The organism is Myxococcus hansupus (assembly GCF_000280925.3).
GTDB classification, from domain to species: Bacteria; Myxococcota; Myxococcia; order Myxococcales; family Myxococcaceae; genus Myxococcus; species Myxococcus hansupus.
In genome coordinates, this window is record NZ_CP012109.1 from 1829766 (window position 1) to 1886800 (window position 57035).

General features: G+C 69.6%; 46 protein-coding genes, 1 tRNA gene and 1 pseudogene (2 of these 48 cut by a window edge). 21 read left to right on the forward strand and 27 right to left on the reverse strand.

Annotated features, from left to right (window positions below; all coding sequences use genetic code 11):
• On the forward strand, positions 1-134 hold the final stretch of the coding sequence (frr, locus tag A176_RS07580; RefSeq protein WP_002634635.1) for a ribosome recycling factor. It extends 424 nt beyond the left edge of the window; the window shows 134 of its 558 coding nt (coding positions 425-558); the start codon falls outside the window, past its left edge; it ends in the stop codon at positions 132-134.
• Positions 134-1933, forward strand: coding sequence for a diguanylate cyclase (locus A176_RS07585; RefSeq protein ID WP_044889530.1), 1800 nt, complete (start codon positions 134-136; stop codon positions 1931-1933). Before frr ends, A176_RS07585 begins: the two co-directional genes overlap by 1 nt.
• Here A176_RS07585 and cyaY read toward each other — a convergent pair.
• Together cyaY and A176_RS07595 are read right to left on the reverse strand one after the other, a co-directional pair.
• On the reverse strand, positions 1921-2253 hold the full coding sequence (cyaY, locus tag A176_RS07590) for an iron donor protein CyaY (protein ID WP_044889529.1): 333 nt from the start codon (positions 2251-2253) through the stop codon (positions 1921-1923). The genes A176_RS07585 and cyaY overlap by 13 nt on opposite strands.
• Positions 2250-2747 carry a SixA phosphatase family protein gene (locus A176_RS07595; protein ID WP_021781064.1) on the reverse strand — a complete coding sequence of 166 codons (498 nt, stop codon included), beginning with the start codon at positions 2745-2747 and terminating at the stop codon, positions 2250-2252. The genes cyaY and A176_RS07595 overlap by 4 nt, the downstream gene beginning before the upstream one ends.
• Positions 2748-2936: 189 nt before the next feature.
• Here A176_RS07595 and A176_RS07600 point away from each other — a divergent pair, with 189 nt between their 5' ends.
• On the forward strand, positions 2937-3602 hold the full coding sequence (locus A176_RS07600) for a hypothetical protein (RefSeq protein WP_002634631.1): 666 nt from the start codon (positions 2937-2939) through the stop codon (positions 3600-3602).
• Positions 3603-3624: 22 nt separating this feature from the next.
• Here A176_RS07600 and A176_RS07605 read toward each other — a convergent pair whose 3' ends face one another.
• The 4 genes from A176_RS07605 to A176_RS07620 all read right to left on the reverse strand — a co-directional run bounded on the left by A176_RS07605 (position 3625) and on the right by A176_RS07620 (position 11608).
• A complete protein-coding gene (locus tag A176_RS07605) occupies positions 3625-7404 on the reverse strand; it encodes an FAD-dependent oxidoreductase (RefSeq protein WP_002634630.1) in 3780 nt (1259 codons plus the stop codon).
• A gap of 158 nt (positions 7405-7562) precedes the next feature.
• Positions 7563-8384, reverse strand: coding sequence for a glycosyltransferase (locus A176_RS07610; RefSeq protein ID WP_002634629.1), 822 nt, complete (start codon positions 8382-8384; stop codon positions 7563-7565).
• A gap of 264 nt (positions 8385-8648) precedes the next feature.
• On the reverse strand, positions 8649-9371 hold the full coding sequence (locus A176_RS07615; protein ID WP_002634628.1) for a hypothetical protein: 723 nt from the start codon (positions 9369-9371) through the stop codon (positions 8649-8651).
• Positions 9368-11608, reverse strand: a complete 2241-nt coding sequence (locus A176_RS07620) for a glycosyltransferase family 4 protein (protein WP_002634627.1) — start codon at positions 11606-11608, stop codon at positions 9368-9370. Before A176_RS07620 ends, A176_RS07615 begins: the two co-directional genes overlap by 4 nt.
• 47 nt (positions 11609-11655) lie before the next feature.
• Between A176_RS07620 and A176_RS07625 the strand changes: the two genes are divergently transcribed.
• On the forward strand, positions 11656-12741 hold the full coding sequence (locus A176_RS07625; protein ID WP_044889572.1) for a glycosyltransferase family 4 protein: 1086 nt from the start codon (positions 11656-11658) through the stop codon (positions 12739-12741).
• 8 nt (positions 12742-12749) lie between these two features.
• Positions 12750-13352: a dihydrolipoyllysine-residue succinyltransferase component of 2-oxoglutarate dehydrogenase complex gene (locus A176_RS07630; RefSeq protein ID WP_002634625.1), complete on the forward strand. Its 603-nt coding sequence runs from the start codon at positions 12750-12752 to the stop codon at positions 13350-13352.
• On the opposite strand, the gene A176_RS07635 is transcribed toward A176_RS07630, so the two are convergent.
• Positions 13349-13849, reverse strand: a complete 501-nt coding sequence (locus A176_RS07635; RefSeq protein ID WP_002634624.1) for an NADAR family protein — start codon at positions 13847-13849, stop codon at positions 13349-13351. The two genes, A176_RS07630 and A176_RS07635, sit on opposite strands and share 4 nt — an antisense overlap.
• Positions 13850-13956: 107 nt before the next feature.
• Between A176_RS07635 and A176_RS07640 the strand changes: the two genes are divergently transcribed.
• Positions 13957-14697, forward strand: coding sequence for a hypothetical protein (locus tag A176_RS07640; protein ID WP_002634623.1), 741 nt, complete (start codon positions 13957-13959; stop codon positions 14695-14697).
• A gap of 33 nt (positions 14698-14730) precedes the next feature.
• Here the strand turns inward: A176_RS07640 and A176_RS07645 are convergent, their stop codons facing one another.
• Positions 14731-15657, reverse strand: a complete 927-nt coding sequence (locus A176_RS07645) for a GDP-mannose 4,6-dehydratase (protein ID WP_002634622.1) — start codon at positions 15655-15657, stop codon at positions 14731-14733.
• On the reverse strand, positions 15658-16632 hold the full coding sequence (gene gmd, locus A176_RS07650) for a GDP-mannose 4,6-dehydratase (protein WP_002634621.1): 975 nt from the start codon (positions 16630-16632) through the stop codon (positions 15658-15660). It abuts the gene before it with no gap.
• A gap of 143 nt (positions 16633-16775) precedes the next feature.
• Between gmd and A176_RS07655 the strand changes: the two genes are divergently transcribed.
• From A176_RS07655 to A176_RS07665, 3 genes and pseudogenes are all read left to right on the forward strand, one after another.
• Positions 16776-18035, forward strand: a complete 1260-nt coding sequence (locus A176_RS07655) for a myxosortase-dependent phytase-like phosphatase (protein WP_002634620.1) — start codon at positions 16776-16778, stop codon at positions 18033-18035.
• A 45-nt stretch (positions 18036-18080) separates the two neighbouring features.
• Positions 18081-19864, forward strand: a pseudogene (locus tag A176_RS07660) (bifunctional metallophosphatase/5'-nucleotidase).
• 222 nt (positions 19865-20086) lie between these two features.
• Positions 20087-20485, forward strand: a complete 399-nt coding sequence (locus A176_RS07665; RefSeq protein ID WP_002634618.1) for a hypothetical protein — start codon at positions 20087-20089, stop codon at positions 20483-20485.
• A 254-nt stretch (positions 20486-20739) separates the two neighbouring features.
• Here the strand turns inward: A176_RS07665 and A176_RS07670 are convergent, their stop codons facing one another.
• From A176_RS07670 to A176_RS07685, 4 genes are all read right to left on the reverse strand, one after another.
• A complete protein-coding gene (locus A176_RS07670) occupies positions 20740-23517 on the reverse strand; it encodes an Hsp70 family protein (RefSeq protein WP_002634617.1) in 2778 nt (925 codons plus the stop codon).
• A gap of 25 nt (positions 23518-23542) precedes the next feature.
• Positions 23543-25405, reverse strand: a complete 1863-nt coding sequence (locus A176_RS07675) for an Hsp70 family protein (protein ID WP_002634616.1) — start codon at positions 25403-25405, stop codon at positions 23543-23545.
• A gap of 61 nt (positions 25406-25466) precedes the next feature.
• Positions 25467-26093, reverse strand: a complete 627-nt coding sequence (locus A176_RS07680; protein WP_002634615.1) for a DUF2760 domain-containing protein — start codon at positions 26091-26093, stop codon at positions 25467-25469.
• A 106-nt stretch (positions 26094-26199) separates the two neighbouring features.
• Positions 26200-26275 (reverse strand) — tRNA-Ala (locus A176_RS07685).
• A 200-nt stretch (positions 26276-26475) separates the two neighbouring features.
• On the opposite strand from A176_RS07685, the gene A176_RS07690 reads away from it, so the two are divergent.
• The 5 genes from A176_RS07690 (at position 26476) to A176_RS07710 (ending at position 32767) form a co-directional block, all read left to right on the forward strand.
• Positions 26476-28827 (forward strand): tetratricopeptide repeat protein, encoded by a 2352-nt coding sequence (locus tag A176_RS07690; RefSeq protein WP_002634614.1) that lies wholly within the window; start codon positions 26476-26478, stop codon positions 28825-28827.
• A gap of 250 nt (positions 28828-29077) precedes the next feature.
• A complete protein-coding gene (gene cyoE / locus A176_RS07695; RefSeq protein ID WP_002634613.1) occupies positions 29078-29962 on the forward strand; it encodes a heme o synthase in 885 nt (294 codons plus the stop codon).
• Positions 29963-29991: 29 nt separating this feature from the next.
• Positions 29992-30984, forward strand: a complete 993-nt coding sequence (locus tag A176_RS07700) for an ABC transporter ATP-binding protein (RefSeq protein ID WP_002634612.1) — start codon at positions 29992-29994, stop codon at positions 30982-30984.
• A complete protein-coding gene (locus tag A176_RS07705) occupies positions 30981-31838 on the forward strand; it encodes an ABC transporter permease (RefSeq protein ID WP_002634611.1) in 858 nt (285 codons plus the stop codon). The genes A176_RS07700 and A176_RS07705 overlap by 4 nt, the downstream gene beginning before the upstream one ends.
• Before the next feature lie 101 nt (positions 31839-31939).
• Positions 31940-32767, forward strand: a complete 828-nt coding sequence (locus A176_RS07710; protein ID WP_002634610.1) for a carboxypeptidase regulatory-like domain-containing protein — start codon at positions 31940-31942, stop codon at positions 32765-32767.
• Between the two features lie 231 nt (positions 32768-32998).
• Here A176_RS07710 and A176_RS07715 read toward each other — a convergent pair whose 3' ends face one another.
• The 4 genes from A176_RS07715 to A176_RS07730 are packed head-to-tail and all read right to left on the reverse strand — an operon-like array spanning position 32999 to position 35949.
• Positions 32999-34399: a HAMP domain-containing sensor histidine kinase gene (locus tag A176_RS07715; RefSeq protein ID WP_044889528.1), complete on the reverse strand. Its 1401-nt coding sequence runs from the start codon at positions 34397-34399 to the stop codon at positions 32999-33001.
• The gene (locus A176_RS07720; RefSeq protein WP_002634608.1) at positions 34396-35076 is read right to left on the reverse strand and encodes a response regulator transcription factor; all 681 of its coding nucleotides are present in this window, start codon (positions 35074-35076) and stop codon (positions 34396-34398) included. The genes A176_RS07715 and A176_RS07720 overlap by 4 nt, the downstream gene beginning before the upstream one ends.
• A gap of 15 nt (positions 35077-35091) precedes the next feature.
• Positions 35092-35325, reverse strand: coding sequence for a hypothetical protein (locus tag A176_RS07725; protein ID WP_002634607.1), 234 nt, complete (start codon positions 35323-35325; stop codon positions 35092-35094).
• A 48-nt stretch (positions 35326-35373) separates the two neighbouring features.
• Positions 35374-35949, reverse strand: coding sequence for a periplasmic heavy metal sensor (locus tag A176_RS07730; protein ID WP_044889527.1), 576 nt, complete (start codon positions 35947-35949; stop codon positions 35374-35376).
• Between the two features lie 356 nt (positions 35950-36305).
• Between A176_RS07730 and A176_RS07735 the strand changes: the two genes are divergently transcribed.
• Entirely contained in the window at positions 36306-36512 is a 207-nt protein-coding gene (locus A176_RS07735; protein ID WP_044889571.1) for a cold-shock protein, read from the forward strand.
• A gap of 191 nt (positions 36513-36703) precedes the next feature.
• Positions 36704-37078 carry a cupin domain-containing protein gene (locus tag A176_RS07740; RefSeq protein ID WP_002634604.1) on the forward strand — a complete coding sequence of 125 codons (375 nt, stop codon included), beginning with the start codon at positions 36704-36706 and terminating at the stop codon, positions 37076-37078.
• Between the two features lie 425 nt (positions 37079-37503).
• Here the strand turns inward: A176_RS07740 and A176_RS07745 are convergent, their stop codons facing one another.
• The 3 genes from A176_RS07745 to A176_RS07755 all read right to left on the reverse strand — a co-directional run bounded on the left by A176_RS07745 (position 37504) and on the right by A176_RS07755 (position 41215).
• Positions 37504-37764 (reverse strand): YdeI/OmpD-associated family protein, encoded by a 261-nt coding sequence (locus A176_RS07745; protein WP_044889526.1) that lies wholly within the window; start codon positions 37762-37764, stop codon positions 37504-37506.
• Between the two features lie 31 nt (positions 37765-37795).
• On the reverse strand, positions 37796-38347 hold the full coding sequence (locus tag A176_RS07750) for a GNAT family N-acetyltransferase (RefSeq protein ID WP_002634602.1): 552 nt from the start codon (positions 38345-38347) through the stop codon (positions 37796-37798).
• 120 nt (positions 38348-38467) lie between these two features.
• Positions 38468-41215: a winged helix-turn-helix domain-containing protein gene (locus A176_RS07755; protein WP_002634601.1), complete on the reverse strand. Its 2748-nt coding sequence runs from the start codon at positions 41213-41215 to the stop codon at positions 38468-38470.
• Positions 41216-41520: 305 nt separating this feature from the next.
• Here A176_RS07755 and A176_RS07760 point away from each other — a divergent pair, with 305 nt between their 5' ends.
• Complete coding sequence (locus A176_RS07760; protein ID WP_002634600.1) at positions 41521-44406, forward strand: YncE family protein; 2886 nt, start codon at positions 41521-41523, stop codon at positions 44404-44406.
• A gap of 118 nt (positions 44407-44524) precedes the next feature.
• Here A176_RS07760 and A176_RS07765 read toward each other — a convergent pair whose 3' ends face one another.
• On the reverse strand, positions 44525-45283 hold the full coding sequence (locus A176_RS07765) for a 2OG-Fe(II) oxygenase (RefSeq protein ID WP_002634599.1): 759 nt from the start codon (positions 45281-45283) through the stop codon (positions 44525-44527).
• A gap of 84 nt (positions 45284-45367) precedes the next feature.
• On the opposite strand from A176_RS07765, the gene A176_RS07770 reads away from it, so the two are divergent.
• On the forward strand, positions 45368-47212 hold the full coding sequence (locus A176_RS07770) for a M48 family metallopeptidase (RefSeq protein WP_002634598.1): 1845 nt from the start codon (positions 45368-45370) through the stop codon (positions 47210-47212).
• Positions 47213-47287: 75 nt separating this feature from the next.
• On the opposite strand, the gene A176_RS07775 is transcribed toward A176_RS07770, so the two are convergent.
• Entirely contained in the window at positions 47288-48886 is a 1599-nt protein-coding gene (locus A176_RS07775) for a DUF4034 domain-containing protein (protein ID WP_002634597.1), read from the reverse strand.
• Positions 48887-48978: 92 nt separating this feature from the next.
• On the opposite strand from A176_RS07775, the gene mtgA reads away from it, so the two are divergent.
• Positions 48979-49872: a monofunctional biosynthetic peptidoglycan transglycosylase gene (gene mtgA / locus A176_RS07780; protein WP_002634596.1), complete on the forward strand. Its 894-nt coding sequence runs from the start codon at positions 48979-48981 to the stop codon at positions 49870-49872.
• Positions 49873-49880: 8 nt separating this feature from the next.
• Here the strand turns inward: mtgA and A176_RS07785 are convergent, their stop codons facing one another.
• Positions 49881-51362, reverse strand: a complete 1482-nt coding sequence (locus A176_RS07785) for a tetratricopeptide repeat protein (RefSeq protein WP_044889523.1) — start codon at positions 51360-51362, stop codon at positions 49881-49883.
• Positions 51363-51508: 146 nt separating this feature from the next.
• On the opposite strand from A176_RS07785, the gene A176_RS07790 reads away from it, so the two are divergent.
• On the forward strand, positions 51509-52018 hold the full coding sequence (locus A176_RS07790) for a hypothetical protein (RefSeq protein WP_002634594.1): 510 nt from the start codon (positions 51509-51511) through the stop codon (positions 52016-52018).
• 142 nt (positions 52019-52160) lie between these two features.
• Here A176_RS07790 and A176_RS07795 read toward each other — a convergent pair whose 3' ends face one another.
• The gene (locus A176_RS07795) at positions 52161-52841 is read right to left on the reverse strand and encodes a proline and serine-rich protein 1 family protein (protein ID WP_044889522.1); all 681 of its coding nucleotides are present in this window, start codon (positions 52839-52841) and stop codon (positions 52161-52163) included.
• A gap of 411 nt (positions 52842-53252) precedes the next feature.
• On the opposite strand from A176_RS07795, the gene A176_RS07800 reads away from it, so the two are divergent.
• Positions 53253-54446: a hypothetical protein gene (locus A176_RS07800; protein WP_044889521.1), complete on the forward strand. Its 1194-nt coding sequence runs from the start codon at positions 53253-53255 to the stop codon at positions 54444-54446.
• 136 nt (positions 54447-54582) lie between these two features.
• On the opposite strand, the gene A176_RS07805 is transcribed toward A176_RS07800, so the two are convergent.
• The 3 genes from A176_RS07805 to A176_RS07815 all read right to left on the reverse strand — a co-directional run.
• Complete coding sequence (locus A176_RS07805) at positions 54583-55335, reverse strand: carboxylesterase family protein (protein WP_002634590.1); 753 nt, start codon at positions 55333-55335, stop codon at positions 54583-54585.
• A gap of 278 nt (positions 55336-55613) precedes the next feature.
• A complete protein-coding gene (locus A176_RS40865; protein WP_002634589.1) occupies positions 55614-56696 on the reverse strand; it encodes a hypothetical protein in 1083 nt (360 codons plus the stop codon).
• A gap of 274 nt (positions 56697-56970) precedes the next feature.
• A protein-coding gene (locus tag A176_RS07815; protein WP_021781060.1) for a hypothetical protein crosses the window boundary here: on the reverse strand, positions 56971-57035 show its 3' end. 760 nt of this gene lie beyond the right edge of the window; 65 of the gene's 825 nt are visible here — the last part of the coding sequence; its start codon lies off the right edge, out of view — the gene reads right to left on this strand; it ends in the stop codon at positions 56971-56973.

The window sequence follows — 57035 nt, forward strand, 5'->3', positions numbered from 1 at the left end:
AGCTCAAGGACAAGAAGATCACGGAGGACGACCACAAGCGCATCACGGAGACGGTGCAGAAGCAGACCGACGCCGGCATCGCGCAGGTGGATGACATCGTGAAGAAGAAGGAGAAGGAGGTCATGGAGGTTTGATGCCCTCCATCGTCCTCGCCGAGCCCTCCGCGCCGGTGGCGGGCGTCTTGCGCCGCTACCTGGAGTCCGCCGGCCATGCAGTGTCCTGGGTGGGCAGCGTCGATGAGGCGCTGCGCACCGTGCGGGAGCAGTCGCCCGCCATCCTGCTGGCGTCCGCAATGGGCGCCCTGGATGGCGAGGCGCTGTGCCGGAGTGTGCGCGCCGAAGGCCTGGCCACTCCGGTGTTGCTGTTGTACTCGCCCGATGAGGAGCAGGCTGACACGCGCGCCGCCGAGGTGGGCGCGGACGGATGCCTGGTCGGGCCGTTGAAGCGCGCCACGGTGCTGACGTGCGTGTCCTTGCTGGTGCAGCGCGAGGAGGCCCGTCGGCGGGTGGCCACGCTGAGCGGGCTGCCGCCGCCCTTGCCCGTGAGGCCGCCGCCACCGCCGCCGCTCGATGACGACGCGGATGGGCTGGCGCTGTCCGGAGACATGGGGCGGATGCCGCCCCCTCCGCCGCTCGATGATGCCGCGGGGACGCGGGATTCGGCGGAGGGTTCGACGCCGGGTGATATCGCTGGAGCGCGGGCCTCTGCTGCGTCGCCGCTCGGTGACGAGGGCACGGCGTCGGAGGGAGCGCGGGCTTCGTCCGTTCCTCCGCCGCTCCCTGGCGCGACTGTGGCATCCGAGGCGCTTGCTCCGGAGCTGGACGCGGAGCCGATTACTTCACCGTCCTCCGAGGTCGACAGCGACGCTCGGGATGCGGTCATGGTGTCTCCCCAGGCTGCGGACGCGCCGGGCGCCGCTGACGATGATGGCCTCCCGCTGCTGCACGCGGAGCCGGAGCCAGACGCGCCGTCCGTGGTCACGGGCGTCATCGTCGAAGAGGAGGCCGCCGAGCCTTCCTCGGTCGAGAATGCGGCGCCGTTGGCCGAGGCCCATGTCGCTGGCGATGCCCGATCCGCCGACGCGCCTCACGCCGCCGCCGCCAGTGCAGCCGCTTCGGACGCCACGGGTGCCAGTGCCTCCGGTCCCGAGGCGTTGCCCGCCACCGCGTCGCCCTCGGTGTTGGAGTCCCCGGGCACCAGCGGCGTCGGGCCCACGCAGCCCGCCACCGTGTCGTCCTCGGTGCTGGAGTCCCCGGGCACCAGCGGCTCCTCCGCGGCGCAATCCGCCGTGCGCGCGCCAGACGCGGGCCCGGCGGCACCGGCTCCTGTCGCGGGCTCGCGGATGTCGGGCTCCTTCCCCGCGCTGGCGTCCACGCCGGTGCCGGACGGGCGCCGCATCTCCCGCTCGGACCTGGCGTCCGTGGGCTCCCACCCGGACTTCGAGTTCCTCAAGCGCCTGATGCTGATGGAAGTGAAGCGCAGCCGCCGCTACCGCTACCCCATCGCGGTGTTGCTGGTGGACATCGACCGCTTCGCCGAGAAGGCGGCGTCCCTGGCCCCCGCGGCGCGGAAGCTCGCGCTGGCCGAGGCCATGGGCCTGCTGGTGTCCGGAGTCCGCGACATCGACGTGGCCGTGCCCTTCGCGGACAGCCGCTTCGTCGTCTTCCTCCCGCACACGCCGCGTTCCGGCGCGCTGGTGGTGGGCCAGCGGCTTCGCGAGCTCATCAAGTCCCTGCAGGCCTTCGAGGGCGCCAGCGCCTCCGTGGGCGTCGCCGTCTCCGAGCCCCCTCCGGGCCGTGGGCCCGTGGCGGGCGCCCTGGCGCAGGTCAGCTTCGGGAGTCTCTTGAAGGAGGCCGGAGAGGCCCTGCGCCGCGCGCAGGCCGCCGGTGGTGACTGGGTGGAAGCCGCGAGCGGAAGGACTCAGCCGGGGTAGACGAGGTCCACACCGCTGATGTCGCGAACCACGCCCGCGACGAACGACATCAGCTCCAGGCCCCGGCCCTTGTCGTCCTTCCAGGTGCCGGTGGCCGCATCGTAGTCGAAGTGGATGCCCTGGCCCCGGCCCGCCACCCAGATCTGCCGCACGGCACGCTGGGTGTTGATGATGCACTTCTCCCGCGAAGCGGCGGTGAGCGTCACCATGTCGCCGGTGCTGTCGGCTTCGAGCGTGTCGGGGTCGAGGTCATCCGCGGCGGCGAGGATGCGCTTGAACGCCGCGGAGGTGAGCTGGTTGTAGCGAGCTTCGTCCATCACTGGATGACTTCGAGCACCTGCTGGCCGGGAGCCGCGTAGAACAGGAACTTGAACGCCGGGGTGGCTTCACCCTCCACGCGCTCCAGCCCGATGACGGTGCCCGGGTTGACCGGCTTGGGAAAGGACTGCATGCCGAGCAGGTGCGCCGCCAGGGCGCCCATGGACGGCTGGTGCCCCACGAGGACGAGGTTCTCGTCCGCGAACTCGTTGAGCACCGGCTCCACCGCGCCCACGGGCATGTCGGGCAGCAGGCAGCGGTGCACCTTGAGCGGGCCTTCGAACTTGGCGGCGATGGAGAGAAGCTGCGACGTCTGCACCGTGCGCACCAGCGGGCTGGTCAGGATGCGCCCCACCGGGCCCATGCGCGCGGCCAGCGCTCCGAAGTGCTGCGCGGTGCCAGTCCGGGCCTTCGCGGTGAGGGCGCGTGCCTCGTCACCGAGACCCTCTGGGATCTCCGCGTCCGCATCGCCGTGCCTAACCAGGAAAAGCCTCAAATTCCCTCCACCGCTTTCGACAGAACCGCGGTTCGTACACGAGCGCGGCGGGGTTGGTCAAAGGTAATGCGGCGATTGTTCAGTGGCCGGAACAACCCCACCGTGACAGACAGAGGCGGGACGCCTCTGACCGCCCAGGTTGCCGGAGCATACACGAGGGGCTGACATGTCCCGTCTGGAGGAACGCGCGTGCGCAAGGTGCTGTGGGGACTGTGGGTGCTCATGGCCTTCTCGGGCTGCAAGAAAGCCGAGGAGGTTTCGGACCCGGCTGCTGGGGCGGTGGGCGAGCAGGCTCCTGGCGTCCATGACGACGCCGTGGTGGCGGGCCCCTACACGGTGACGAAGGAGAAGCTCGACGCGTACGTGGGCTACCAGCGGCGGATGCTGGAGGTCTACGGGACGCTGCTGAAGGGCCTGCAGAACCTAGGCGCGCTGGTGGATGCCGGCACGCCGGAGGCCATGGCGGCGGCCCGCGAAGGGCTGAAGGTGGTGGAGGCCAAGTCCAAGGCGGAGGCCGAGGCGCGCAAGGAGGCGAAGCTGAGCGAGGCGGACGTCAACGGCCTCGCGGAGGTCGTCACCGCCGTCATCAGCCAGCGCCAACTGGGGCGCACGCTCCAGTACGAGGAGGAGCTGAAGAAGCTGGAGGCGCTCCAGGCGCGGCTGCCGCCCGAGCAGCAGCAGGGCATGGCGGAGCAGGTGGCGTCGATGCGCGCCCAGGTGGATGCGTTCCAGAAGTTGTCCGACGCTCGCCGCGATTATGGCGATGCGAACGTCGACATCGTGCTGACGCGCGAGGAGGACCTCATCCAGAACTACCAGGAGATGCTCCGCGTCTTCACCGGCACGCGCCGGTGAACACCCGCCCGGTCCCCACGCCTCAGATGCGCTTGAGGTGCGGGGCCTGCTTGAAGAGCTGCGCCAGGTAGACGTCGGCCACCTTCTCCATGACGGTGTTGCCGCGCAGGCGCTGCCGGAGGTTGACGAAGTCGACCTGGTCCAGCCGCTGGTCCTGGTTGTAGCAGGAGAACACCCACGTCTCCTTGCCCGTCACCGGGTCCACGTGCCGCTGGAGGCACTGGGCGCAAATCTCCTTCATCATGCACTGCATCGGCGAGTTGATGGAGCCGATGGCTTCGTGCCCGGGCTTGAGGTGCGGCTGGAGCACGCCGTGCCGCGCCTCGGCCACCGCGCGCATCATCCCGTCCGAGCCGATGGCGATGATGCGGTCCACCTCCGAAAGCGAGATGACCGGCGCGGGGCCCAGCGCGCCCTCGGCGTAGGCGAGCATGGCCTGCACCACGTTGCCCCGGAACGCCGAGTCCTGCGGTCGGCGCGGGGCGATGGTGTCACCGGTGTCCACGGACCACACAATCTGGTCCGTGCCCGCCTCGATTTCGTCGTGCTTGAAGGAGTCCGTCTTCTGCCGGTAGCCGGCGAAGTAGACGACGCGGCACCCCGCGGCCTTGAGCGAGCGGGCGATGGAGAAGAGCACCGCGTTGCCCAATCCGCCGCCCACGAGCACCACCGTCTCGTTGTGGCCAATCTCCGTGGGGGCGCCGGTGGGGCCCATGAGCACCACGGGCTCGCCGGGCTTGAGCGCGGCGCACAGGCGCGAGGACGAGCCCATCTCCAGCACGATGGTGCCCATCAACCCCTTCTCCTTGTCCACCCAGGCGCCGGTGAGGGCCAGTCCCTCCATGGTGAGCCGCACGCCGTCCACCAGCGGGGCGTTCCGCTCGAAGTTCTGCAGCCGGTAGAACTGGCCGGGCAAGAAGTGGCTGGCGGCGAAGGGCGCGCGCACCACCACCTCGACGATGGTCGGCGTCAGGCGGTTGACGGCCACCACGGTGGCGGTGAACGCCTCGTCCAACTTCGCGAAGTGCTCGGCGCGCTTCGCCTCGCGAGCGGCCTGGGCCACCTCGTCGGTGAAGTCGAGCGCGGCGACCTCCTTCGCGTACAGCCGGGCCACCTGCGGATGTCCATCCTTCGCGCTGGCCATGGCCTTCACCACGTTGCCGGCGTACGTGGGGTGGTTGTCGCCGTAAAAGGAGATGAAGTGGCCCTCCTTCGCGTACGACGTGAAGAAGCCCGTCTTGGCCGCCGGGTCCTCCTTCGCCGTCACGGGGGCCAGTGAGAAGCCGGCGTCCGTCTCCACCAGCTCGTGGCTCTGGAAGTACTCGCCCCGCGCGTCGAGCTGGAAGGTGCCGGGGTATTCCTTCTCGTAGGTGACGTTGGGGGACGTGCCGGCGGCGACGCACACCGTGCGCGCGGGCAGCTCGAAGAACTGGCCGCTGCCCTTGAGCTTGCCGTCCACCGTCACCATGCGCTCGAAGCGCAGCGCGCGCACGGCGCCCGAGGCGTCCGGCAGCGCCTCCACCGGGCTCATGCGCTCGATGAAGCGGATGCCTTCCTCCAACGCCTTCGTCACCTCTTCGTGGTTGAGGCGGTAGGCGGGGGACTCGGTGAGGCCGCGGCGGTAGACGAGGCTGACGCCGCCCCACGCGCGCACCAGCCTGATGAAGTCCGGGGCGCGGCCCTGGGCCTTCGCTGTCTCGCGCTCCTCGCGCACCGCGCGGCCGTGCTCCAGGAAGGTCTGGTAGGTGACGCGCTCCTCCGCGTCGAGGCGGGCCAGCACGGCCTCCTCGCCCACCTGCGCCACCAGCTTCTCGTGACGGGCGAGCGCCTTCTCCACCTGCACCGGGTAGTACGCCATCAGCTCGGTGGCGGTGTCGATGCCGGTGAGGCCTCCGCCGATGACGAGGGCGGGCAACTGCACCTGGAGGTTCGCGAGCGAGTCCTTCTTGAATGCGCCGGAGAGCTGGAGCGCCATCAGGAAGTCACTGGCCTTGCGGATGCCCCGGATGAGGTTGTTCTTCATCCCGATGATGGTGGGCCGCCCCGCGCCCGCGGCGATAGCGATGTGGTCGAACCCCAGCTCCCACGCGTCCTCCACCGTGAGCGTGCCGCCGAAGCGGACGCCGCCGAAGATGCGGAAGCCCTCGCGGCGCGCCAGCGTGAGGTGGATGAGCGTGAGGAAGTTCTTGTCCCAGCGCACGGTGATTCCGTACTCGGACACGCCGCCGAAGCCCTCGAGGATGCGCTCGTCCAATTCGCGCGTGAGCGCGGACCAGTCGCGGATGGGTTGCAGCACGTGGCCATTGCGGCCCACGAGTTCGTCGGGGAAGGGCTCGATTTTGAGGCCGTCCACACCGGTGACGCCGAAGCCTTCGTTGAGCAGGTAGTGCGACAGCGTGTAGCCTGCGGGGCCCAGGCCCACCACCAGCACGTTGCGGCCGACATAGGGCAGCGCGTACGGACGGCGGACGTTGAGCGGGTTCCAGCGGGTGAGCAGGCCGTAGATTTCGAAGCCCCACGGCAGTTCGAGCACGTCCGTGAGCGTGGCCGTCTCCGCCAGGGGGATGTTCACCGGCTCCTGCTTCTGGAAGATGCAGGCCTTCATGCAGTCATTGCAGATGCGGTGGCCGGTGCCCGGGCACATCGGGTTGTCCAGCGTCACCATGGCCAGCGCGGCCACGGCGTTGCCTTCGCGCTTGAGCAGGTGTGCCTCGGAGATGCGCTCGTCCAGCGGACACCCGTTGAGGGGGATGCCCAGCGGGTTCTTCTTGTAGTGGTGGCCCTCGGCGACCGGGTCCTTCGCGGGGAAGCCCTTGGTGCACGAGTCCTTCTGCCGCTCATGGCAGAGCACGCAGTAGTCCACCTCGTTCATCACGTCGCGCGAGGTGCCACGGCGGTCGGTGAGCTTGAAGCCATCGCGGTGGCGCAGGTGGTGCGCCAGACCTTCGGTGGCCTCCGGGAAGTCGTTGTCCGGGCGCTGGAGCTGGACGAGCTGGTCGAACACCAGGGGCTTGGGAATCCGGTGCGTGGGCCAGGCGTGGAACAGCTCCTTCGTCTCCGGGTGCAGGGCACGCGCGTACGTCCATCGGTCCGCGAGCGACAGCAGCGCGCGCACGGCCTGGAGCTCCGAGGCGTCGTCACCCTGGGTGACGAGGCTGGAGCCAAAGGCGTCCTTGCCCTCGGGGGAGGACAGCAGCACCTCGCGCAGCGCGCTCCAGCGTGCCCGCAGTGCTTCCGCTTCGGCCTTCCGTTCGGCGGGCAGCGCGTTGGAGAAGAGGCGCTCCAGGTCCATCAGCGAGAGGACCGACTCCGCCAGGCCCCGCTCCAGGTCGCCCGTGGCGATGGCTTCCGGAAAACCCAACTGGAGGAGCAGGCGCATGCGCGCGTCCAGCGAGGGGTACTCGGCCAGCGTGGGGCGGTCCGGGGCGCCCTTCCTGAAGACGCGGCGGGTGATGAACTCGCGCTTGAAGTCGAAGAGTGGCAGCTCGCCCTTGAGGTTGCCGGACAGCCGTCCCAACTCCTGCTCCACGCGGAAGAGGCGCGTGACGAAGCGCGACACGTGGCGCGCGACGCGGATGAGCAGGTCCGACTCGGCGGCGCCGTGGGCGCTGTCGCCACCTGACTTGCGGTAGGCCTCGAAGGCCTGGAAGAGATCGGGCTCCTCCTCGGCGAGCTGGGCGTCGAAGCGCTCCGCCAGCCGGCGCAGACGACTGGGGCGGTAGAGGTCCTCGAAGGAGAAGCCTGGCAGGCCCAGGGTCAAAACAGGGGCGGGTTCGGAGAGCAGGTCGGTCAAGGCGCGCATGTCACGAACAGTGTGGGAGGAACCTGGAGCAACGGTTGCCTATCCAGAACTATTTCGCGAGGCGCCCTCTGGAAATCAAGCGACCGTGTCACTGTGGGTGGGGGCGTGCGTCTCCCTCACAAGAGAGAGGATGCGCGCCTACACGGTGTCGCTTCGGACTACGGATGCAGGTGCGGGCTTCCGCTTGGGAGCACACCCTGCGGCGCGGGCAGCGAGACTCGCTCCAGGCGCTTCCTGAGTTGCAGCAGCCCCCAGAACATGCGCGCCGCGTCGAGCCCCGGGACGACCTTCGAGCCCCCGAAGTCCTCCCAGTCGATGGGGACCTCCAGGAAGCGCGCGCCCTGTCGTTTGAGCAGCACCAGGAGCTCGACGTCCAACAGCCAACGCTGCTCTTGAAGCACATCCAGCAGGGGACGCAGCAGGTCGGCCCGGACGAGCTTCACGCCGCACTGCGTGTCGTAGAAGTGCAGTTTGAAGTTCGCATCCGTCAGCGTGGCGAAGATGCGGCCCTGCAGGTGGCGGTGGAGATTGCGCACCACGCGGCGACCGGCCATGAGGATGCGCGAGCCGGCGAGGACGTCCAGCTTCTCCGCCAGGGGCGTGGTGGTCAGCTCGACCAGCCGGAGGAACTCCTCCGCGCTGATGGCGCCATCCGCATCCAGGAAGGCCATCCACGTGACGCCCGCGGAGGCATGCCGCCAGCCGAGCCGGATAGCCGACCCCTTGCCCTGATTGCGAGGCGCGGCCACGTAGGTGAACTGGTGAGGTGCGTTGGCTTCCGTGAAACGGGCCTGTGCCGAAGCCACGCTCGCGCGCTGCAGTTCGGAGTGCTCGGCGGTGCTGCCGTCATCGACGACGACGAACTCGACCGGGGGCGCGCTCCGTTCCAGGAACACACGCGTGAGCTCCTCGACGAAGCGGGGGAGCCGCTGGCCCTCGTTGTAGGCGGGGATGGTGACACTCAGAGAGGGGGCGAGCACGTGTTCGATTCAGCACAATTGCGGATAGTCCGTCAATGCAACGCGACGGACGCATCAGCATGTCGTGTCTCGGGTGGGCGTGAGACCCGACCCGGGGGCGCCTCGGTTATCCAACGTGAGACGGCGTTTCATTCTTGCGACGGGAACTCTCGCCGACGCGCCGTCTCGGCATGGCATTCCGGGGCGAGGCGGAGTTGCCTGTTCGTGACAACTGGTGACGGCGTCGAAGGGGCGGCCTCCGCCACCCCCGCTCGGCGCCGACGCTCAGGGGCCCTTCTTGTGCCGCCGCTTCTTGCCGCCGCGTGCGCTGGCGGGCTGCCCATCCGGCTGCGGCCGCGAGGGCGCTGAGCCCTTCTTCGCGCGAGGCGCCGAGGCAGGCGTGACTTCACCGGCGGGTGCCGAGACCTTCTTGGGCCGTGCCTGATGGGCAGGGGCGGAAGCGGGCCGGTTCTCTCTCGGTCGGGGCAGGACGGCGTCGTCCACGGGCGTCGACGGCGCCGCGGGTCGCTCCGCCGGGACCGGGGCGGTTGCGGGCGCATCCTCGCGGCGTGCCGGGCGCTCCTTGGGCAGGGGGGCGTGGCCCGCGCTGGTGGAGGCGGCCTGTGCGCGCAGTGTCTCCACCTCTCGACGCAGTCGAATCACCTCGGCGGAGAGCTGCGCATAGGCGTCGCGCACGTGCCCGTTGAACACGCGCTGCCGCCCCAGCGTCTCGTTGATGAACACCTGGCACGACTTGCGGAAGGCCCACTTGGCCAGCAGGACGGCCTGGCCCACGCCGCCGCGATGCGTGTGCAGCGGCAGCGCGCGCGTGGCGTCGGCATTCTCTTCCAACGCGTGCAGGTTGAAGGTCAGTGGCTCCACCCGGGGCTCCACGCCTTCGGGGGGCACGTCCACTTCCTCGGAGGTGGGGAGGCCGCGCGTGCGCAGGCGCTCCTCGATGCGGGCAATCAACTCCCGCGCGGGGATGTCCCGTCCCAGCAGCTTCATTGGCGATTCTCCTCGAGGATGCGTTGCATTTCTTCCCGGTAGGCGGCCACCACCTGCGGCCAGCCCTGCTTCTTCACGTAGGCGAGGCCCCGCTTGCCCATGGGCCCTCGCTCCGCGCCCACCTCGCGCAGGCCCTGGATGAACGACTCCAGGTCCGTGTACGCGCGGCCCGCGCCGCTGCGCTCCACCTGTCCCACCAGCACGTCGGAGCGCCCGTTCACCAGCACTGGCGTCGACTGGGCGAAGGCCTCCAGCGTCAGCAGGGACAGGCTCTCGTAGCGGGAGGGCACCACCACCGCGAGCGCGCCCGACAGCGCGTCGTGCTTGTCCTGCTCCTCGATGCGGCCCAGGTAGCGCACGCCCTCGCCGGACAGCTCCATGTTGGTGTCACCCGCGAGCACCAGGTCCGGCGCGTCGGCGTACCGCTCCCGGAGCGCCCGGTGGTACTCGAGCAGCTCGGGCACGCCTTTCCCCGGCTCCTGGCGACCGATGTAGAGCAGGTAGTGCTGGTGGATGCCGTGCTTCTCCCGGAAGCGCGTGCTGTCCGCCTTGGGGCGGTCCACGCCCACGCCCACCACGCGCGTGGGGGCATGCTGGGGGAAGTACTTCTCGATGAGGGTGTGCTCTTCCGGCGTGAGGCAGAGCAGGGCGCGCGGGCGCTCGAAGACGTCCCGGTAGATGCCGAAGCGCACCGGGGCCTCGTCATGCGTGGTGGGGACGACCAGGGCCCGGTCCGCGACCAGGGGCAGTCCCCACACCGTGGGCGCGTAGAGGTACGTGAAGAAGAGGTACCCGTCGTAGGCGTCGCGCTCGGTGGCCAGGTGGTTCAGCAAGCCAGGGCACATGGGGCCTTGTTCGGCCACCCACTGCTCCTCGCGCAGTCGCTCGATGCTCTTGTCGAACACCTGCCGCGACAGGCCGTTGAAGCCGCGGATGTTGCGCACCCGCGTGGAGGGGAAGCGCAGGACCTTGATGCCGTTCACCTCGTCCGGGCCGGGAGGGAACCCGTTGTCCCAGACGAGGTGGTTCTTCGCGCAGGTCGTCAGCACCGTCAGGTCCCAGTGCGGGGCCAGGTGCTCGGCCATCTGTGCGGCGAGCTTCTCCGCGCCGCCCGTCACCTCCCCATAGCGCTGCACCACCAGGGCGACCCTGGGGCGCTTGGGGATTGCCTGGGCCTTGCGAGGCGCGGGGCGCGGCAGCACCGTCTCCAGGGCCTTCGAGAACGCGGCCTGCGCGGTGCTGGCGGAGAAGTGCTCCAGCCGCCGCGTCTGTCCGGCGATGAGGGGCTCGCGCAGCGACAGGTCCTCGCTGAGGTCCACCGCCAGCTCGGCGAGGAACGCGAAGCGCTTCTGGTCGAAGGCCACGCCCGCGCCGCCCAGCGTCTCCGGCACCGCGGCCGCCGCGTAGGCCAGCACGGGCACCTCGGCGGCCATGGCCTCGATGAGGGGGACGCCGAAGCCTTCGTGCTCGCTCATGGAGACGAAGAGCGAGGCGGAGCGGTACGCGGCGACGAGCTGGGCGTGATTCAGCCGTCCCAGGAAGCTCACGCCGCGCAGGTCCTGCGCCTGCCGCTTCAGCATTCGGAAGTAGCGGCTGCCGGGCTCGTAGCCGCCCACCATGAGCAGGCGGGCCTCGGGCCGCAGCCGCAGCACTTCCCGGTGCAGCGCGAGCAGGTCCTCGAAGCGCTTGTGTGGCATCACCCGGCTCACGCCGAGGAGCACAGGGCCCGGGCCGGAGAGCTGCTCGAGCATCTTCGCGTCCGCGCTGGCGCGGGAGAAGCGCTCCGGCTCGATGAAGAGGGGCACCGTGTGGACGTTGCGGTAGCCGGCGACACGCAGCTCGGCGGCGTTGAAGTCCGACACGCCGATGGCCACGTCCGCGAAGGGGGCCATGGCGGCGAGCTGAGCGCGGCCCGCGACCAGCGCGTCCGACAGCGGCAGCCCTTCGTAGAAGCGCGCGGGGCTGATGTTGTGGAAGACGATGCCGCGCCGGCAGGGCAGGTGCATCAGGCGGCTGCTGAGCGGGGAGGCGATGCCGTGGTGGTAGAGGACCAGGTCATCGGGCTCGGGCCGCAGCCTGGCGGCGGGTTGGGCCAGCCCTTCGAGCCCCGGCCCCACTTCGTCCGCGTACAGCGCGCCCGCATGTCCCATCCGCCGCAGCAGGAGCTGGAGGTGCAGCGCGGCCTGCCCGGTGGCGTCGCCGGGGACAAAGCTCGGTATCAACTGGTGGATCGCCATGCGTGCCCTGCCTATCACACGCGCGTGGTATGAGGCGCACCGTGTCCATGGGACCTATCGCCTACGACGCGACACTCTGGGACGAGCCGACCACCGGCATCGGCCTGTACACCCGTTGCCTGGCCTCCGCCTTGGAGTCCCTGGGCGTGCGCCTCACCCGCGTGGGGGCGAACGTCTCTGGTGAGGCGCCTCGTGCGAAGGCGGGTCGCACGGCCTGGACGCTCGCGAGGCTGCCTCGCGTGCTCCAGTCCACGGGCGTGCCGCTGTACCACGCGCACGGCAACTTCAACCTGCCGCTCATCCGCGCGCCCGGCATGAAGTACGTGCTGACGGTGCATGACGTCATCCCGCTGCTGATGCCGGAGACGGTGTCCACCGCGTTCCGCTGGCAGTTCCGCCTGTGGCTGTCGCGCAGCCTGTTGGTGGCGGACCAGGTGGTGTGCGTGAGCGAGCGCACCCGGCAGGACCTGCTGGCGCTCCATCCGGAGGTCGAGCCGCGCACGGTGGTGGTGCCCAATGGCGTGGACCACGTCCATGCGCCGGAGCTGGACGCCACCAGCAGGGACTTCCTGCGCGCGCTCGCGCTGCCGAAGGACTACGTGCTCTACGCCGGCTCGCTCGACGTCCGGAAGAACGTGGACCTGGTGCTGGATGCGCTGGAGCGGCTCCGGCTGCGAGGGCGTCCCGTGTCGCTTGTGCTCGCGGGGCAGAGCTGGTTCGGCGCCGGGCGCGTGGAGTCGCGCATCTCCCGGCTGCGCTCCGAAGGGTACGAGGTGCGCTCGCTCGGCTATCAGTCCGACGCCGTGTTCTACGAGCTGATGCGCCGCGCGGCGGTGTTCGTGTTTCCATCGCGCTACGAGGGCTTCGGCCTGCCACCGCTGGAGGCGATGCGGCTGGGGACGCCCACCATCGTCTCCAACGCGGGCTCGCTCCCGGAGGTCTGCGGTGATGCGGCGCTGAGGGTCCGGCCCGATGACGCGAACGGGCTCGCGCGGGCCCTGGAGCGGCTGCTGCACTCGCCGGACGAGCGGCGGACGCTGGCCGAGCAGGGCAAGGCGCAGGCCGCGAAGTTCACCTGGAAGCGAACCGCCGAGGGCACCTTGGCGGCTTACGAGGCCGCGCTGCGGCGATAAGGAGACGTATGCGAAAGCGCGTGTGGAGTGGATTCGTGCTGTGCGGGCTGCTCGTGGGCTGCGCGAGCCGTCAGGACACGGGCCCTGCGCCCATGGAAGCCCCGTCCGCGAGCGCTGGCGACGCGCAGGTTTCCGGCGAGGCGCCGTCCTCCGACGCGCAGGCTCCCGTGGAAGCTCCGCCCGCCGAGGCGAAGCCCGTCGAGTCTGCGTCGGAGGAGGCGCCGCCCACGAAGGACGACACGTCGCCGGGCGCCCTGCTGCCGCTGGTGGTGACGAAGTCGCCGGAGCAGAAGGACTCCATCGGCATCTATTCGATGCGCGTCGAGGGCCCCGTCCTGACGCTGGGGGTGTCGCATGGCGGTGGCTGCGCCGAGCACACGTACTCGCTCGAGTGGGACGGGATGCTCCAGCAGGGGGTGGACGGCACGCCGGTGGCGAACCTGGTGCTGGTGCATGACGCGCACGGCGACAGGTGCAAGGCGATGCTGCGGGCGCGGCCTCGCTTCGACCTGTCCTCCGTCTCGAAGCGCTTTGGCGCGCAGTTCGGCAAGGCGTCGGGCGCGGTGAACCTGGTCATCCAAGACCAGGCTCCCGTGCGTTACGTTTTCTAAGGCGCGCGTTCCGCCAGCAGGTCCTCGCGCAGCTTCGTGAGCACCTTGCCCAGCAGGTTGAGCCCTCGCCATGTGGCGGGGTTCTGGATGCGTGGGTCCTCTTCACTCAGGCCCACGCCCCAGATGCGGTCCATGGGGCTGGCTTCCACCAGCTCCGTCCCAGCGGTGGCCAGGAGCGCCTCCAGCAGGGCGGGGTTCTGCGTGAACTTCGCGCGGTTGCCTTCGTAGACGATCTGCTCGCGCGCCTGTTCCCACTTCGCTGCGTCGAAGTGACGGACCTTGCGGCCCAGCGCCTTGTGCGTCTTGGGAGATTCCGAGGCGAGGATTTTCGCCAGGACCTCCGTGTCTCCAAAGAGGCGCGCCTTCCCCGCCATCATGTACTGCTCCGCGCAGACGTAGCGCGCGCCGTCCACCTCGAAGGCGGAGCGGTGCCACTGCGAGAAGGGAGACTGGTCCCTCCAGAAGAAGGTGAAGCGTTTCGAGTGGGCGCCGCTCATGTGATGCCTCCGAAAGGATGGTGTTGAGGATACACTAACGATGGCGGCGCGCATCCCTGACAAGCGCCGTACAATGTCGGGACGTCGTCTTCTGCGGCGCTCCTCTCATGACACTGACCGACGCACAGGGCTTGCTGGAACGCTGCTTCACGGGGGTGGAGGAAGGGGCTCCCAGGCTCCGCGAGCAGGAGGACGCGCGCTTCGCGCTCCGTCCGAGCGCGGTGTGGCTGGAGTACCGCTGGTACATCCAGGCGCACGGCATGGCGGAGGTGTTCCTCAAGTGGGGCCGCGTTTCCGCCGAACAGAGTCCCACGGCCGAGGCCACGGTGCTTCGCGTCCACCTGCTGGGCGCCTCCCCCGTGCTCGCCGAGCGAGCACATCGGCTGCTCGAAGGGGGAACGCCCTCGAAGGACCCCATGCTGGACCTCGTCGGAGACGACGGCTTGCGCCGGGAGTGCGCCGCCTTCGGTCGGACGCGCGTGACGGTGGAGCACTGGGACTCACCGTTGGGGCCTCGCCCCCTGTTGGACGAGGCGCGCTTCAACGCGCTCGCGGCGGTGTTGGCGTCGCCGGACTCCACGCCCGAGGCGCGTCATGAAGCGGTGCAGCGCCTGGCGGACGAGCGAAGCCCGCGGGTGTCGGCGGTGCTGCTCGCGCTGGTGGAGCGCAAGCCGTCGTTGATGGCGCTGAGGGTGTTGTCGGAGTGGGGCGTCGTCGAAGCGCGCGAGGCGCTTCATCGGGATGTGTCCCAGGTGGCGCCCGACAATCCCGCGGACCTGTGGGCGCTCACCGCGTTGGACCGGCGGCTCCAGGCCTGGGCGACCCTGCGTGGCGCGGGGGGCGGCTGACTCACGCCCCCCGGCAGAAGAGGGTGCCGCGGTTCAGGCCGCGCCAGGCACGCGAGGGCCGAGCACGTCACGCAGCGCGTCCGTGACGGTCAGCTTCGGTGCCCAGCCCAGCGCCTTCAGCTTGTCGGGCGCGCCGACGAGGCTGGGGATGTCGGAGGGCCGCAGGCGCGCCGGGTCCAGCTCGATGCGCGCGTTGACGCCCGCCAGGGACAGCATCTCCTCCAGCAGGCTCCGGATGGTGCGTCCCTCGCCGCTGGCGATGTTGTACGCCTGCCCCGGCTCACCCTTGTCGAGCAGCAGCCGGTACGCCTCCACCACGTCGCGGACGTGGGAGAAGTCGCGCACCGCGTCCAGGTTGCCGGTGCGCAGCACCGGATCCACCGTGCCCAGTCCGATGGCGCGAATCTGCGCGGCGAACGAAGGCACCACGAAGGTGGGGTCCTGTCCGGCGCCCAGGTGGTTGAAGGGCCGGGCCATGATGACTTCCTGCCCGTAGCTGCGGTGGAACTGCACCGCGGCCAGCTCCGCCGCGGACTTGGAGGCCGCGTAGGGGCTCAGCGGCACCGGCGGGGTGTCCTCGGTGGCGCGCGTGCCCTCGGGCACCGGGCCGTACACCTCACCCGAGCCCACCAGCACGACGCGCGTCTTGGGGACGCTCTCGCGCACGGCGGTGAGCAGGTGCACCACACCCATGGTGTTCACCGCGAACACCCGCGAGGGGTTGTGGTGGCTCTTCGCGACCGAGCTGAAGCCCGCGAGGTGGATGACGCCCTCGGGCTTCGTCTCGGCCACCGCCGCCTTCACCGAGGCCTCGTTGGCCACGTCGAAGTGCAGGGCGTTGCTGTTGATACCTTCCCCGCGCGGCCCGTGGGCCTCCACCACTTCGTCGCCCGCCGCGCGCAGCAGCGCGCACAGATGCCGGCCGACGAAGCCATCCGCTCCCGTGACGAGAATGCGCATCTACCGCTGCCCCGCCTTCACGCGCTCCAGGTCCGCGTCCACCATCATCTCCACCAGCTCCTTGAAGCGGACCTTGGGCTCCCAGCCGAGCTGCGCCTTGGCCTTGGCCGGGTCGCCGATAAGCAGGTCCACCTCGGCGGGCCGCACGAAGGCCGGGTCGATGAAGACGTGCTTCTCGTAGTCCAGCCCCACGCGCGCGAAGGCAATCTCCACCAGCTCCCGCACCGTGTGCGTCTCGTTGGTGGCCACCACGTAGTCCTCGGCCTTCTGCTGCTGGAGCATCCGCCACATGGCGTCCACGTAGTCGCCCGCGAAGCCCCAGTCGCGCTTGGCGTCCAGGTTGCCCATGGGCAGCTTCTCCTGGAGGCCCATCTTGATGCGCGCCACGTTGTACGTGACCTTGCGCGTGACGAACTCCAGGCCCCGGCGCGGCGACTCGTGGTTGAAGAGGATGCCGCTCACCGCGTAGAGGTTGAAGGACTCGCGGTAGTTCACCGTGATGTGGTGGCCGTACGCCTTGGCCACGCCGTACGGGCTGCGCGGGTAGAAGGGCGTGTCCTCCGTCTGGGGGACTTCCAGCACCTTGCCGAACATCTCGCTGGACGACGCCTGGTAGAAGCGCGCCTCCGGGCGGGTGTGGCGGACGGCTTCCAGCATCTTCGTCACGCCCAGCGCGGTGAACTCGCCGGTGAGCACCGGCTGATTCCAGCTCGTGGGGACGAAGGACTGCGCCGCGAGGTTGTAGACCTCGTCCGGCTTCGTCAGGTTCAACAGCGCCGCGAGCGAGAACTGGTCCAGCAGGTCGCCCTGGTGGAGCTGAATCTTCCCGTGCAGGTGCTGGATGCGTTCGAACTTCTCCTCCGACGAGCGGCGCACCATTCCGTGCACCTCGTAGCCCTTCGAAAGGAGCAGCTCCGCGAGGTAGCTGCCGTCCTGTCCCGTGATGCCGGTGATGAGTGCGCGCTTGGTCGCCATGGTCGTTTTCTGTGTTGGCTGGAAGACGCACTTTCTAGCCGACGCTGTCGCCTGTCGCCAACCGTTCCCGGTGCCTTCCTACTTGAAAGCCTTTGCTCCCGTGCCAAGTTAGGGAGTCCCAAGCGCTCAACCTGGAGGCGGTCATGCGCAACCCAACCCCCCTCGCCCTGGCGGCTTTGCTCCTGGGCACTCCGGTGTCCGCGCAGGTCGCGGTGGCCCCGACGTCGCAGTCCACGCCCGACCCGTCCATCACCGGCGGGGTGCTTCAGGACGTGGCCCTCTGGGTGAGTCCTGGCGCACCTGCCAGCAGCCTGTTCCTCACGGCCTACAGCAACGCCAACGGGGGACTGGCCACGTTCGGCCTTCGGGGCGAGCCGCTGGATTCGGAGACGGCGGACGGCCCGATGACGGCCGTGGCCGTGCGGGATGGCTTCCGGGTGTCGGGCATCCAGCAGACGTTGGCGGTGGCGGCCAGCGTCATCTCCAGCGGCCTGGTGGCCTACACGGTGGACCCGGACCGGGCGGACCGGGTGGAGCGCCTCGGAGGCGCCGGGGCCTTCGTCACGGGCGCGCAGTTCTCCGCTGTGGCGCTCTATCAGAGCCGGGACTCGGGCCAGTTCTTCGTGTTCGCGGGGACGCCGACGGGGGTCCTCCAACAGTACCAACTCGCGGCCGACGAGGGGAACGTGACGGCCACCCTGGTGCGGACCCTCACCACGACGGGGCCCATCGTCGGCCTGGCGGTGGACGAGGACACCGACTCCTTGTTCGTCACCCAGCAGGGGCAGGGCTTGTGGCGCTACGGGGCGGCCGCGGACGCGGACCTCACGGGCCAGCAGCTCGCCGTGCAGGGCACGGGCGGCCTCTCCAGCAACGTGGGCCGGGTCGCCGTGTACCGGGCTCGCAACGGCGAGGGGTACATCCTGGTCGCGGACCCCGGCGCGGACGCGTTCGCCGTCTACGAGCGGCGCGCGCGGACCTTCGTGGGCTCGTTCCGGTTGGCGGATGACGATGGGGGTGTCATCCAGGCGAACGACCCCGTGGCCCTGGCCGTCACGTCGGCTTCGCTGGACACGGCCTTCCCCAATGGCGTGTTCGCTGGCAGCGACGCGCTCGCCAACCCACAGAACCTGAAGTTCGCCTCCTGGGCCGCGGTGGCCGAGGCGTTCGACCCCGCGCTGCGCATCGACACCCGCTTCGACTCGGACGGCGGGACGGACGGGGGCACGGATGGCGGCTCGGGGGATGACGGAGGCATCAATGGGGGGCCGGGGCCTGCGCCCGGACCCGGCGGGCAACTCCCCGAGGACTCCGGCTGCTCGTGTGCTTCGGCCTCGGTGCCCTCCACGGCGCTCCTGGCCTTGATTGCGCTGGTGCGCTTGGGCCGCCGCCGGCGCGGTTGATGCGCGTTGCCAGCGGGCGCGCGCCGCGCTGAAGTGCGCGCCCGCATGCGTTCCTCTCGAATCTTCGTCCTCGCGCTGGCGTGCGGGGCCGCCGCCTGTGCCGGTTCTTCGCCTCGTCCGGCGCCCGCGCCCGCGGAGCCCGTCCGCATCACCCTGGTGGGCATCAACGACTTCCACGGGCAGGTGGAGCCCCACCGCACGCCGTTGAAGGACGGACAGGTGGTGGAGGAGGGGGGCGCGGCGACGCTCTCGGCCTACGTGGCGCGCCTGCGCGCGGACAACCCGGACGGTGTGGTGCTGGTGGACGCCGGCGACATCTTCCAGGGCACGTTGCCCTCCAACCTCACGGAGGGAGCCGTCGTCATCGACGTGTACAACCACCTGGGGGTGGCCGCCGCCGCCATTGGCAACCACGAGTTCGACTATGGCCCCGAGGGCCCGGGCTCCATGGCCCTCCGGCCCGGCGAGGATGGCCTGGGCGCGCTCAAGGCCCGCATCCGTCAGGCCCGCTTCCCGCTGGTGTCCGCCAACCTTCGCGAGGCCGCCACGGGCAAGGCCCCCGCGTGGACGGGCAACGACGGCACGTTGTTGATGGCGGTGAAGGGCGTGAAGGTGGGGGTGCTCGGGCTCACCACGGAGTCCACGCCCAATGTGACGAACCCCGCCAACGTGGCCTCGCTGCGCTTCCTGCCCCTGGCGCCCTCGGCCCTGGAGGCGTCCCGCTCCCTGCGCGCGCGGGGGCCGAGGTGGTGGTGGTGGTGGCGCACGCGGGCGGCAAGTGCGCGGACCTGAGCAATCCCCGCGACACCTCGAGCTGCGCGCGAGGAGACGCGGAGATTCTCGACATGCTGGACGCGCTCCCCCCTGGGACGGTGGACGCCGTGGTGGCGGGGCACACGCACCAGACCATGGGGCACTTCTTCGGAGACGTGCCTGTCATCGAGACGACAGGGCAGGCGCGCTCCCTGGGCGTGGTGGAGTTGTACGTGGACCCGGAGCGCCGCCGCGTCATCCCCGGGCGCACCCGCATCCAGGCCGCCATCCCCCTGTGTGCGAAGGTGGACGCCGCGTCCGGCACCTGTGACGGCAGACGCCTGAAGGAGCAGCCCGAGGTGCGGCTCGTGCCCGCCTCCTTCATGGGCGCGCAGGTGACGCCGGACGCGCAGGTGGCGCCGTTGCTCGTCTCGGCACTGGAGCTGGCGCGCGAGGCGCAGCACCGTCCGGTGGGGCTGGTGGCGCCCGTTCCGCTGGCCCGCGGCTACACGGCGGAGGGGGCGTTGGGCAATCTCGTGGCGGACGTGTTGCGTGCGTCGGCCCAGGCGGACGTGGGGGTGATGAACCCGGGCGGCATTCGCGCGGACCTTCCGGCGGGGGCGCTGACGTTCGGCCAGGTGTTCGAGGCGCTGCCCTTCGACAACACGCTCGCCGTCGTCACGCTGACGGGGACCGAACTGACGCGGCTGATGGCGCTGGCCCACGCCAACGACAGGGGCTCCGTCTTCGCCGTCTCCGGGTTGGAGTTGACGCTGAATCGCTGCCCGGGGCCGCAGCGGCTCCAGACGGTGACGCTGACGGGAGGCACGCCGCTGGCGTCCGAGCGCCTCTACCGCGTGGCCCTGCCGGACTTCCTCGCGCGAGGCGGCGACGGCCTGGGCCCCGTCACAGACAGCCTGCCGCCAGAGCGCGTGGACCTGGCCCCGGTGAAGGGGCTCGATTTGCGCGAGGCGCTGCTGGCCTACGGGAAAGCCCAGGGAGGCACGCTCAACGCTCCCGCGCTGGGGCGCGTTCGCTACATGGGTGTAGCAGAGTGTCCCCAGAAGGAGCGCTGAGAGGGCCTCGGGCTGAAAATTCAACCGGGGGCTGATCCGCTGGGATTGAACAGGAGACCTCCCTTCGGCGGAAGGACACTGAAATCGCTCCGGGGGCCGATTTTTCGGCCTGGGATCAGTTTTCAACGGAGGGCGGAGGTCCTACTCTAGTCCTTGCGAGTGTTCGCTCCGAGGTGGCCCTGGGCCTGCGTGTGCGGACTCCCGTGAGCTGGAGGAACCGACATGCTCTACAAAGTGACCCCGATGATGGCGCCGCCTGCGCCTGACAAGGCGAAGCAGCGTGAACCGGGGCAGGGCCAGCCGCGCAAGCGTCGCAAGTCCGCCGTCTACGACGCGGACGGTCACGAGGTGCTCATCTCGTTGATGTGCATCAAGTGCAAGACGCTCAAGCCGCTGGCTCAGTTCGGACTGCGGAAGATGGCGGATGGCGCCATCCGGAACCAGCCCTGGTGCCGCACGTGCCGCTCGGGCGCGGGCACCAAGAAGCCCAAGGCCACCAAGGAAACCGCGGCGACGCCGGTGACCGAAGCGGCCCCCGTGCTTCAGGTGGTGACGGACACCGCCGCGCGGTCCGAGCCGGCGGAAGTGCCCGCCGAGCCCGTCGCCGCCGTGCAGGGCTGATCCACCGCGACGCCCAGCGCCCGACGCGCCGGACCTCTACAGGGCCGGCATGGGCGGGAGCATTTCCCAGAGGCCGTTCTCACGCCATCCGGCGACGCCCGATGTGACGAGCGTCCGGAGTGGTGCGGCGGTCGGTGCGTCTTGCTCCTGGGCTGACATGTGACGGGAGCAGGGCTGACCGTCCGTTCGCGCGCGAACCGGCGGCGGGCGCGCGGGGCTGCCTGTCGTGCAGGTGCCCCGGCGCGTGGCGCGGGTCAGGACAGGCGGAGACCCGCGGGGAGCGTGTCACCCAGCGCGCGCGCCTCGTCGGCGGCCTCCAGGGCCACGACTTCTCGCACCATCCGTACCCACGTCTCGGGAGCCTTCGCCGCGACCAGGGCCTGGGCGGTGCGCTCGCGCAGCTCGGGGCCCAAGTCCCGCGTGCGGTCCCCGGTGAGACGGGCGAGCTGCGCCGCCGCGAAGGACGCGCCGTCAATCTTCCGCAGGTCCAGCTCCAGCAGCAGCGTGAGCCATGCCTCGGCCGTGTCCACGTCCACCACCTTGTGGCTGCTGCCATACAGCGGCACGCGCGCGCCCAACCGGCCCAGGGACCAGGCCCAGGGGCCACCGGACTTCGCCTCGGCCTTCAGCCGCGCGGCAATCCACCGGCCCAGCTCCGCCTTGTCGCCCGGCGCCAGGTGCTCCAGTGACGCCGCGGTGCGGACCATCTCCTCCAGGCCCTCCGGCTGGATGCCCTTGAGCTTCCCCGGCGGCGGCGCGTCCGGCGGCACCTTCCGCGCGAGGTGGGGCTGGAGGTACGCGTACAGCTTCTGCTGCCGGGCCTCGTCGAGCCCGCCGGCGATGCGGCGCCACATCACCCAGAACTCCGTCCACACCGCCTTGTCCGTGTGGTGCTGCACCAGCGCCTCGAAGAGGCTGAAGGTCTGCTCCGCGCGCCAGCCATCCAGCGGGTAGCCGAAGCCAGGGCGCAAGCTGAAGCCGGTGAGGCTGTAGAAGACGCGCTCGTGGTCGTCGGTGCGCCGGCGCTTGCTGGCGCCCGCGAAGAGGGTGCTCCACATCTCCCGCAGCACCGGCACGCGCCACGTCTCGCGAGGCCCCAGGGCCTTCTCCAACGTGCGCCCGAGCTGCTTCACGTCCTTGGGGCCAATGGGCAGCGGCTTGTTGCCGTAGACGCGCTCGATGTTGTCCTTCGCCTCGACGAAGCGCGCGGGCATGGACTCGGTGACGGTCAGCTCGTGTGAGCCGCCGGTGCCGCGCAGCTCGAACTCCAGGCGCCACCGCTCGTCCGCGACGTTGGAGACGCAGTACAGCTCCAGCGTGCCAATCTCCGTCAGCGCGGCCTGGAGGTGCACGGGGACTTCGGCCACTTTGCCGGCGGCCCCCTTGAGCAGCGTGTGGATGGGCGGCAGGGACTTGAGGTCCTCCGCCAGCGGCACCAGGTCGCCCGGCTTGTCGATGCGGTCGCTGGTGGTGGAGTAGAGCTGGAACTGCACGGGGCGCCCCAGCGTGAGCGAGAAGGGACGCTCGCCCAGGTCCACCTTCTGGCCTTCCTCGAAGCCGCGAGGGATGAGGCACAGCGCGGGCTGCTCGGCGCTGTCCGCCGCGCGCTGGAGGCCCACGTAGTACGCCCGCGCGGCGCCGCCGCCAATGCGCAGGCCGTGGCCCCGGCGCACCAGTCCGTAGTACGCGGCGCCCCGGGCCACCGCGAGCTCCAGCGACTCATGCCGCAGCAGCGGGATGCGCGGCGCGTCTGGCCACCACGCGGAGAGGGCCTCCACCAGCCGCTCGGAAATCTGGGGCGAGTTGAACACGCCGCCGTTGAGCAGGATCGCGTCGGGGCGGGGCAGGGCCCCTTCGGAAGGCGCAGTCTCACCGAGGGCCGCGAAGCCCGCCGCCGCATGCTGCGCGAGGAACGCCGCCAGGTGCCGCGTCACCGCCGCGTCCTGCACGTACGGAAGACCCAGCTCCTGGAGCGCCATGCGCGCGGCGCGGCGCGGCCTGTCCGAGGGCGAGGAGGACGGGAAGAAGCCGTCCAGCACCAGGGCCTGTGCCTCGTCGCGCGACAGCTCCGTGGACAGCGTGCCACCCAACAGCTTGCTGCCGCCGCCCACCAGTGAGACGCCGTGCTTCTCCGGCGGCGCGTGGCCCAGCAGGGCCTCCTTCGCGGTGCGCGCGGCCTGGATGGCCTGCGTCCACTGCGTGGCGGACAGGCGGCGGCCGTCGGTGAGGAGCTTCTCTTCCACCCGGCGCGCCAGCGCGGCGTCCATGTTGTCGCCGCCCAGCATCAGGTGGTCGCCCACGGCGAGTCGCCGCAGCATGGGGCCTTCCGGGGACACGCCCGCGTGCACCAGCGTGAAGTCGGTGGTGCCGCCGCCCACGTCCACCACCAGCACCAGCCGGACCTTCGAGAGCGTCTGCTCCAGGTCCGAGCGGTGGCGCGCGGTGTAGTCGTAGAAGGCCGCCTGCGGCTCCTCCAGCAGGGTGAACTTCTCCAGCCCGGCCTTGCGCGCGGCGCTGACGGTGAGGGCGCGGGCCGCCTCGTCGAAGGACGCGGGGACGGTGATCACCACCTCCTGCTTCGACAGGGGCGCGTCCGGGTGGGCGTAATCCCACGCGCGGGCCATGTGCGTCAGCAGCAGGGCGCTGGCGTCCACCGGGGACAGCTTCTGGACGTCGGCGGGCGCGCCCCAGGGGAGGATGGGCGCGGAGCGGTCCACGCCCGGGTGGCACAGCCAGCTCTTGGCGCTGGCCACCAGCCGCCCCGGCACGCGCGCGCCCTGCCAGCGGGCCAGCTCGCCCACCACCCACGGGCCGCCGTCATCACCCCAGGGCAGGGTGAGTGAGTCGGCGGCCAGCTCGTGGCCGGCGGGCACGTACACGGTGGAGGGCAGCAGCGCCCGGGGGGCCACCTCGCCCTGCCGGACGAGCTGCGGAAGGGGGAAGTCCTCGACGGCGGCACCCGCGCCCCGCGAGGGGTCCACGGATGCCACGGCGCAATGGGTGGTGCCCAGGTCGATGCCAACGATACGCATACGCCTCCGATTGACGGATGGCTTTCTACTCCTTCATGCGGACGTTGAGCTCCAGCTTCCACCGCCCGGGGCCATCCTTCTCCAGGCACCGGAGCTCCAGCGTGCCCACCTCGGTGACGGCCGCCTGGAGATTCACCGGCGTCAAGTCACTGAAGGCCGAGGGCTGTCCCGGCATGGTCGTCTCGATGGGGGCCAGCTCCTCCAGCCCTCCGCCGGCCAGCTCCGAGTCCACGTCCTCCAGCATGACGCCCACCTTGTCGTCGCGCCGCAGGGACGAGGAGAAGAAGCGGAAGCTGGTGGGCTCACCGGTGACGAGCCCGAACTCCTGGGGCGGGACATCCGCCTGCGTGCCTTCCTCCATGCCGAAGGGGGCCACGCAGAGCGCCTTCACGGGCGGCTCCATGCCGGGCACCGCGGGCATCGCCGTCTCCACGCCCACGTAGTAGGCGCGGGCCGTGCCGCCGCGAATGCGCAGGCCGTGCCCCTGACGCACCCAACCGTAGTAGGCGGCGCCGCGCGCCACCGCGAGGTCCAGGTCCGCGCCCTCCAGCTCCTTGGCTGGCGCGCCACCGTCGGCGCTGAGCCAGCCGTTGAGCACCTCCATGACACGCGCCTTCAGCGGACCGGCCTTGAAGACGCCCCCGTTGAAGAGCACCGCCGTGGGGTGGAGGAAGGCCTTGCCGCTCACGTCCACCGGCGCGTCCGAGCTGGCCGCGAGCGCCTGCGCCTGCCGCGTGAGGAAGGCCGCCAGGTGCCGGGACACACCCGCGTCCTGCGCGTAGGGCAGCGCCATCTGCGCCAGGCCCGTGCGGCGCGCGGTGCGCGGCAGCTCGCTGACGGGCGTCACCGGGAAGAAGCCGTCCGTGAGGACGCGGTCCAGCTCCTCGCGCGTCAGCTCCGTGCGCAGGGTGCCGCCGATGAGGGACGAGCCCCGGCCCGGAATCGAGATGGGGGAGCGCTCCAGGGCGGGGTCGGCGTAGAGCGACTCCTTCGCCTGGCGGCAGCCGTAGGTGAGGGCGTTGAACTGCCACGCGTCCAGCTTCTTGCCCTCGGCCGTCATCCGCTGGTTCAGCGTGTGCGCCAGCGCCAGGTCCATGTTGTCGCCGCCCAGCAGGATGTGGTCGCCCACGGCCACGCGCAGCAGCTCCAGGTCCCCTTCGTTGTCCCGCACGGTGATGACGGAGAAGTCGGAGGTGCCGCCGCCCACGTCCACCACGAGGATGACCTCGCCAGGCTGCACCTGCTTGCGGAAGTTCTCCCCCATGGCCTCCAGCCACGCGTAGAGCGCGGCCTGGGGCTCCTCCAACAAGGTGATGTTGGGGATGCCCGCCGCCTTGGCGGCCTCCAGCGTCAAGTCTCTCGCCGCCGCGTCGAAGGAGGCGGGAACGGTGACGATGACGTCCTGGTCGGCCAGGGCGTTGGCGGACTCGTCGCGCTCCCGGGCGAAGGTGTAGTCCCACGCCTCCTTCAGGTGCCGGAGGTAGCGCGCGGACGCGTCCAGCGGTGACACCCGCTGCACCTCCTCGGGGGCCTGCCACGGCAGGAGCGCCGCGCGCCGGTCCACGCCCGGGTGGGACAGCCAGCTCTTGGCGGAGGACACCAGCCGGGTGGGCACCTTGGCGCCGTGCGTGCGGGCGAACTCACCCAGCAAGGTGCTGGCCTCCGGCTTCCACGGCAGCGCGAGGCTGCCGGCGGGGAACTCCTGCGACGAGGGCAGGTAGAGGAAGGAGGGGAGCAGCGGACGGGCCTCGACGGTGCCGGGCGCGGTCAACTGGGGGACGGGCAGCATGGACTGCGCGCCGCCTCGGGGCTTGCCCTCCTCCAGGTTGAAGTAGGACACGGCGGAGTGCGTGGTGCCCAGGTCGATGCCAATGGAATAGCGGGCCATATCGGACGAAAACTCCTGGAAGGCGCCTGTTTGTTCGCGCGGTGGAGCCGTGACGGCGGGCTCAGGAAAGCTCGACCTCCGCGGGGGCAAGCACGCGCGGGTCGATGGCGGGGCTGACGGTGGGCAGCTTCACCGCCGTGGTCATCCAACCGTGGTGGCGCAGGACGCCGTTGAAGGGCGGCTGACCCGCCACGTTCCCGGTGAGGCGGATGCGCTGGGCGTCGAACCCGGCCGGGACGGGCACCGCGTCCCCTTCGTTCTGGGGCAGCACCCGCTCCAGCGTCAGGTACGTCTGCGCCACCTTGCGGCAGCCCTCATGGACGATGCGCGCCGCGGCGCCCACTTCTGCGTCGGAGAAGGCGGAGACGTTCTCCTGGAGAAAGTCCACGAAGCGGCCCTCGCGCTGGAGCATGCCCAGCAGGGAAAGCGCGCTGGCGTGCTCTCGCTCGGGCGGCAGGGCGGCGGGCGGTGCGACCGGCCGGGGGGCGGGGCGCACTTCCTCCGGCTGGGGGGATGGGGTGGGGGCAGGGCCACCGGAAGGGAGCTGGGCGAGCTGACCCGCGTCGTACGCCTTGCTCGCGGGCAGCACGGCCTGGGCGAACTCGCGGGACAGGAGGCAGCGCCAGAAGCACAGCCAGGCAAGCCAGAAGCGGGCGAAGAACGACAGTGAGGCGGGCTGGTCGGTCATCGGCTCCGGATAACAAAGCCCGGATGCTTTGCAATTCGGCAGTTCGCCGGGAGCCCGCAAATGCAAAGGGCCTCACGGTTTCCCGTGAGGCCCTTCGTTTGCTGCATGGTGGAGGTGGACGGGATCGAACCGACGACCTTCGCATTGCGAACGCGACGCTCTCCCAACTGAGCTACACCCCCATAAACGGTACTGCCACTGCCTGCTGCGCCTTCGCGGTTTGGGGCCGCCGAAGTGGGATGGGCTAGTACCGGAGGCCCTTCACGGTGTCAAGCGCAAGCTTCCAACATGGATTCCGGCGATTGACGTGCTGCGTACCGGGTGCCATAAAAACCCCTCTTGTCAGGCGTATCCTTCCCGCCCGTTTCGCAACCCCCCGTTAATGTCTATCTCCCCTTCGAAGACGTTGAGCCCGGCCGAGCTCGCGAAGCTTGAACACGCGTTTGCCTCCGACCCTTCGTCGGCGGCCTACAAGCCCCTCGCTGAGGCGTACCTGAGCATGGGCCGCTTCATGGAGGCGATGGTCGTCTGCAAGAAGGGCGTGAAGGCCCACCCGAATGCGGTGGACCCCCGTCTCCTGCTCGCCCGCGTCTATGCGGAGCAGGGCAAGGACAAGAAGGCGCTGGAAGAAGCGCTCGGGGCTCTTCAGGTCCAGCCGGAGGACAAGGCGGCGCTGCGCATGGCCGGCGCCCTTCAACTGAAGACGGGCGAAGCGGAGCCCGGCAAGGCGAACCTCCTCAAGGCGTACACCGCGGACCCGGGTGACCCGGACACCGTGACGCTGCTCCAGCAGCACAAGATCGAACTGCCCCGGCCCGCCGCGCCGGCGCCCGCCCCCGTGGCGGCGACGCCCGCGGCCCCGGCTCCGTCCGCCACCCAGCAGTCCGCCTCCGCGCTCTCCAGTGTCGCGGCGACGGCCGCGGCGGACGCACCCGCGGCCAGGCCCGCAGCCCCGCAGCCCGCCCGTCCCACGGCCCGCGCCGAAGCACCCCAGGCCAGGCCCGCCGCCCCCCAGGCTCGCCGCCCCCAGGTGGTGGTGGAAGAGGTGGACGAGGACGAGGACGACGAGCCGGTGGCGCGCCGCAAGCCTTCCTCCGGCGGCGCTGGCAGCAAGTTCGTGACGCTGGGCCTGCTGGTGGCCATCCCGCTGTTCGCCATCGGCTATGGCTGGTACTCGGCCAACGCCCGGCAGAAGTCGCGCGAGCTGAAGAAGAGCCTGGATGCGGCCAGCGAGCTGCTCAAGCACGACTCCTTCGACAGCTACAAGAAGGCGGTGGAGGCCGCGGACCAGGCGCTGGAGGTGGACGCCGACTCCGCCGTGGCGCACGGCTACCTCGCCTATGCCTGGGCCATCCGTTGGGGTGAGCACGGCGGTGGCGACGACGCGCGCCGTCAGGCCGAGGAGCACCTGGCCGCGGGCAAGAAGAGCGGCGACCTCAGCTCGCACCTCATCGCGTCCGAGGCGCTCATCCAGACCTACGGCGGCAAGGGCAAGGACGCCCTGGGCCAGCTTGAGGAGAAGGTGAAGGGCCTGGACACGCAGGGGCGCTCCAGCTCGCTGCTGTACCTCACCCTGGGCCTCATCCAGATGAACGCGGGCGACCTGGACCGCGGTCGCGACAGCCTGGACCGCGCGCAGACGCTGTCGCCGGACGACCCGCGCACCTACGCGAGCCTGGGCGCGGTGTACCGCCGCCTGGGCCAGGACGGCGCCGCCTGGCGCAATTACGACTCGGCCCTCCGGTACGAGAAGGACCACCCGGAGTCGCTGCTGGGCCGCTCGCTCCTGATGCTGGAGCAGGACTCGCCCAACTTCGAGCTGGCGCACACCATGCTGAAGAAGCTGCTGGAGTCCGATCCGCCGCCGTCTCCCCGGCAGCTCGCGGCCGCGCACCTGGCCCGCTCGCTGCTGGTCAGCCGCGTGTCGGCGGCCATGGCGGACATGAAGCCGGACCTGCAGCAGAAGCTGGCCGAGGTCACCGCGGTGCCCGTGGAGAAGGAGAAGGCCCGCGCCGAGATGCTCAAGAGCGAGGACACCGGCTTCTCGCTCGACAAGCAGAACCCGGAGCTGCACCTCATCAAGGGCCGCCGCCTGCTGGCGGAGGGCAATTACGACGCGGCCGCCGAGGAGATTCGCAAGGCCATCCGCATGGACGGCTCGCGCGCCCAGTTCTACGTCGAGCTGGCCAAGTCGCTCATGGGCAAGCAGGGCGGCGAGAAGGAAGCCGCGGACGCGCTCCAGACGGCCCTGAAGACCATGGGGGACAGCCCCAAGCTGGTGGTCATGCTGGGCAACGCGTACCGCCGTCAGGGCAAGCTGGATGACGCCCTGTCGCAGTACCAGCGCGCGGTGAAGGACCCCAAGGCGAAGAACCCGGAGGCGCGGCTGGCCATGGGCGCCATCTACCGGGAGCGCTCCGACTGGGCCAAGGCCCAGGAGCAGTTGGAGAAGGCGAGCCAGGAGTTCCTCGGCCAGTCGGACCGCGCCGCCATGGCGCTCACCGAGCTGGGCCGGGTGTTCCAGGGCAAGGGTGACGCGGCGAAGGCGGACGAGACGTACCAGCGCGCCCTCAACGCGGACGAGGCCTACTCGCCCGCCTACTACTTCTACGCCACGCTGCTGGCGCGGGACTCGAAGCAGACCGCCAAGGCGAAGATGCTGGCCCAGGAGTACCTGAAGCGCGACCCCAGCGGCGAGCACGCCTCCGCGGCCCGGTCGCTGTCAGGCGGCTGAGCAGGCCCGGCTCCACCGGAGCGCGGGACAAGCGGGGCTGATGCGCGCGGGCAGTAGAACGCGCGGTCAGCCCCGTTGCCGTGGTTGCTGTCCCCAGCACCCTGACGTTATGCCCCCGGGGGCCAGCCGGGCGTCCGCCACTGGGGGCTCCCTGGGCGCCGTGTCCTTGCCCACCCCCGGGTGGTGCTTGTATGGGAAGTCCGTTACCGCGCCGGCAGCCCGTCTGTCGTGCCAACCCCCTGGAGTCTGTGTGAACGCGCGTGCCGAGTCCCTGCCGACAGTCGCGTCCGACCTGATCTCCCTCACCAAGCCGCGCCTCTCCACGTTGGTGCTCGTCACCGCGGCGGGGGGCATGTGGTTGGCGCCCGGGCACATGGGTGCCGTCAACGCGCTGGTGACGCTGCTGGCCACGGCGGGAACCGTGGGCTCGGCCAATGCCCTCAACTGCTACTGGGAGCGGCACAGCGACCAGTTCATGGACCGCACCCGCAACCGGCCGCTGCCCTCCGGGCGCATGGAGCCGGCGGTGGCGCTGTGGTTCGGCATCTCCCTGGCGGCCGTGTCGCTTCCGGCCCTGGCCTTGGGGGCCAACGTGCTCACCGCCGCGCTGGGGCTGCTGGCCCTGCTGAGCTACGTGCTGGCCTACACGCCGCTGAAGGCGCGCACCTCCGCCGCCATGCTGGTGGGCGGCGTGCCGGGCGCGCTGCCGCCGCTCATGGGGTGGACGGCGGTGACGAACACGCTGGACGCGGGCGGCTTCGCGCTCTTCGCCATCATGTTCCTGTGGCAGATGCCGCACTTCATCGCCATCGCCCTGTTCCGCAAGGAGGAGTACCGGGCGGCGGGCCTCACCTCCGTGCCCTTGGAGTGGGGGGATGAGTCCAGCCGCGCACAGGTGGTGCTCTACCTGGTGGCGCTGATTCCCATGTCGCTGCTGCCCTTCCAGCTCCACATCGCGGGCGCCTGGTACCTGGCCGCCGCGGTGGTGTTGGGCCTGGGCTTCCTGGGCATTGGCGCCTGGGGCTTCTTCCGGCGGCTGGGAAACACCTGGGCCCGCCAGACGTTTTTCTTCTCACTCATCTACCTCACCGGCCTGTTCGCCGCGCTGGCGCTGGACCGCGTTCCTCGCGAATAGCAGCCAGGGCGCACGGGGGACGCCCACTCATGCCCGAAGCCCTGGTTTCCACCGCCACCGCCCAACCGCTGCTCGAACTGGAGGGGCTCACGCGCCGCTTCAAGGGGCGCACGGCCGTGGACGGCCTGTCCCTGTCGGTGCGGCCGGGCGAGATCCTGGGCCTGCTGGGGCCCAACGGCGCGGGCAAGTCCACCACGTTCCAGGTGCTCGCGGGCCTGCTCGCCCCGGACTCCGGGCAGGTGCGCTTCGCGGGGCGCGAGCTGGCGCTGAGCGACCCGTCGCTGCGCCGGCAGATGGGCATCATCTTCCAGCGCGGCAGCCTGGACGACCTGCTCACCGCGCGGGAGAACCTGCTGCTCGGGGCCCGGCTGTATGGCCTGGGCGGCGAGCGGGCGCGTGAGCGGGTGGAGGCGATGCTGTCGCTCATCGGTCTGCTGGAGCGCGGCGACGAGCGCGTGGGCACGTGGTCCGGGGGCATGCGCCGCCGCCTCGAGCTGGCGCGGGCGCTGGTGCACCAGCCGCGCGTGGTGCTCATGGACGAGCCCACGCAGGGGTTGGACGAGGCGGCCTTCCGCACCTTCTGGACGCACCTGAAGCGCCTGCGCGACAGCGAGGGCCTCACGGTGCTGCTCACCACGCACCGCGCGGACGAGGCGGAGGTGTGTGACCGGCTGGCGGTGCTGGACGCGGGCCGGCTGGTGGCGTGTGACACGCCGCAGGCGCTGGCCTCTCGCATGGGCGGAGACATCCTCTCCGTGGAGGCCCCGGAGCCGGACGCGCTGGCGGCCGAGCTGCGCGAGCGGCTGGGGCTGGACGCCAAGGTGGTGGAGGGCCGGGTGCAGGTGGAGGCCACGCAGGGCCACGCCCTGGTGCCCCGGCTGGTGGAGGCCTTCCCCGCGGGGCGGCTGACCTCCGTGTCGCTGCGCCGGCCCACGCTGGCGGACGTGTTTCTCCAACTGACGGGGCGCGCGCTGGGCGCGGACGTGCCCACCGCCGAGCCCGCGCCGAGGAAACGTCGATGAGCGCCGAACTGTCCGCCGCCCCTGAACCGATGAACGCCGGAGCACCGGCCGTGTCGTCCGCGCCTGGGACGCTCGCGCTCCAGTGGGCGACGGTGCGCGTGCTGATGATGCGCGACATCGTGCGCTTCTTCCGCCAGCCGAGCCGGGTGGTGGGCGCGCTCGCGCAGCCCATCCTCTTCTGGTTCGTCATCGGCACCGGCTTCGCGGGCTCCTTCCGCGTCGAGGGCGCGCAGGGGCTGGGCTACCAGGAGTTCTTCTTCCCGGGGGTCGTCACCATGGTGCTGCTGTTCAGCGCCATCTTCGCGACGATTACCGTCATCGAGGACCGCAAGGAGGGCTTCCTTCAGGCGGTGCTCGCGGGGCCCGGCTCACGGCTGGCGGTGGTGTTGGGCAAGGCGCTGGGCTCGTCGGCCATCGCGCTGCTCCAGGCCTCGCTGTTCCTGCTCTTCGCGCCGCTGGCGGGCGTGAGCGCGGCCACGCTCGACCTGCCGCTGCTGGTGACGGTCATGGTGCTGTCGGCCCTGGCGTTGACGGGCATGGGCATGGCGCTGGCGTGGTGGGTGCGCTCCAGCGCGGGCTACCACGCGGTGATGAGCATCGCGATGCTGCCCATGTGGGTGCTGTCGGGCGCCGTGTTTCCGCTCAAGGGCGTGGACTCCTGGCTGGCCTGGGTGATGCGGCTCAACCCGATGCGCTACTCCGTGGAAGGCGTGCGGCGGGCGCTGTACGGCGCGGAGGCGTCGGTGTCGCTGGGCGCGTCCTCGGGCCTTGCGGGTCTGGAAGTGCCGGTGCTCCTGGCCTTCGCCGCTGTGTTCGTGGGGCTGGCCGCCTTCAGCGTCAGTCGCCGCGAGTAGCGGAGCCGAATGCGCGGCGTCCCGGTGGGTTGGACATGCGAGGCCCCTTTCGCTACGAGGTGGGGCATACGCATCACCTGACTTTCCGAGGAGATTGCACGATGACGCTGCGCACGCTCGGCCTGACGCTGCTGGGGACCGCGGGGCTGTTGACCCTTTCTGCCTGCAAGAAGGAAGAACCGGCCGCGGAGCCTCCCGCCGCCGCGCCCGCCGCGAAGAAGGAGCACGCCGCTTCGCCCATCCAGGCGCCCGAAGGTGCCGCCGCCGCGCCCGTGGCGCCCGCCGGCAAGGGCGTGGTGAAGGGCACGGTGAAGTTCACCGGCACGGTGCCCGCGGCCGCGGACCTCCCCGCGAGCAATGACCCGGCCTGTGACGGCATGGCGACGAAGGATGCGTCCCTGCTGGTGAAGGACGGCAACCTCCAGAACGTGCTGGTGCGCGTGAAGGGCAAGGTGCCCGGTGCGCCCGCCGCGCCGAGCACCCCGGTGGTGGTGGACCAGTCGAAGTGCACCTACGTCCCACGTGTCCAGGGCGCCGTGGCGGGCCAGCAGGTGGCCTTCAAGAACAGCGACGGCACGCTGCACAACGTGCGTGGCATCGTGGGCACCAAGCCCGCGTTCAACGTCGCGCAGCCGCCGTCCGGTGCGCCGGTGGAGCGGCCGATGCCCGCGGACGCCGACGTGCTGAAGCTCAAGTGCGACGTGCACCCGTGGATGTCGGCCTTCGTCGTCAGCAACGAGAACCCGTACTTCGTGACGACGGGCGAGGACGGCGCGTTCTCGCTTGAGGGTCTGCCCGCGGGGACGTACACGGTGGAGGCCTGGCACGAGACGCTCGGCACGAAGACGGCCGAAGTCACGGTGACGGACGACGCGCCCGCGGAGGCGGCGTTCACCTTCGTGGCAGAGGACGCGTCCGCGCAGAAGTGACGTAGGGCGGGGCGGGTGCTCCCACGAGGAGCGCCCGCCGCGTCGAGGTCGCCGCGCAGGCGGAGGTCTCGCCGGTGCCTTGGGTGTCACGCGGCGGTGAGGCGTGTCTGTCGCGCTGGCGTGACTCGCCCGCGAGAGGCCGTGCTGCCGCTGCCCCGTGCCAGGCGGCGGTGAGGCGCGTCCACCCCGTCGACGTGGCTCGCCCACGCGAGGCCACGCCGCCGCTGTGAATCACGCGGCGGTGAGGTGCTCCGGGGCGGTCGGGCCGCTCTTGCGGACGGTGAAGCCCACCCGTGCGCCGCCGCCTGGACGGTTCTCCGCGAAGACGTCCCCGCCGTGGGCACGCGCGATGCGCTGGACGAGCGCGAGGCCGAGCCCCAGCGAACCCGCTTCACGCGCCTCCGCGCCCGAGTCCTTCCGGTAGAACGGGCGGAAGATGCGCTCGTCTTCTCCCGGCTGGAGCCCTGGTCCCCGGTCATCCACGCAGAAGGCGAGGTGCTCACCGCGCTCCTGGACGCGCAGCGCCTCGGCGCCCGTGCCGTGCTTGCGCGCGTTCTCCAGGAGGTTCGCCAGCGCGCGGCCCAGCAGCGTCGCATCTCCCACGAGCCCAGCGTGCTCCGCTTCCACGTCCAGCACGGAGCCCGTCAGGCCCGCGCGCTCCAGCGCCTGGGTGGCCAGCGCCCGGGCATCGAGCACGCGCGGCGTGAGCTGCCCGAAGTCCAGCCGGGAGCTGGCCAGCAGCTCGCCCACGAGCGCGTCCAGCTCGACGACTTCACGGTCCACCTGGTCCAGCGTCTTCGGGTTGCCGCCCCCGTCACGCAGCAGCTCCGTGAGCACGCGCAGCCGGGCCAGGGGCGTGCGCAGCTCATGGGACACCGCGGCCAGCAGCTCGCGCTGGTCCGCCATCTGCTTCTCGATGCGCCCCGCCATGTCATTGAAGGCATCCGCCAGCACGGCGAACTCTCCGGTGACATGCGGCGCGATGTCCGCGCGCGAGTCCAGCCGGCCCGAGCCCAGGTCCAACGTGGCGCGCACCAGCTCGTCCATCGGCCGCGCGAGACGCCGCGCCAGCTTCCCCGCGGCGAGCCACAGCACCATGCACGACAGCACCAGCGGCAACACCATCTTCAACGGACTCTTGGCGCGGAAGTGGGAGTAGCACGCGCGCACCGAACCCAGGACGGCGCCGTCCCGCATCACGGGCAGGTTGAACTCGGGTCGCCGGCAGGGCTCTTCGGTGCGCACCAGCAGGGTTCCAGTGGCGTCGTGCAGCTCCACGCCGACCTGCAGGTCCCTCGCGATGGAATCCACCAGCGCGTTGCGCCGCGCGGGCTCGTCCCAGACCTCCTCGAAGCGGTGGCTGACGAACGTGCGCACGCGTTCGCCTTCCTGTTTCCAGGTACCTCCACCCACCAGGCTCATCACCGTGGCCACCACGGCGCCCGTGGCGAGAATGGACAGGCCGAACCACAGAAAGAGGCGCCGGTGCAGCCGGGCGCCCACGAAGCTGCCCAGCCGCCCCATGTGCCAGTAGCCGGGCTGAGGGCGCCGGTGTCCCCAGGGGCTGCACTCGCGCGGGTCGCCCCATGCGCCCCAGCCACCCCAGGGTCCGCCGCGTCGGCCTCGTCTCACGGGCCCTCCTTGGCGAAGACGTAGCCCACGCCGCGCACTGTCTTGATGAGCCGGGTGCCCACGTCGCCGAGCTTCTGTCGCAGGTGAGAGATGTGTACGTCCACGGTGCGCTCGCCCACCACGGTGTCGCTGCGTCCGGCTTCTCCCAGCAACGCGTCACGGGGAATGACGCGTCCGGCCCGGCGCACCAGCGCGACGAGCAGATCGAACTCCAGGCCCGTCAGGTCCACGGGCCGGTCCTCGACGCGCACCTCGCGGCCGGCGATGTCGATGCACACGCCACCGGCCTCCAGGCGGTCCGCCACCGACGATGGCAGTGAGCGTCGGAGCACGGCCCTCAGCCGGGCGAGCAGCTCGCGCGGGCTGAAGGGCTTGGGAAGGTAGTCATCCGCGCCGATTTCCAGGCCCACCACGCGGTCGGTCTCATCGCCCTTGGCGGTGAGCATGATGACGGGGATGCGGCTCTTCGCGCGGATGCGCTTGCAGACCTCCAGGCCGTCGATGCCCGGCATCATCACGTCGAGAAGCACCGCGTCGTAGGCGCTGGCCTCCAACGCCGCGAGCCCTCGGCCGCCATCGGCGGCATGGGTGACGGAGAGTCCGTTCTGCCCGAGGTACTGCGCGAGCAGCTCGTACATCCGGGTGTCGTCGTCGATGAGCAGGACTCGCGTGGACATGCACCGCTTTCTACTTCAGGGATGGGCGATGTGGATGGTGGGGATGGTGGTCGTCGGGGAAGCCACCCCTCGCTGGCTGGAGGCCTCCCACCGGCCGTGGGGGCCGTTGGGGCTCCGCCCCTGTTCCCAGCCGCCCTGGTGGCAATGGTGACGCATGTGGGAGCGGTGGCGAGCGACACTCGCGAAGCCGGAGGCATAACCTCCGACGGTGCCCAGGGTGAGCAGGACGATGAGCAGACGGCGGCGCATGGGGACTCTCTTTCGGGAGGGGGTTGGCGTGGAGAGGGCGGGGCGGGCTCAGCCCGCGCGCGAGTCATCCGCTCGCCAGCGGCCGGGGCCGTCACCCCCGTGGTCGCCGCCATGCCAGGGCGCGCCGCCGCGCCAGCCGCCGTGGCCACCGCAGCGTCGATTCCAACCACCGGGGCCACCGCGCCAGCCGTAGGCGTAGCCAGGGCCATGCTCCAGGAGGTCTGCGAGCTCGCGGCGCTGCCGTGGGTCCAGCGCCTCATGGACCTGGGCGAGCGCGCCTTGGACGGTGCGGCGCACGTTGTCGAGCGCCACGTCGTGACGGGCGAAGAGCTCTCGCAGGGCCGCGCCGTCGAAGTGCTCACCGCGAAGCGCGGTGCCCACGGCGGTGCGGCTGGGGCCGAACTCATCGCGGGCCTTGGCGAAGGCCTCCATGACGTCGTCCGTGGCCTTGAGGAGGACCTTCTCCTGACCGGGGGAGGTGTCCAGGTGCTCGAACAACCAGCGCAGGCGGCCGCGGCCGCTCCAGCGGCTCCGACGGTGTGAAGGGTGACGCCAGTGACGTCCTCCGCGAAGGGTGTAGATGAGTCCCGCGAGGCAAGCCGTTCCGAAGAGAAACCCGAACATGGTTCCACGCTCCCAATGAGGCCGGCCCGGGTGAGGGGCTGGCGCTGTCAGTGACAACGAGCGGGAAAGTAGAGGGCGGGTATGAAGGCCGCGCCCGCGGGGGATGAAGAAGTGTGAAGGCTGTCGCGACGCAGGGCGCCAAGCGACTGAGAGGAAGCGGACGCCCGAGGGCACGAAGAGGTGCCACTGGGGTACGAACTGTCTGCTGGCGGACGGCTGTCTGCCCGAATGGCGGTTCGCGTGTAGACAGGAATGTCTGGCCGGATTGTCGTGGAGGGGCCGGGGCGGTGTGCGCTCCGCACAAGTCGTTCGGGCAGCCCTTGGCGGCGGCCACGAAGCAGAAAGAAGAAGGTCACATGGCAATCGGTACCGTGAAGTGGTTCAACGACGCCAAGGGGTTCGGCTTCATCGCGCAGGACAACGGTGAGGACGTGTTTTGCCACCACACTGCCATCAACATGGATGGCTTCCGCACCCTCCAGGAGGGGCAGCAGGTGGAGTTCGAAGTGACGCGCGGCCCCAAGGGCCTGCAGGCGCAGAACGTGCGCTCCGTCGCGGGCTGAGACTCCCGCAGGTCACCTTCGAGTGTGCCCGAGGCCCGGTCTCCCCCAATGGGAGGCGGGGCCTTCGCATGTCTGGCCTCATGTGTGCCGGGCGGGCAGCCGGCGACCGATATCCGTCGGCGACCCGAGGCCTTCCTTACCTTCACGGCAGACGCGCGGCGCGTGCGCCGCCATCCAACGGAGGTGAAGGCATGGGCGACACCAGCGTGAAGAAGGTGGAGAGTCGGCACTCTCCCAAGGGAGAGATGGGGCAGAAGTATCTGGCCTCCGGCGTCCGGCTGTCGATGCGGCTCTGGGAAGACGAGCCCCCGGGAGAAGCCGCGCCCGCCACGACGCGGGACTACGAGACAGTGGGCTTCGTACTGAAGGGCCGCGCGGAGCTGCACCTGGAGGGGCAGGTCATCCTGCTCAACCCCGGTGACTCCTGGTTGGTGCCACGGGGCTCCAGTCACACGTACAAGGTGCTGGAGACGTTCTCCGCCGTGGAGGCCACCAGTCCTCCCGCGGCTGTCCATGGCCGAGATGAAGGCAAGGACGCCAAGAAGTCACAGCCCGCGAAGGCGTGAGACCGACACGACCAGGAAGCGGGAGTCCCGCGTTGGCGCGCAAGTGGTGCGCGCTCAGCGCAGCCCGCGGAGGTGCTGCGCCATGCTCGTGTCTGTCTGCTCGAGCCAGAGGATGCACGACTCAGGGTTGACTTGAATCCCCGCTTCGACGTGCTCGAGGAACACGGGAGGAACCCATGCAATGAGGTACTCCTGGGGGGCGCGTTTGCCCGTCGCTGATGGAGCGAACCGTGTCGAAGCGATCGCGCGTCACGAAGAAGTGAGGCAGCCAGGACTTCGTGCGAAGGCTCGTCGCGGGAGCCGCCGCCTTGGCCTTGGGGGCGCACCATTTCACTGTTTCAATGAGGGATTGGCGGAACGCGTCGAGGTTCGAACTGCAGTCGGGTTCACTTCGGACAAGTCTGTCCATTCATCCCTCAAGTGGCTCAGTGAGGCTTTCGCCCGCCAGACCACGCCATGTTCATGTAGCGCGTCCCTCCGGCCAGCTCCTCCAGCATCTGGTTGAGCCGCTTCAGCCGGGTGGCCTCGAGCTTGGCCCGTGCAATCCAGCCGAGATAGTCGTTCTGCTGATACGGAGGCCGCGCCTTGTACGCGTCCATGAGTCCGCGCTCGACCAGTGCCGCGCGGACCTGGGCGGGCATCGGGTTCCTGGCGCGCTTGAGCGTCGGCCGCTTAGTGGTAGCCATGGTTCGTTCCTGGGGCTGTCCACTTCGTGCATCACCGCGTGCCCGGCGCTGTCGCGGCAACACGCTCGAACATGAGCGTGGGCTGGCCCATATAGACTCCCTGCCCGGTCGGGCGGAATCCGCACTTGCTCGCAACGCGCAGGGACGCCGTGTTTTCAGGCGCAATGATGCACGCCACGCGCTCGGGGCGGAGGTGTGCATCCGCCCAGGCGAGGGCCGCGCGCACCGCCTCCGTGGCGTACCCCTTGCCGTGAGTTCCAGACGCCAGCACCCAACCGGCTTCGACCGCGCTGCTCAGCGGCGGTTGCATGTTCCGGTGGAAGTCGCCCAGGCCCACCTCGCCCACCAGTCGCCCCGTGCCCTTTTCGCGCACCACCCAGAAGCCGTAGCCCAGCAGCGTCCAGTGGCCTACGTAACGCAAGAGCCGGGACCACATCTCCTCTCGGGTGGACGGCTTGCCGCTGATGAACCGGACCACGGCGGGGTCGGCCCACATCGCGAAGCAGTCCTCGAAGTCCTCCAGGCGATGGCCCTGGAGGACGAGACGCTCGGTTTCGATGAGGGGGATGTGGGTTGCCGTCATGGGAGACTCCTGATGGGGCGAGGCGCTGCTCCGGTCCTGCCACACGGTGCCGTGACGTGGGAAGTCCGTTCCACTCGTCCCGGGCTCCGTCCCGAAGGGCGAGCGCGGGGCTCTCGCCCTTCACAGGTTCCGCTGGAGTCGCTCCTGGGCCTTCACGATGGCGGCCGTGCGGGTGGTGACGTCCAGCTTGGCGAAGACGTTCCGCAGGTGCCATTTGGTCGTGGAGAGCGCCACGTTGGAGCGCTCGCTGATCTCCTGGTTGCTCAGCCCCTGCGCGAGCAGCTTGAGCATCTGGAGTTCACGCTCGGTGAGCGGCTCCAAGGGCGCGGCGGGAGGCGCCGCGAACTCCCGGGGCACCTGGGCCCCCGCTGACAACAGGTCCTGGTACCGCGTGGTGTACCGGTCGGGCAGGGCGTGACTCAGCTTCCGCTGTCGGGCGGCGGCGATGACGACCTCCTGCAAACCCGGCGTCTCGTCGAACACGCTGCGCCCGAAGCCGAACCGCTGCACGAGCGCGAAGCCCCGATTGAGCGCGGCGAATGCCGCCAGCGCATCCCCGGCCCGCCAGTGGCACACCGCGAGGGTGGCCAACAGCGCTGTCTCACGCGACACGTAGCCGACTTCATGCGCGCTGGCGCGCAACGTCTCCAGGATGGCGTGCGCCTTGTCGTGCCTGCCGCGAACCATCATCACCCACGCCTGGGCCAGCCCGAGCCGTTCCCACGTCTCGTCGTAGAATCGCCGCTCACTCCACTCGCCGCGCCGCATGCGCTCGCCCAGGCCGAACTCTTGCGCTACCACGCGCATCCGCGCGGGGGACTGTTCCACCAGGTACAGGCGAATCTTCTCCCCGCACACGTGGGCCAGGAAGCGCGTCTGGTGGCTGCCTTCGAGGACGCCGTGGAGGTAGTCCAGGAGCCGGTAGGCCTCCGCGTACTTCCCGCGGACCGTCTTGATGCGGGCCAGCATGAGGTAGGCGAGGGCGAAGGTCTCGAACACGGAGGCCTGGGGCAACAGCGGGAGCACCTCGACGCAGAGCGCTTCGGCCTCGTCGAGCCGGTTCTGCTCGTAGCGGGCGTTGGCCAACGCGGTGGCCGCGTTCACCCAGACGGGGTTGCGCCGTCCTCGGCTCGCGCGTGCGAAGGCCTGCTCACAGCGTTCCGCGGCGTCCTTCATGTTCCCCTGTGCCCGGTCCGCCAGCGCGACGAGCGAGTCCGTGTAGCCGACCAGGAACGGGTTGTTGAGGACCTGCAGTGTCTCCCGCGCGCTGAGCGCGAGCCGGCGCATCGCATCGAAGCGGTTCATCCGGAGCGCCTGATAAGCCTTCGCCGCCAGCACCGCGCCCGCGACGAAGCCATCCGCCTCCTCGGCGCCCGGAGACGCATCCAGGTCCACGCCTGAATCCGGAGCCGACTCGGACAGCACCGCGTGCAGCAGTCCGAGGTGCGCCAGCCGCTTCGACAGTCGCTCGTACTCCGGCGAGTCCAGGGGATACGCCGTCTCGAGATGGTATCGCGCGTCCTTCATCGCGGCGGTCGCATGCGCGAAGCGGCGGGACAGGATGAGGCACGCGATGTGCCCAACGCAGAGCGCGGGTGAGCGGATGACCTCCTCCGCCGTCAGCTTCGCGGTCCATTGAAGGACGGAGGCAATCTCGCCCTCGCGCATCCACGACTCCATGCAGCGCGCGGTGAGCTCCAGGCACCACGCCCTGTCCCCCGACGCGAACGCGTGCGTGAGCGCCTCTTCCGGCATCGCGTGCTCCGAGAACCACGTACTCGCCGCGCGGTGCAGCCCGGGGACGCGGTCGCCGTAGTCACAGGCGAGCTGCGCCCGAAGGACGTCGAGGAACAGCGGATGGTACCGGTACCATTGATGCTCGGCGTCGAGCGGTTGGATGAAGAGCTGCGACCGCTCGAGGTTCGCCAGAAGGGCGGGACCGCGGGTGATGTCCATGAGGGCGTTGCAGAGCTCCCCGTTGAGGTGCTCCACCACCGAACTCAGGACCAGGAACTCGCGCACTTCATCCGACTGCTCGCGCAGCACGGCGTCCGCCAGATACCGGGCGATGTCGTGGTTGGACCCAATCGCCTTCCTCAGCGCGTCACTGACGCCCGCGTTCTCCCCGGCGGACAGCAGTGCCAGCTTGACGCCCGCGACCCAGCCCTCGGTGCGAGAGCGCAGCGACTCCACGTCCTCGGGCGTGAGCGAGGCGCCACACAGGCGCAGCCCCAGCTCACGGATGGCCTCGCCATCCAGGCTCAAGTCCCGGGCATCCAGCGTCACGAGCTGCTCGGAGAGCTTCAGCCTGGCCAGGTCCAGCGCTGGCGGGCAGCGCGAGGCAACCACCCAATGCACGTGCGGCGGCGAATGGTCGAGCAGGTATGAAAAGGCCCGCACCAGGGCCTGTTCGCGCAGCACATGGAAGTCGTCCAGCACGACGACGAGCTCTCGGCCCAGGTTCCAGAGGCTCCGCAGCAGGACGGCCGTCGCGTGTTCGGGCTGGCCCGTGCTGTACGCATCGAACTCGGGCGCGGCTCGGCGAATCGCCCCGGCCAGATAGGAGAAGAACCGTTCGGGTGCGTTGTCCTGTGCGTCGAGCGACAGCCACGCGAGCAGGTGGGGCGCGCGTGCCTCGCGAAACCACTGCGTCAGCAGCGTGGTCTTCCCCGAGCCGAGCGGGGCGGAGACCAGCACCAGTTTGCCGTGGACGCCCTGGTCGATTCTCCGCAGAGCCGCGGCGCACGGCACCAGCACGGAGGCCGTTCGCGGTGGGGAGAGCTTCGTTGGCAGCAGATGGGACACGGGCTCGTCCGCCCCCGGCGGTGTCGCGTGAGGGCTCCACGATGCGTTTCGAAGGCGCGGCATGGGTGCGTACCCCTTTGGCCGGTTGCGTCAGTCAGTAGACCACGGAAAACGTGCGAATCGGGTCAGTCGCCCCTGCGGCAATCACATCGCAAATGTCAGGAATGCCACATCACAATGCGCCACATGTGCGGTTTCGCGGCCTTGCGGCGCGGGTGTCCAGGGCTGAAAGGCTGACGCGACGTGTCGGTGATTGCCTTTGCAGGGGAGGGAGGGGCCGTTTCCCCTCCCTTCGGTGGGGGCATTGTCGTGGAGCCCACTGGTACTTCGCGGACAGCAACGCTTCCCCGTCTCGTGAGGTGAGCCATATGGTGGGTACTCAGCAAGTGGGCGCGAGCAGGAGTCGCTGGCGCGCTCGGGCCATTTCGTTGTGCGCCGTGGCGTCGTTGTTGACGGCCTTCACCGCCGCGGCCCAGGCGCCCTCATTCATCACGTTCGACAGCGCGCACGTCCGCCCCCTGGCGCTCTCTCCAGATGGGACGCGGCTCTTCGCCGTCAACACGCCGGACAACCGCCTGGAGGTGTTCTCGGTCACCAGCGCCGGGCTCTCGCTCATCGCGGAGGTCCCCGTGGGCCTGGAGCCTGTCGCGGTCGCCGCGCGCAGCAACACGGAAGTCTGGGTGGTCAACCACCTGTCGGACAGCATCAGCGTGGTCAGTCTGGTGGGGACGCCGCGCGTGGTCCGCACGCTGCTGGTGGGGGACGAACCGCGCGACATCGTCTTCGCGGGCACCAACGGCCTGGCCTTCATCACGACCGCGCACCGGGGCCAGCACCGCACCGACGCCTCCATCTCCCGCGTCCCCGGTGCGGGGGACCCACAGCTCACAACGCCAGGCGTGGGGCGCGCGGACGTCTGGGTCTTCAACCCGGCCTCGCTGGGGGCGACCCTCGGTGGGACGCCCGTGCGCATCGTGACGCTCTTTGGCGATACGCCGCGCGGGCTCGCGACCAGCCCGGACAAGAAGACTGTCTATGCGGCCATTGCCCAATCCGGCAATCAGACGACCTCCGTGAACCTGGACAGCGTCTGTGATGGGTTCAACGAGCGAGGGCTGTGTCTCGTCTTTCCCGACACGTTTCCCTTTGGCAACAACATCCTGCCGGGTGGCCTGCCCGGGCCCTCGACGAACTTCGAGGGTGCGAAGGCGCCGGAGACCGCCCTCATCGTCAAATGGAACCCGTCCGCGGGGCAGTGGCAGGACCCGACGGGCCGCAACTTCAACAACGGCGTGCGCCTGCGCCTGCCGGACAAGGACGTCTTCGCCATCAACGCGGACACGCTCCAGGAGACGGCCTCCTTCTCGGGGGTGGGGACCACCCTCTTCAACCTGGCCACGAACCCGAGGTCGGGCGTGGTCTACGTCTCCAACAGTGAGGCCCACAACCTGACCCGCTTCGAGGGCCCCGGTGAGTTCGGCGGCACCACGGTGCAGGGCAACCTCGCGCAGATGCGCATCACCGTCATCTCCGGCGGCTCGGTATTCCCCCGGCATCTGAACAAGCACATCGACTACTCGAAGCTGGCCGGGAAGCCCGGCTTTGACGCGACGGCGAAGAACCACAGCCTCTCCACGCCGACGGAGATGGTCGTCTCCCAGGACGGCACGAAGCTGTACGTGGTGGCCTTCAGCTCGAGCAAGATTGGTGTCTTCGACACGGCGGCATTGGAGAGCAACAGCTTCAACCCGCGCACCGCGAGCGCCAACTACATCCCGGTGAGTGGCGGTGGCCCCAGCGGCCTGGTGTTGGATGAGGCGCGCAACCGCCTCTACGTGATGACCCGCTTCGACAACGCGGTGAAGGTCATCGACCTGGCGACCAAGGGGGAGCTGTCCTCGGTGCCGCTCTACAACCCGGAGCCCGCTTCTGTCGTCCAGGGACGCCCGTTCCTGTACGACGCGGACTTCTCATCGGCGAACGGTGAGTCGTCCTGCGCCAGTTGCCACATCTTCGGTGACAAGGACGAGCTGGCCTGGGATTTGGGGAACCCCGACGCGCCGGTGACGACCAACCCCATCAGCAAGCGGCTCGCGAGCGACCTCGAGATTGGTCTCTTCCGAGCGTTCACGGGGCATCCCAGCTCGTCCATCAACGGGACGGGCAATCAGAACCAGTTCCACCCGATGAAGGGGCCCATGACGACGCAGACCCTGCGCGGCATGACCCACGGGGGTGCTATGCACTGGCGAGGTGACCGCTCGAATGGCTTCTTCGGTGTCGACGCGAAGGCGGAGGACCTGTCCTTCAAGAACTTCATCGTCGCCTTCCCGGAGTTGTTGGGCCGCGCGTCGATGCCCACGGAGGCGGAGATGAACAAGTTCACGTCCTTCCAGCTCCAGGTCCAGCTTCCGCCGAACCCCATTCGCAGGCTGGATAACGCGCTCACGGCGTCGCAGAAGGCGGGCAGCGACTTCTACTTCGGCAGTCGCCGCGTGGACGGTATCGCGATTGGTGCGGACAACGGCTTCAACTGCAACGGCTGCCACACCATCGACGGCGCGCAGGGCTTCTTCGGAACCGACACCGGTGCCAGCTTCGAGGGCATCAGCCAGATCATGAAGATTCCCCACGTGCGGAACATGTACACGAAGGTCGGCATGTTCGGGTTCCCGGACAACAGCTTCTTCATGCACTCGGAGACCGGGCAGATGGGGGACCAGATTCGCGGCTTCGGTTACACGCATGACGGCGCGGTGGACACGCTGTTCCGCTTCTTCAGCGCCATCGTGTTCTCCAACACCAGCATCGGTGGGCCGTTGGTCGGCTTCCGGAACGACACCGAGCGCCGGCAGATGGAGGACTTCATGATGGCGGCGGACAGCGACCTGGCGCCGATTGTCGGCCAGCAGGTGACGCTCACGGGGGCGACGGCGGCCTCCGTGGGGCCTCGCATCGACCTGCTGATTGCCCGCGCCCGCGCGCCCTTCGCCTCGAAGATTCTGGGAGGCGCGACCCATGAAGCCGACCTGGTGGCGAAGGCCGCGGTGGGCAACCGGGTGAAGGGCTTCCTGTACGAGCGTGCGTTGGGGACATGGAAGCCGGATGACGGTGGCGCGAACATCACCACCACCGCGCTTCGGGCGCTGGCGAACACTGCGGGGCAGGAGGTGACCTTCACCGCGGTGCCGCCCGGCTCCGGCAGGCGCATCGCGCTCGACCGGAACCTGGACGGACGGCTCGACGGCCAATAGCCGTCAAAGCCAGAAGGGTGGGGCGGGGGCACGTCGCAACGCGTGCAAGGCGCAATGCCTCCGCTCCCTGCGCGGCAACGGCTGGAGCGCGCAGATGCGCGAACGCGCTCCCGCTCACTCAGGATCGCGGAGTCACCCAGATGGCGCTGTGGGGCTCCGGCGCGTCGGGGGAGGTCTCCGCCGTGAAGAAGTAGGCCGCGACGGCGGCGCGCCCCCGGCCTTCCGGGCACGCCAGGGCCGTGGGATGGCCATGCCAATGGTCATCGCCGTGAGCCATCACGACCAGCCGGTCGAGCAGCGGCGCAATCCGTGTCTCGCACCGTGAGAGGTCGCTGCTCCACAACTCGAGGTCTCCGCCCCACGCCTGTTCCCAGCCCGGGTTCAGATAGTAGAGGACGGTGAGCCGCCGCGTGAGCGCGCGGAAGCGGTCCCGGTTGAAGTCGGCATGCAGCGCCAGATGACCCCCACGCAACGTGAGGTGCAGCCCCGCTCCGCGGAAATGCGGATCCGGAATGAGTCCCTGGACGCCGGTGAGCGTCTCCAGGAAGTCGATGAACGCCATCCCGGAGAACTCTGAAAGCAGGTGCCGAAGCGGGCCGGGAACGTCCTCGAAGGCCTTGCGCTGAAGCTGCCCCAGCCGCGCCGCCTGCTCCGGATGGTCACGTCGCTTCCAACTGGCCTCGGTGGCACCGGGAAAGATGTCCGCGAGCCCGGTTGCCAGCGGCGTTCCCAGGAATCCATCGATGACGACGTGGGGATGCGGCCGCGCCGTTCCGTATCCGTCACGATGTGCCAACGCGAGCGCGCGAAGCGCCGCCCGGTCGAGAAAGAAACTGGGACCTCGCAGCGGGCCTTCATCCAGGGTCGCGACGCTCACGCGCGCTCCTATAGCAGAACGGACCGGGTGGAGTGGGAGAGGCGCGCGTGACGCGAGGTGCGCTAGACTCTGTCGACACGTCCTATGTCCTCCCAGAAATCTCCCGGCTTTCTCCGCAGCTATGTGCTGCCTGCTCTCTGGCTTTTCGCCCTGCCGCTGTTCGGTGTCTGGTTCTCCAGCCACGCCACGGGCCGCTTCGACTCGCAGGTGTTTGAATCCATTGAAAAGCAGATTGCACGCGACACCGAGGTCAGCGAGGCGGACCGTCAGGAGGTGCTCGACTTCTACCGCGCGGTGCCCGCGTCCATGGCCTGCTTGAGCGACGACCCGGAGCTGGCGAACTATCGCAACAACCTGGGGAAGGCGTGCTCGGACCTGAATCAATTCGAGTGGGCGTCCCTGGCGTCCTGGGGCCTGCTGGCGCTGGGCCTTGTCTCCACCATGATCGCGCTCCTCTGTGGTCTGGCCGCGTTCGTCTCACGGCCCTTCCAGTACGGCAGCTTCGTGGTGGGCTGGCTCGTGCTCCGCGTCACCAGTGCGGTTCAGGTGCTGGGCCAGGGCGCGCTGCTCGTGTGGCTCTCCTACTGGATGACGGCGCTGTGGATGGAGCGCTACTACCCGAAGCTCATCGGCATCATGGCCATCCTGGCCGGCGGCGCGGTGTTCCTGGTCGTGGTGGCCATCTTCCGCCGCCCGCCCTCGGACTTCGACGTGGAGGCGGAGGAAATCACCGAGGCGCGCGCCCCGGAGCTGTGGGCGTGCGTGCGCCGGCTCTGCGCGCGGCTCCAGACGTCACCGCCCGACCACATCCTCGCCGGCATCGACGCCAACTTCTTCGTGACCGAGCACGAGGTGCGCGTGGGAGAGCGTACGCTGACCGGCCGCACGCTCTTCGTGAGCCTGTCCCTGCTGCGCCTGCTGGAGCGCTCCGAGGCGGAGGCGGTGCTGGCGCACGAGATGGGGCACTTGCTGGGCGGTGACACGGGGCACAGCAAGCGACTGGCGCCCAAGCTCGCGCACTTCGGCCACTACCTGCAGCAGCTCTACGACGGTGGCATGACGCGGCCTGTCTTCTATTTCATGATGGCCTACCGCGGCCTGTTCGAGCTGTCGCTGGGCCGCAGCCGGCGCGCCAGTGAGCTCGCGGCGGACCGGTTGGCGGCGGGGGTGACCTCGGGGCAGGACATCGCCCGTTCGTTGGTGAAGGTGGGCGCGTACGCGAGCTTCCGTGATCGCGTGGAGGCGAAGCTCTTCGCCGAGGACGCGCAGCACCAGACGGTGGCCATCGCGGACCGGGTGGCGCATGGCTTCTCGGCGTATGCCCAGTCGGACACCGTGCATGACGACCTGCAGGGGGCCGTGACGCCCCATCCCTTCGACTCCCACCCGCCGTTGGCCGCGCGCATGGAGAACGTGGGGGCCCACCTGAATCCCGAGGACATGGTGCAGTTGCTGCTCAATCCGGTGGAGTCGACGTGGGCGGACACCGTCCAGGACGCGGATGCCATCGAGGCTCGGCTGTGGGGCGCCTACGAGGCGCGTTTCGCGCAGGCCCATGACCTGTCCCTGGCCTACCGTTACGAGCCCTCCACGGACGCGGAACGCGCGCATGTGGAGAAGCACTTCCCGCCGCTCGTGTTCGAGGGCAAGGACGCTGGCTTCGACGTTCAGATGGACTTCTCGCAGGTGAGCTACGGGGAATGGGAAGAACCCATCCTGTTCGAGCAGATCGCCTCGGCCACCACGGCGGACCGCCTGTTCAAGAAGTACCTGGACCTGGAAATCTCCGGAGCGGGGCGCTTCAAGAACCGCCGCTCCATCTGTTTGAGCAAGCTGCGCGAGCCGGACGCCTTGCTCCAGGCCTTCGAGCGCTACCTGTCGCGGCACCGAATCATGAAGGAGCACCGCGCAGGCGCGCAGGCCGCTTGAGACAGCCCGCGGATACGCGCGATGGGGCGCTCGTTCGGAGCGCCCCATCGCCCGCAGGCGGCCATGCGTCGCGGCTCAGCGGGCCGTGGGCCTGGCGCGCTCGAGCTGGCGCGCCCGGGAACATCCCTCGTTGACTCCGAATTCGCACGCCTTCTTCAAGTCCGCCAGCGCGGCCTCGAGATTGCGCAGGTGGTAGTGCGTCCCGCTTCGTTCGAAGTAGGCGAGTCCATGCTCGGGGTTGCGCGCGAGAAAGGCGTCCCAGAGCGGAAGAATCTCCGCGAAACGCCGCTCGCGAGCCAAGGCGTAGTCTCGCTGCTGCACGACACGGAAATCGTCCGTTGATTCGGCTGGCGCTGCATCGCCCTGGGCCGCCGCCTGGATGGGCGCCGCGACGGCCTGGGCGCGCCACTGTGTGACCTGGCGGTCTCCCGGCGCGAGCTGCCCTGCGAGCTCGAGCAGGACGAGGGCTTCCTCTCGCTGTCCGGCCTTGAGGGCCTGCGAGGCCGCGTAGATCAACCCCTGCACCACTTGAGGCTGGAGGTCTCGCCCGCCCGAGTCCATGGCATCCATTCGGAGCGCATGCAGAAGGTCCTCTCCCGCGGGGCCCCACTTCTCGCTGGCGAAGTGAATCCGTGCGCGCTCGAAGTAGACAGACGCGCGGGCGGGGCGCAGGGCCACGGCCTGATTCACCTCCGCGAGCGCTTCATCCAGGGCCTGTGCGCGGCGGAGCTGCGCTGCTCGCGCCAGCCTGAACTCCCAATAGTCGCCGGCGGACAATGCCCGGGTGAGCAATTCATGTATCTGCGTGTTCTCGCTTTGGACGCGCCGGTCGCGCGCACGGTCGTAATCGGAGAAGCCGCGGAGGAATCCCAACTCGGGGCGCGTGCGGGTCTGGGCCTCCGCGAAGGCGTCCATCGCCTCGTGGCTGCCGCCCCATCGAGGGGCGAGCCCGTGGAGGTAGACGGCCAGGATGTCCACGCACGTGGGACACTGCTCGACGGCACGGGCAAGGACACGCTCACGTGCCTCGGAGTCGCCGAGCGCGAGCGCCACGTGGAGCAGGGGCCGCGCCACGGTGATGGCCTTGGGTTGGAGCCTCCAGGCGCGTTGGAGGTCAGGCATGGCACGCTCGAAAGCCTCTCGCATGCCGGCGAGTTCTTCGTCCGCGGTCGCTTTCGTGTACTTCGTCCCGCGCCGCAGGTAGCCCACCGTCACCCAGTGGGTGCCCCGTGCGGTGTAGGGTGCGAACGAGTCGGGCGAGGCCTTCACCCAGGCATCGAGGAGCTCCGTGGAGTCCGGCTCCCCATTGCCGAGCGCCGCCATCCCGTCCGTCATCCAATGCTCGTTCCGAGGATCGGCCTCCATGCCCCATTGGAGCTGCTCGACGGCCATCGTCAGGTCATCGAACTTGCGGTGAATCAGGAGGGAGCGAAGGCCGACACCGTCCACATGCCCGCGAGGCGCCTTGCCCCTCTCGGTGCCAGTGGCGGAGACGACGGGGAGCCCGCGAGGCGGGGTGCCAGGGGCTGGCATCAGGACGGGCTGCTGGCGGGCCTCGATGCGCGCCTCGACCTCGGCGCGTTTCTCCGCGTGGCCGCGATAGACGGCGAGGCCAGCGCCACCCAGGCCAAGCACGAGGACTCCCGCGCCGAGCGCGGAACGAAGTGTGGGCATGAATTTGACATCCTATCCCGTCGCAGGCGCACCGCGCCTGGCCGGCCGTGTTCTGGACAGCCGGCGTGGGCCGGGGCACATGTAGCACCCTGATGGCCTCTCGTTCGTCCTCCGCACGCGCTTCCTCCGTCCGGACGCAGAAGACGAAGCAACTCCCCGCCAGCGCCCGGAGCGCCGTGGCGAGCCGCTCCGGCTGGGGGCGCTGGGCTCTGGGCGGGTGGCTGCTGCTCGTCTTCTGGCTCAGCGTGGAGTACGCACGGCTGCCGGACGTCAGCGACCTGCGGACGCAGCACCCGCGGACCACCGCGCTCATGGACCAGCGGGCCGAGGAGGCGCGAGCCGAGGGCAAGAAGCCTCGTGTTCGCCAGACCTGGGTCACCATGGGCGCCGTGGCCCCGCACGCCCTGGACGCCGTGCTGACCTCCGAGGACGCTCGCTTCTTCCGTCACGAGGGCGTGGACTGGGTCGAAGTGGAGAACGCCCTGCAGCAGTCGGTGCGCAAGGCGCGGCTGGGCCGCGGCGCCTCCACCCTCACCCAGCAGTTGGCCAAGAACCTCTACCTCTCCACGGACCGGAGCTTGCTGCGCAAGGCGAAGGAGTTGCTCCTCGCGCGCCGGTTGGAATCCCACCTGTCCAAGCAGCACATCCTCACGCTGTATGTGAATGTCGTGGAGTGGGGAGACGGCGTGTACGGCATCGAGGCCGCGGCGCGCGAACACTTCGGCATCTCCGCGCGAACGCTCAGCGTCGCACAGGGCGCGATGCTCGCGGCCATGTTGCCCGCCCCCCGCCGCTGGTTGCCCGCCCAGCGGCCGGAGGCCCTGCGCACTCGCGCCAGCAGCATCATCGTGCGGCTGGAGCGCGAGGGGCGCATCAACGCCAGGCAGGCTCGCGATGCGCAGGCCGAGCTCTCCCGCTTCTTCGACGTATCTCCCGAGCCGGAATCCGTGGCGGATGCCATCGCCCGGCTGCGCTCGGGAAGCTGAGCGTCAGCTCACTTCGTGGCGGCGGGTGCCGTGCCGCCGCAGTGGGCCTGATAGCGCTGGAGGCGCTGATTCAGCTCCTGGCGTGTCGCGTCCGGGGCCCGCTCGTGCAGCATGTCCATGGCGCGCCTTTGCAGCCCCAGCGCCTCCGGGCACCGGTCCAACTGGAACAGCAGCGATGCATGCGTATCCAGGATGGAGGAGTCTCCCGGAGCCAGTGCGACCGCCCGCGCCGCCGCCGGGAGGCCCTTCGCGGGCTCGCGCGTCATGGCGTAGTGCCACGCCAGGTTGTTCAGGAGGTTCGCGTCATCGGGCAGCAACTCCGCTGCCCGCTTTCGCGCGTCCTCAATCTCTTTCATCTCCGCCGCCCCTCGCAGTTGGCTCGCCAGCAAGTCCCACGCGTAACCATTGTCGGGGTGGGCCTTCACCACCGCTCGCACGGCCTCGAGCGCCACTTCGCCATCGCCCATCCGCGCCGCCAGAATCGTCGCGGCGACATTCGTCGGTTCCTCTTTCAGCCCCTGCGCCACCTCGCGCTTCGCGTTCTCCAGGCGCTGTTCCCACGTGCGCTCCCCGGGCGACCGCAAGTACAGCAGCGCCCGGACGGCGTGGACATCCGCCGGCTCCATCGGGCGAACGTCCACCAGCGTTGGCACAGGGGGGAGTGGCATGGTGAGCACGCTGTACCGCCCGCTCGTCACGTAGGTGCGCAGCTCGCCTTGCAGGTCCTTCACGCCCTGGAATGACGCCTCCCATGCCTTCTTCGGATCCTCGGCGCGTGCCAGCCGCAGTTGGAAGTCCTCCATGCGCTCGGGGTGGATGTTGAACAGGTAGTGCACCCACAGCCAGGAGGAGGCGTAGTGCCATTGCACATCGCTCTTGCTCATCTGGCCCTTCTGGTCCCAGGCCCACATTTCACTGACATCGAGCCAGCCGTGCTCGCGCACGTAGCCCAGGTCCCACCCGCTCGCCCGGCCGAGCACCACCTCGTTCGTGCTCGGCTTGATGTGCGCCGTCTCCAGGTACTGCGCCAGCCCCTCGGCCAGCCAACGCGGCTGGCGGAGCAGCACGAATTTGCTCAGGTAGTGCGCCAACTCGTGCGTCTGCAGCCGCAGGTCGGGTGAATCCTCCAACAGGTATCCATTGCCGCCCATCACCAGCAAGGGCCCGCGCTCCGTGGTGCCCGCGAAGCCGGCGGCGTGGCCCTGAGTGAACTCGCCGAGCTCGTGCAGGTTGCGCAGGAGGATGACCTCCACGGTGCCGGGTGGGTCGAAGTCCGGTCCCCAGGCGAGGAGGAGCGCGCGGCGGTGCTTCTCCAGCTCCATCGCCGTGGTGGTCGCGGCCTCGGGCGACAGGTTCGTCTGGATGCGGAAGTGCGCGCTCTGCACCTCGTACCAGGGCCGGCCTCCTTCCTGCGGGCACAGCGCACGGGAGGTCGCGCAACCTGTTGTCAGCCAGAGGGAAAGACACACCAGTGTGAATCGCAAAGTCATGCGCCGCGTTCTGGCACGGAGGCTCCCGGGCTGAACAGCGGCTCCGGGTTCCAGTTTGCAACCCCGGGAGCGGGGCCTCGTGTTCCAGCAGGCCCACGGCTCTGGTAGAGGGGCGAGGTTGTCAAACCACACCCTGGAGTCTTCGTATGTCCAGAACTTCCCGCCATGCGCTCGTGTTCGCCCTGTTGCTCACCTCCACCTCGGCCCTCGCGGGGGCGCAGTGGGTGCAGGCGCGGACGGTGCTCAACACGTGTGGCTATTTCAGCACCTCACAGGCGGAGATTCGCCTGACATACCGAAACGATGACCTGCCCTGGGGCACCAGCGTGTTCCTCATCTACGGCTGGGGCGGAAGCACGTTCGACTGGGCGCCGTCGCCGCAGACCGTCGAGGTGCCGGCCGTGGCGCCGTACCATTGGGGCACCACGGTGACGGGCGTCATCCGTTCCAGGTCCTCCACGCAGTACACCCATCTCAACTACGTCTGGAAGGTGGTCCTCCCGGACGGCCACGAGTTCTACGAGAAGGGCAATGACTCCACCTACGGCTATTACGCCGCGGATTTCTCGCAGGTGCCCATGCCGTGTACCCAAACGGCGGGAACGTTCATCGGCAACCCGACCCCGTTGACAATCACCACGGTCGTCAAGAACTGACGCGCTCCCGCGCACGCTTCGAAACGGCGCTCAGCGTGGTGCCCCGGGGCCGCCTGGAGGGTAGGGGGCTCCCGGTGGCGTTGGGAGTGGTGGTTCCGTTGCCGCGCGGAGGTCTGGGCCCCTGCGCGGATGTGGCAAGGGATTACTGCGCGGTCATGAGCTCGATGTAGTCGTCACCGTAAAGAGAGTTGTCCCACTTGGAGGCGAAGCCCAGCGCATGCTGGGGGTTCACCACATGGGGGGCCGCTTTCTTCGCCACGTCAAAGCGGGTGATTTCGTTCGGGAACAGGTCCAGCACCCGGCCGAACTGCTTCGCGGTCAGGTAGTTGCGGCGGAACATCTTCTCCGCCATCTCCTCGCGAATGATTTCGTTGGACGTGTTCTTGAGGGACTGCAGGACACCTCGGAAGGTCTCCGCGTCCATCGCGAATTGGCCGTCACGCTTCATGATGCAGCCCGGGTCCTCGCCGGTGCCACAATCCCGGAAGGCAGGCTCGGACGCGAAGGTCCGAACGGGCATGGCCTGCTGCTCCTCATGCCGCTCTCTCCGGCGCTCGCGGCGCTCGTGCTTTTCTTCACGTCCCGAGTGCGCGGCGTCACCCGTCACTTTCATCTCCACGCCCACGTGCGCTCCGCCCGCCTGGACGTTCATGTCCACGCCGTGCTGTTCGCCTTCGGGGCCCATGCCTGTCACCCGGACGCGGGTCGAGGGCATGTCGTGGGCATCCGTCTGGATGTCCATCTGTATCCCCCCGCTCTGAGCGAAAGCGACGGAGGAGAAGACGAGGGACGAAGCAATCACGGCTCGAGCAATCGAGGTCATTCGGGTTCCTGGTGGCTGAAGTGGGGTGGCCGGCTTCTGAACGCAGGGAGGCGTCAAGCCGCGCCTGTCCAGGACGTGCTCCTGGTGCAATTATTCACAGCTTCTGTGTGAAGCGTTCCGGCGGTGCGTGGATGCGCTCGGATTGCCGCGCTGCGTTCACTTCGCCGGGCCGGAGCCGGGGCTTCCCTCCTGACGTTCACGCGCAGGGGGAGGGAGTGGTGTCTGGGGTCAGGGGACTGGTGACTGCAGTCACCACGTTCAGCGCTTCGCCGGCGGGGCGCTGTTCGCCAAACCCTTGAAACCACGAGGGCACTCGGCTCAAGCGATTCGAAATGGGCGTGGCATGAGGGGTGCAATTCACCGGGACAACGCTGTACCATCCCCTACCGCCGCACTCCCGAGGAGTCTCCCATGGCCCGCCGCATCGGTTCCTCCCCGTCCCGTTCCTCGACGCTCCCTTCTTCCTCGGTGTCCAAGCCCAAGCCGCCGCCGCGCGCGTCCACGCTCCCGTCGTCGACGTCGAACAGGCCCGCTGCGAACGCGACGTCGACCACCCGGCCCACGACGCCTCCTCCGGCCGCGACGGCCACCCGGCCCACGGCGCCCTCGCCGGCCGCGACGGCGGCGCCCGCTGTCGAGTCCAAGCCCCTGAAGCACCCGGCCATGCCCGAGGGTCAGCCGTCCTACAGCCCCTGGGAGAACAGCACGGGCGCGGCCTCGGACGTGATGCTGAGCGGTGGTGACAACAAGCTCACCGCGCCCCCGATGGCCACTCAGCACATGTTCCTCGACAAGCCGGGCCGCCCCTTCCAGAAGGACACCTTCGGTGGCGGCCAGTTGAGCGGCAACATCGGTTCGGCGCAGGCCTCGGCCACGAGCTACAAGGGCAAGGAGGGGTTCCACTACTCGGCCCAGGGCGAGGTGAGCGGTCCCAGCGCCGCCTTCGAAATGGAGAAGGTGCACGCGGGCCGCCTGGGCGTGTCGAGCGGCCGCATCACCGGTGAGGCCACCAGCTTCAAGGCCCAGGCTCAAGCCGGCGTGTCCGCCAACCACAGCGACCACGCCTATACGGCCGCGCTGACGGCCAAGGCGGAGACGGGCGTGGGCGTCAGCGCGAGCGCCAGCCACGACTTCAACCGCCACGTGGGCGGCTACATCAAGGGTGACGCCAAGGCCTCGGCCAGCGCCTTCGCCGAGGGCGTGGCGACGGTGGACCCGCGGACGGCCACGGCGATGGTCTCCGGCCAGGTGGGCGCGTCCGCCACGGCGGGAGCGTACGCCACGGCGGGCGGCCACGTGGGCCGGGTGCACGGCTCGGCCACGGTGGGCGCGGTGGCGGGCGCCGCGGCCCAGGCGGGCGGCAAGGCCGGTCTGGAGAACGGCTTCTGGAAGACCTCCGCGGACGTCAATGCCGCCGCGGGTTTTGGCACCCACATGAAGACCGACGTGGCGGTCGACCTGCGTCACCACCTGGAGCCGGGCATCGCGGCGGGTCTGCGTCCCTCCCTGGGCGCTGCGACCGCGGTGGCCTCGCCCGCGAGCACCATCGAGCCCGAGAAGTCGCGCGTCGAGAAGTTCTTCGCCAAGGCCTTCCACAAGGCCTGAGACGCCGCCTGAGCCGTAGCTTCGATTCGTGCTGCGGCCCGGCGTCAGGAAGCCCAGGACCCCCATCAGGGTTCTGGGCTTTTCCTTTTCAGGGGCGCCCCGTGACGCCATCGCAGCGCCTTGGGGCGACGTCGGGTCAGAGCGAATAGCTCAGCATCCACGTGTAGATGTCATGACCCGCCGAGCCGCTGTAGGTCCGGGACCAGGAGTCGTGGCCCACGCCTGGATACAGCGTGAGTTTTGCTGGCGGGCTCGCCGCTGGATTGCAGACGTTGTTCAACCGGTCGACCGGGTTGATGGACCCATAGGGGGACACCGTCGTATCCGCCGTGCCATGGAACGCCCACACCGGGACGTTCCAGATGTTGCAGGTGGGAAGTCCGTTGCCATTCCCCGCGATGGGAACAATGGCCGCGAGCTTGTGCGGGTAGTTCACTGCGTACGTCCAGGTGACGTTGGCGCCAGCGGAGAGGCCCGTCAGGTAGATGCGGTTCGCGTCGACGCGATAGTGAAGCTTGGCGAACTCGATGATGGCGTCGATCTCCTCGATGCCCCACCAGGCATTGAACCGCTGCGGCGAGAGGAGGATGAATGGGAAGTGCCGACCATTCCGGATGAGCCGAGGCGGTGCGGTGACCCCCATCAGCTTTTCAAGGCCATTCGCCGACGCGGTTCCATCTCCTGCCTGGTCCAGTCCTCCCAGGAAGATGACCAGGGGATAGCGCTCCTCGGAGTTGTCGTCGTAGTCCTGTGGCAGGTATTCCCAGTAGCCGTAGTTGATGCCCGGCACCGTCAATCTGGGGCGCGCCAGGATTTCGCCCTGTGCGGCCAAAGAGCCCTGCGCGAAGAGCAGGACCCCACCCAACACGATGCGCTGCAATATCGACATGGCGACTCCTCTCAAACATCCGGGGAGCCGTTATGCTAGTTGTCGAATTACGCGACTTCCAATGAGTCACTGAGTTGCAGCAGGGGTGCATTAATCAAGAGCGGCAGGCCAGACGCTTCGGCTGAATGCCTTGCTTTGCTCTTGTTTGAGAAGACCGCGTCTCGATTCATGGCCTGTTCCCACGGACGAAGCTCATGGGAGCGGCAGACGCCTGGGCCCGGGCCCCATCAAAGGGGCCCGGGCAGGTCCGGCGCATCGTTACGGGCGCCGGACCGGGTTCATCGGTCCTGGAAGTAGTCGAGCGACGGGCAGTGGGTCGCGTACGCGTGCCCGGTGAGCTCACCGTTTCCGTAGAGGCCGGTCACGTCGAAGGCCACGAAGTGAGACTCGGGGGGCGCGCCATCCCGGACGCAGGTGGGGCACAGCGAGGCCGCCACGGGCGTGAAGGTGAGGCTCGTGCTGTGGAGGAAGAACGCGGTGGTGAGCACGCCCTCGAAGTCGACCAGCGTCGCACGCGGCTCACCCAGCGCAGAGCCCGTCTGCGGCGTCCGATCCACCGGCACCCTCACTGAGTAGACATTGACGAGCTGTGGCGGGACCTCCGAAGTTTCGGACGGGCACTCTCCCGGCGCGCCGTTGTTGAGCTCGATCCACAGCTCCCACGGGTCCTCCGGGTTCGCCGGTTCCTCGTAACCGAAGTAGGCGCTGGTCATGACGCGCTGGTTCGCGCCCAACCGCATCGTGACGGAGGTCTCCTGGCATTCACCCTCGCAAACGGTGAAGGGGTCCGTGCCGGCGTCAGGCTCGGTGCCGGCGTCGGGCTCGGTGCCGGCATCAGGCTCAGTACCCGCGTCCGGCTCAGTGCCGGCATCAGGCTCAGTACCTGCGTCGGGCTCGGTGCCGGCGTCAGGCTCGGTGCCCGCGTCAGGCTCCGTGCCTGCATCCGGGGTGGTGCCCGCGTCGGGCTCCGTGCCTGCATCCGGAGTGGTGCCGGCGTCAGGCTCGGTGCCGGCGTCGGGCTCCGTGCCAGCGTCCGGAGTGGTGCCGGCGTCAGGCTCGGTGCCCGCGTCGGGCTCGGGCTCAGTGCCCGCGTCGGGCTCGGGCTCGGTACCCGCGTCAGGCTCAGGCTCAGTGCCCGAGTCGGGCTCGGGCTCGGTACCCGCGTCAGGCTCAGAGCCAGAGTCGGGCTCAGGCTCAGTGCCCGAGTCGGGCTCAATGCCGGCGTCCGGCTGGGTGCCCGAGTCCGTCTGGGAGCCGGCATCCGGAGGCGGATCGCCATCATTGGGATCGCATCCAGAGAGCACGGGGACAAAGGTGAGGGATGCAATCAGCAGGGAGAAAATCGAGTGTCGCAGGTTCATCCCACGGATTGTCACGGGTTCTTGGCGCGGATGCGAGAGGGGCCGAAACTTTGCGTCACGGTGAAGTGGCTCCCCGGAAGCCGCGCCCGAATTCCGCGAGTCACGTTCCACCTCGTGCCGTGTGAGACCCCGGCGTTTGTGCGAGCCCGCGATTCTCACGGCGTGAGACATCGTGTGGGGGCCTCACTGCGCTGCGCCCATGGCCGACAGGTGATGCCGTACCTGTTCCGACGCCGACCTTGCGACGTCGCAGGTTGTCTTCGAGAGCGTGGGCCTACATCCAAGTCGCGTCACATCGGGGGCACAGCGTGGCGCGCTCGTACTCCGCACGTGGGCCTT

Bases quoted from the DNA above. Each gene is read 5' to 3' on its own strand.
- A176_RS07585 (WP_044889530.1), top strand. From the start codon at position 134: ATGCCCTCCATCGTCCTCGCCGAGCCCTCCGCGCCGGTGGCGGGCGTC.
- A176_RS07605 (WP_002634630.1), bottom strand. From the start codon at position 7,404: ATGCGCGCCTTGACCGACCTGCTCTCCGAACCCGCCCCTGTTTTGACC.
- A176_RS07615 (WP_002634628.1), bottom strand. From the start codon at position 9,371: ATGAAGCTGCTGGGACGGGACATCCCCGCGCGGGAGTTGATTGCCCGC.
- A176_RS07620 (WP_002634627.1), bottom strand. From the start codon at position 11,608: ATGGCGATCCACCAGTTGATACCGAGCTTTGTCCCCGGCGACGCCACC.
- A176_RS07625 (WP_044889572.1), top strand. From the start codon at position 11,656: ATGGGACCTATCGCCTACGACGCGACACTCTGGGACGAGCCGACCACC.
- A176_RS07630 (WP_002634625.1), top strand. From the start codon at position 12,750: ATGCGAAAGCGCGTGTGGAGTGGATTCGTGCTGTGCGGGCTGCTCGTG.
- A176_RS07635 (WP_002634624.1), bottom strand. From the start codon at position 13,849: ATGAGCGGCGCCCACTCGAAACGCTTCACCTTCTTCTGGAGGGACCAG.
- A176_RS07640 (WP_002634623.1), top strand. From the start codon at position 13,957: ATGACACTGACCGACGCACAGGGCTTGCTGGAACGCTGCTTCACGGGG.
- A176_RS07645 (WP_002634622.1), bottom strand. From the start codon at position 15,657: ATGCGCATTCTCGTCACGGGAGCGGATGGCTTCGTCGGCCGGCATCTG.
- gmd (WP_002634621.1), bottom strand. From the start codon at position 16,632: ATGGCGACCAAGCGCGCACTCATCACCGGCATCACGGGACAGGACGGC.
- A176_RS07655 (WP_002634620.1), top strand. From the start codon at position 16,776: ATGCGCAACCCAACCCCCCTCGCCCTGGCGGCTTTGCTCCTGGGCACT.
- A176_RS07665 (WP_002634618.1), top strand. From the start codon at position 20,087: ATGCTCTACAAAGTGACCCCGATGATGGCGCCGCCTGCGCCTGACAAG.
- A176_RS07670 (WP_002634617.1), bottom strand. From the start codon at position 23,517: ATGCGTATCGTTGGCATCGACCTGGGCACCACCCATTGCGCCGTGGCA.
- A176_RS07675 (WP_002634616.1), bottom strand. From the start codon at position 25,405: ATGGCCCGCTATTCCATTGGCATCGACCTGGGCACCACGCACTCCGCC.
- A176_RS07680 (WP_002634615.1), bottom strand. From the start codon at position 26,093: ATGACCGACCAGCCCGCCTCACTGTCGTTCTTCGCCCGCTTCTGGCTT.
- A176_RS07690 (WP_002634614.1), top strand. From the start codon at position 26,476: ATGTCTATCTCCCCTTCGAAGACGTTGAGCCCGGCCGAGCTCGCGAAG.
- A176_RS07700 (WP_002634612.1), top strand. From the start codon at position 29,992: ATGCCCGAAGCCCTGGTTTCCACCGCCACCGCCCAACCGCTGCTCGAA.
- A176_RS07705 (WP_002634611.1), top strand. From the start codon at position 30,981: ATGAGCGCCGAACTGTCCGCCGCCCCTGAACCGATGAACGCCGGAGCA.
- A176_RS07710 (WP_002634610.1), top strand. From the start codon at position 31,940: ATGACGCTGCGCACGCTCGGCCTGACGCTGCTGGGGACCGCGGGGCTG.
- A176_RS07720 (WP_002634608.1), bottom strand. From the start codon at position 35,076: ATGTCCACGCGAGTCCTGCTCATCGACGACGACACCCGGATGTACGAG.
- A176_RS07725 (WP_002634607.1), bottom strand. From the start codon at position 35,325: ATGCGCCGCCGTCTGCTCATCGTCCTGCTCACCCTGGGCACCGTCGGA.
- A176_RS07730 (WP_044889527.1), bottom strand. From the start codon at position 35,949: ATGTTCGGGTTTCTCTTCGGAACGGCTTGCCTCGCGGGACTCATCTAC.
- A176_RS07735 (WP_044889571.1), top strand. From the start codon at position 36,306: ATGGCAATCGGTACCGTGAAGTGGTTCAACGACGCCAAGGGGTTCGGC.
- A176_RS07740 (WP_002634604.1), top strand. From the start codon at position 36,704: ATGGGCGACACCAGCGTGAAGAAGGTGGAGAGTCGGCACTCTCCCAAG.
- A176_RS07745 (WP_044889526.1), bottom strand. From the start codon at position 37,764: ATGGCTACCACTAAGCGGCCGACGCTCAAGCGCGCCAGGAACCCGATG.
- A176_RS07750 (WP_002634602.1), bottom strand. From the start codon at position 38,347: ATGACGGCAACCCACATCCCCCTCATCGAAACCGAGCGTCTCGTCCTC.
- A176_RS07755 (WP_002634601.1), bottom strand. From the start codon at position 41,215: ATGCCGCGCCTTCGAAACGCATCGTGGAGCCCTCACGCGACACCGCCG.
- A176_RS07760 (WP_002634600.1), top strand. From the start codon at position 41,521: ATGGTGGGTACTCAGCAAGTGGGCGCGAGCAGGAGTCGCTGGCGCGCT.
- A176_RS07770 (WP_002634598.1), top strand. From the start codon at position 45,368: ATGTCCTCCCAGAAATCTCCCGGCTTTCTCCGCAGCTATGTGCTGCCT.
- A176_RS07775 (WP_002634597.1), bottom strand. From the start codon at position 48,886: ATGCCCACACTTCGTTCCGCGCTCGGCGCGGGAGTCCTCGTGCTTGGC.
- mtgA (WP_002634596.1), top strand. From the start codon at position 48,979: ATGGCCTCTCGTTCGTCCTCCGCACGCGCTTCCTCCGTCCGGACGCAG.
- A176_RS07785 (WP_044889523.1), bottom strand. From the start codon at position 51,362: ATGACTTTGCGATTCACACTGGTGTGTCTTTCCCTCTGGCTGACAACA.
- A176_RS07790 (WP_002634594.1), top strand. From the start codon at position 51,509: ATGTCCAGAACTTCCCGCCATGCGCTCGTGTTCGCCCTGTTGCTCACC.
- A176_RS07795 (WP_044889522.1), bottom strand. From the start codon at position 52,841: ATGACCTCGATTGCTCGAGCCGTGATTGCTTCGTCCCTCGTCTTCTCC.
- A176_RS07800 (WP_044889521.1), top strand. From the start codon at position 53,253: ATGGCCCGCCGCATCGGTTCCTCCCCGTCCCGTTCCTCGACGCTCCCT.
- A176_RS07805 (WP_002634590.1), bottom strand. From the start codon at position 55,335: ATGTCGATATTGCAGCGCATCGTGTTGGGTGGGGTCCTGCTCTTCGCG.
- A176_RS40865 (WP_002634589.1), bottom strand. From the start codon at position 56,696: ATGAACCTGCGACACTCGATTTTCTCCCTGCTGATTGCATCCCTCACC.